Here is a 55,784-nt window from a genome sequence, read left to right as displayed (position 1 = left end):
CGCCCTGGACCGCCGCCCCGGACTCCTACGACGCCGTGCCCGCCGACTTCAACGGCCGCCTCCTGCCCGAGGACTGGCCGCGCTTCGAGGAGATCTCCGCCAACTCCCGGATCCGCGTCCCCGCGATGGGCGACGTCGGCATCCGCAAGCTCGTCAACGGGCCGGAGGCGTTCACCCCCGACAACGAGTTCTGCCTCGGCGAGAGCGAGGTCGCCGGCTTCTTCGTGGCCGCCGGGTTCTGCGCCCACGGCATCGCGGGCGCGGGCGGTATCGGCAAGGTGATGGCTGAGTGGATCGCCGGCGGCGAGCCGCCGATGGACCTCTGGCACATGGACGTACGCCGCTTCGGCCGCCACTACCGCTCCCCGTCGTACACGCTGAAGCGGGCCGTGGAGAACTACGAGACCTACTACGACATCCGCTACCCCGGCGAGGAGCGCGGCGCGGGCCGGCCGCTCCGCACCTCGCCCGCCTACGCCTGGCACGCCGCCCACGGCGCCGTCTTCGGCGAGAAGGCGGGCTGGGAGCGCGTCCACTACTACGCCGCCAACGACACCGGCGACGTGGAGGAGCGGCCGTACGGCTGGGCCGGGCGCGGCTGGTCGCCCGCGATCGCGGCCGAGCACCGCGCCACGCGCACGGCCGCCGGGCTGTTCGACGAGAGCTCGTTCGCCAAGATCGAGGTCACCGGCCCGGACGCGGCCGAGCTGCTGGAGCGGGTCTGCGCCAACCGGGTCGCCCGCGAGATCGGCGCGGTCGTCTACACGCAGGCGCTCAACCGGCGCGGCGGCATCGAGTGCGACTTCACCGTCACCCGGCGGGGCGAGGAGGAGTTCCTCGTCGTCACCGGCACCGCGTTCGGCACGCACGACCTCGGCTGGCTGCGCCGGCAGGCCGCGCTCACCGGCGCGCATGCCAGGATCACCGACGTGACCGGCCAGTACGCCTGCTTCGCCCTGTGGGGCCCGCGCGCCGGTGACGTCGTCGCCGGGCTCACCCCCGGTCCGATGGACCTGCCGTTCATGACCGCCCGCGAGACCACCGTCGGCGACGTGCCGGTGCTGGCGCTGGCCGTGACGTTCGTCGGCGAGCCCGGCTGGGAGCTCTACTGCTCCAGCGAGTACGGCCGCGCGCTCTGGGAGACCCTGTGGCGCGCCGGGCGGCCGCACGGCCTGGTGGCGGGCGGCTACCGCGCCATCGACAGCCTCCGGCTGGAGAAGGGCTATCGCGTCTGGGGCGCGGACATCGGCCCGGAGACCACGCCGTACGAGGCGGGACTCGGCTTCTGCGTCAAGCCGGACAAGGACTTCATCGGCCGCGACGCGCTCGACCCCGACCCGGAACGGCGGCTGCGCTGCCTCGTGCTCGCCGACCCGCGGGCCGTGGCGCTCGGCAACGAGCCGGTCGGCCTGGCCGGCCGGGTGGTGTCGCGGGTGACCTCCGGCGGCTACGGCTACACCGCCCGCGCCTCCATCGCCTACGCGTACCTGCCCGTGGAGGCGGGCATCGGCACCGAGGTGGAGGTCGAGATCGAGGGCGCCCGCGTGCCGGGCACCGTCGTCAAGTCACCGCTCACGTGACGCCGCTGCGCACCGAGATCCGCACCCGGTCCGGCCGGAACAGGTCGCGGGCGTACTCCACCGGCGTGCCGCCGGCCGCGTACGCCGTCCGCTCGATGAGCATGAGCGGCGCGCCCGGCTCGATGCCCAGCTCGGCGGCCTCACCGGCGCCGGCGATCACCGGGTCCAGGTGCTCGACCGCCGTCCGCGGCTCCAGGTCGTAGCGGGCGCCGAGCAGCGCGTACAGCGAGCCCGTCAGGTCCGCGCCGAGGAAGCCGGGCAGCGGCGGGAAGAACGAGCGCTCCAGCGCCACCGGCGAGCGGCCCGCCGAACGCACCCGGGCCACCTCGTGCACCGGCGACCCCGCCGCGACCCCCAGCGCCCGTGCCGCCGCGCCCGGCGCGGGCACGGTCGCCGCGGTCAGGACGCGCGCCTCGGCCCGCAGGTGGGCCCGGCGCATCTGCTCGGTGAACCCGGCGAGCCCGGTCAGGTCGCACTCGACGCGCGGCTCGGACACGAACGCCCCGCCCGCCCGTCCCGGGATCCGGACCAGCATGCCGTCGCGCTCCAGCGTGGCGAGGGCCTGGCGCAGCGTCATCCGGCTCACGCCGAGCCGCCCGGCCAGCTCCCGCTCGCCGGGCAGCCGGTCGCCGGGCGCCAGCTCGCCCCGGTCGATCGACTCCAGCAGCCACCGCTCGATCTGCACGTGCGCGGGGACGCCGGTGCCGCGTTCCAGCTCAGGCGGAGTGCCGACCACAGGCGCAGGCTACCCCGGCGGGGTGCTCACTCCGAGAGGCGGGACAGGCGCTCGACCGCCTCGGCGAACTCGCTGACCATCTCGTAGACCACCTGCCGGGCGGGCCTGATCTGGTCGAGCTGGCCCACGACCTGCCCGACGAAGTAGTTGGCCAGCTCCAGCGCGCCCGGCTCGCCCCGCTCCGCCGCCGTGGTGATGCGGGCCATCGCCCCTTCGGCGATGAGCATCTGCAGCGGCATGCCGAGCGGTCCTGGGCTCTCCTGGGCGGCGTCCCACTCCTGTGTCCATGCGGACCTGAGCTGGCGGGCCGGCTTGCCCGTGCGCGAACGCGAGCGGACCGTGTCGAGCGACGAGGCGGCCAGCATCTTCCGCTTGACCGCCGGAGCCGTCTCGGCCTCCTCCGTGGTCAGCCAGACCGAGCCGCACCACACGCCCTGCGCGCCGAGCGCCATGGCCGCCGCCATCTGCCGCCCGCTCGCGATGCCGCCGGCGGCCAGCACCGGCACCGGCGCGACCGCGTCCACGACCTGCGGCACCAGCACCATCGTGGAGATCTCGCCGGTGTGCCCGCCCGCCTCGGTGCCCTGCGCCACGATGAGGTCCGCGCCCGCGGCCACCTGCCTGCGCGCGTGCTCCACGGTGCCGACCAGCGCCGCGACCGGCACCCCGGCCTCCCGCGCCTTGGCCACCATCTCCGGCGGGGGCGGGCCCAGGGCGCTCGCGATCAGCCCGATCGGGTGCTTGAGCGCCACGTCCACCAGGCTCGACGCGCCCGCCGCCGTCACCCGCCGGCCGAACGAGTCCGCCGTCGCCGCCATCGGCTGCGCCGACCCGCCCACCTGGTACTTCGACATCAGGTGGGCGACGAAGTCGCGGTGCCGTTCGGGCACGAAGTCCATCAGGTGGCCGCCCTCCAGCGCGGCGGCGTCCACCTTTCCGGGCACGAGCACGTCCACGCCGTACGGCCTGCCGCCCACCTGCTCGTCGATCCAGGTCAGCTCGGTGTCGAGCTGGTCGGGCGAGTACGCGACCGCGCCCAGCACCCCGAACCCGCCCGCGTTCGTGACCGCGGCCACGACGTCCCTGCAGTGGCTGAAGGCGAACAACGGGAACTCGACGCCGAGACGTTCGCACACAGGGGTCCTCATGACCAGACGCTAACCGACCGAAGGAAGTTCGGTCCATCCCCTGCCGGCGACGGCGGCCGGGCTCAGGGCGCCGTGTCCGGCCGTACGGGGTCGTGCCAGCCCAGCTCCGGCGTGTAGCCGCGGACCCGCCGCGCCGGCACCCCCGCCACCACGCTGTGGTCGGGGAACGTGCCGCGCACCACCGCGCCGCCCGCCACCACGCACTGCCGGCCGAGCGTCGTGCCCGGCAGGATGATCGCCCCGGCGCCCAGCCACGAGCCCGAGCCGACCGAGACGGGGCTGTTGCGCGGCCACTGGCGGCCGATCGGCACGTCGGGGTCGTCGTAGACGTGGTTCTGGTCGGTGATGTAGACGTACGGGCCGGTGAAGACGTCGTCGCCGATGTCGATCGACTGGTGGGCCACGATGTGGCTGCCCCTGCCGATCGAGCAGCCGCGGCCGATCCGCAGGATGGAGGAGGGGCCGAGGTCAAGTCCGGGGTTCATGCCGCAGGAGATCGACACGCGCTCGCCGATCAGCGTGTGGTCGCCGATCTCGATGTACGCCTCGCCGAAGATCGCCCCAGGAGGGAACGCGATGCTGACCCCGTCGCCGATCCGGCGGAACCGATGGCCCCCCGGAGTGGCCGGAGTGATCGCGCCGGCGCGGCGGATCGCCGCGTAGGCGCGATGGATCGCCGCGTTCACGACCCGCCGAACTAGTGACATAACCACCAAAGTTACCGCTAGGTCATACCGTTCGGGCATGTGAGGGGCGTTGTTTGATATCCTGAGAGCCCGTGGACACTTCGACCACACATCGAGCCACGGGAGCCCCTTTGCGCAGCGCATCGCAAACCAAGCATCTGTTCGTCACCGGCGGTGTCGCCTCCAGTCTCGGCAAGGGGCTCACGGCCTCCAGCCTCGGTCGCCTGCTCAAGGCACGCGGTCTCCGGGTCACCATGCAGAAGCTCGACCCCTACCTCAACGTGGACCCCGGGACGATGAACCCGTTCCAGCACGGCGAGGTGTTCGTCACCGACGACGGCGCGGAGACCGACCTCGACGTCGGCCACTACGAGCGTTTCCTCGACACCGACCTGCACGGCTCGGCCAACGTCACCACCGGCCAGGTCTACTCCAACGTCATCGCCAAGGAGCGGCGGGGCGAATACCTCGGCGACACCGTCCAGGTCATCCCGCACATCACCAACGAGATCAAGGACCGCATCAGGGGCATGGCCGGTCCCGAGGTCGACGTGGTCATCACCGAGGTCGGCGGCACTGTCGGCGACATCGAGTCGCTGCCGTTCCTGGAGGCCGTCCGGCAGATCCGGCACGAGGTGGGCCGCGACAACGTCTTCTGCCTGCACGTCTCGCTGCTGCCCTACATCGGGCCGTCCGGCGAGCTCAAGACCAAGCCCACCCAGCACAGCGTGGCCGCGCTGCGCAGCATCGGCATCCAGCCCGACGCCATCGTGCTGCGCTCCGACCGCCCCGTGCAGACGGCGATCAAGCGCAAGATCAGCCTCATGTGCGACGTCGACGAGGACGCCGTGGTCTCCGCCGTCGACGCCGCCTCCATCTACGACATCCCGAAGGTGCTCCACTCCGAGGGCCTCGACGCCTACGTCGTACGCCGGCTCGGCCTGCCCTTCCGCGACGTCGACTGGAAGGAGTGGGAGGAGCTGCTGCGCCGGGTGCACCGGCCGGCCAAGGAGGTCACGATCGCGCTGGTCGGCAAGTACATCGACCTGCCCGACGCCTACCTGTCGGTCACCGAGGCGCTGCGCGCGGGCGGCTTCGCCAACGACGCCCGGGTCAACATCCGCTGGGTCAAGAGCGACGACTGCGAGACGCCCGAGGGCGCCGAGCGCGAGCTCGACGGCGTCGACGGCGTGCTGATCCCCGGCGGGTTCGGCGTACGCGGCATCGAGGGCAAGATCGGCGCCATCCGGCACGCCAGGGAGCAGAAGATCCCGCTGCTCGGCATCTGCCTCGGCATGCAGGGCATGGTCATCGAGGCCGCGCGCAACATGGCCGGCATCGCCGAGGCCAACTCCACCGAGTTCGACCCCGACACCAAGCACCCGGTCATCTCCACCATGGCCGACCAGGAGGACGTCGTCGCCGGCGAGCGCGACATGGGCGGCACCATGCGTCTCGGCAGCTACACCGCCAAGCTCGCCGAGGGCTCGCTCGCCCGCCGGCTTTACGGCGGCAAGGCCAAGGCCGACGAGCGCCACCGCCACAGGTACGAAGTCAACAACGCCTACCGCGAGCAGCTCGAGAAGGTCGGCCTGGTCTTCTCCGGCCTGTCGCCCGACGGCAGGCTGGTCGAGTACACCGAGCTGCCGGTGGAGACGCACCCGTTCTTCGTCGGCACGCAGGCGCACCCCGAGTTCCGCTCCCGCCCGACCCGCGCCAACCCGATGTTCAAGGGCCTCATCGGCGCGTCGCTCGACTACGCCGAGGGCCGGGTGGGCGCTAGGGTCGCCCAGTGAGCTCAACCATGATCAGCGACACGCCCGAGTCGTGGGACGTCGTCGAGAGCAAGGAACGTTTCTCCGGTTACGTCATCCGGGTGGTCACCGACACCGTCAGGATGCCGCGCGACGAGGTCGCCGACCGCGACTACGTGGTGCATCCCGGCTCCGTCGCGGTGCTCGCCCTCGACGACCTCGACCGCGTCCTCATGATCAGGCAGTACCGCCATCCGGCCCGGCAGCTGATGTGGGAGCTGCCGGCCGGGATCCGCGACGTGGCGGGCGAATCGCTGGTCGACGGGGCGGCCCGTGAGCTGGCCGAGGAGGCCGGCTACCGGGCGGCCACCTGGCACACCCTCGTCGACCTGCGCACCTCGCCCGGCATGAGCGACGAGCGCATCCGGGTCTTCCTCGCCCGCGACCTCACCAAGATCCCCGACGAGGAGAACGGCTTCGTGCACCGGCACGAGGAGGTCGACATGCCGGTCGAATGGGTCCCGCTGCCCGACGCGGTCGAGAAGGCGCTCATGGGTATGATCCACAATTCCCCGGCCGTGGCCGGTATCCTCGCCGCATATGCGGCTTCGGTCGAGGGTTTCGCGACGTTGCGCCCGGCCGACGCCCCGGAGGCGTGACGTATCGGGAAGGACCGGCTCGTGGAGGCAGTGCTCTCCAGCTACCTCGCCCATCTGGCGGTGGAGCGGGGCCTGGCCGCCAACACGCTCGCGTCCTACCGCCGTGACCTGCGCCGCTACGTGGAGCATCTGCAGGCGCGCGGCCGTGCCGAGCTCGGCGAGGTGGGGGAGGCCGACGTACAGGCCTTCCTCGCCGCGCTGCGCGAGGGCGACGGCGAGCATCCCGCGCTCGTCGCCAGCTCGGCCGCGCGCGCGGTCTCGGCCGTACGCGGCCTGCACCGCTTCGCCCTGCGCGAAGGCGTCACCGCCCACGACCCCGCCCACCAGGTACGCCCGCCGCGCCAGCTCCGCCGGCTGCCCAAGGCCATCACGGTGGACGAGGTCGAGCGGCTCATCGCCGCCTCGGGCCCCGACGGCGCGCCCCTGACCCTGCGCAACCGCGCCCTGCTGGAGGTCCTGTACGGCACCGGCGCGCGCATCTCCGAGGCCGTCGGCTTGGCCGTCGACGACCTGGAGGACGACCAGGTGCGCCTGCGCGGCAAGGGCGGACGCACCCGCGTCGTCCCCCTGGGCCGCTACGCCCGCGCCGCGCTCGACGCCTACCTCGTCCGCGCCCGGCCCGGCCTGCTGGCGCACGGGCGCGGCACGCCCGGCGTCTTCCTCAACGCCCGCGGCGGGCGGCTGACCAGGCAGGGCGCCTGGGAAGTGCTCCAGGCCGCCGCCGAACGAGCCGGACTCGACGGGATAAGCCCCCACGTTCTCCGGCATTCGTTCGCCACCCATCTCCTCGACGGCGGCGCCGACGTCAGAGTGGTCCAGGAACTGCTCGGCCACGCCTCGGTCACGACCACGCAGGTCTACACCCTGGTCACCGTCGACAAGCTCCGCGAGGTCTACGCGGCGGCGCACCCACGCGCCCGGCAGTGATCTATAGTCTTTTGCGACGTGCGGCGGCGACGGCGTGCCGCCTTGCCGCGTTAAGTGGTGACGCCATAGTGTCCGTCCGGACGGTCCGGTTCGGGACCGTCAGGGAGGTTCGAGCTGGTGACTGTGACGACCAAGGGTTCGACCCCGGGGACCCCCGACAACCCCTGGGGCGACACGAAGACCAACACGCCTTCCAACGGCGTCAATCTGGGGCCCACGCAGCGGCCACGGCCGGTGTTCCCCGAGCCGGTGCCACCCGCCGTGCACGGCCCGGCGCGCGTCGTCGCGATGGTCAATCAGAAGGGCGGGGTCGGTAAGACCACGACCACCATCAACCTGGGCGCCGCCCTCGTCGAATGCGGCCTCAAGGTGCTGCTGGTCGACTTCGACCCCCAGGGCGCGCTCTCCGTCGGCCTGGGCATCAACCCGCTCCAGCTCGACCTGACCGTCTACAACCTCCTCATGGAGCGCGGCGTCACCGCCGAGGAGGTGCTGCTGCAGACCGGCGTCGAGGGCCTCGACCTGCTGCCCAGCAACATCGACCTGTCCGCCGCCGAGGTCCAGCTCGTCACCGAGGTGGCCCGCGAGCAGGTGCTCGGCCGCGTCATCAAGCCGCTGCTGCCGCACTACGACGTCTGCCTCATCGACTGCCAGCCGTCGCTCGGCCTGCTCACCATCAACGCGCTGACCTGCGCCCACGGCGTCATGGTGCCGCTGGAGTGCGAGTTCTTCGCCCTGCGCGGCGTCGCGCTGCTCATGGACACCATCTCCAAGGTCCAGGAGCGCCTCAACGAGGACCTCGAGATCGAGGGCCTGCTCGCCACCATGTACGACGCCCGCACCCTGCACGGCCGCGAGGTGCTGGCCCGCGTGGTCGAGGCGTTCGGCGACAAGGTGTTCCACACGGTCATCAACCGCACGGTGCGCTTCCCCGACGCGACCGTGGCCGGTGAGCCGATCACCACGTTCGACCCCTCCTCGCTGGGCGCCAACGCCTATCGCGAGCTGGCCCGCGAAGTGCTCTCGCGCTGGCCGGCACCTGCCACAATGGCCAGGTGACCACCGCCGAGCAGACCGACCCCCAGGGCTTCCAGGTCCACCTGGACGTCTTCGAAGGGCCCTTCGATCTGCTCCTCGGCCTCATCGCCAAGCACAAGCTGGACATCACCGAGGTCTCGCTCTCCAAGGTCACCGACGAGTTCATCGCCTACATCCGCTCCCGGGGCCCCGAGTGGGACCTCGACCAGACCAGCCACTTCCTGCTGGTCGCGGCCACGCTGCTCGACCTGAAGGCGGCCCGGCTGCTGCCCTCCGGGGAGGTCGAGGACGAGGAGGACCTGGCGCTGCTGGAGGCCAGGGACCTGCTGTTCGCGCGGTTGCTGCAGTACAAGGCGTACAAAGAGGTCGCGAAGGTCTTCTCCGGGCTCATGGCGGAGGAGGCGCTGCGCTTCCCGCGTACGGTGCAGATGGAGCCCCAGTTCGCGAACCTGCTGCCCGAGCTGGTGCTCGGCGTCGGGCCCGAGCAACTCGCCAGGATCGCGGCACGGGCCTTCACGCCCAAGGCGCCGCCCACCGTCGGCATCGGGCACATCTACGAGCCGCTGGCCAGCGTCAAGGAGCAGGCCGCGATCCTCGTCTCGCACCTGCGGCGGATGCGCCGGGCCACTTTCCGCGCGCTCGTCGCCGACTGCGCGGGGACCTTCGAGGTCATCGCGCGGTTCCTGGCCGTGCTGGAGCTGTTCAGGGAGGCGGCGGTGACCTTCGAGCAGATCGAGCCGCTGGGCGACCTGCACGTCACCTGGACCGGGGCCGATGAGGGGGATGTGGCGGTGGGGGACGACTACGAGGAATCCGCGGAGAAGCCACGCAATGACTGACAGCCCCAACCCCTCCGACCCCCGCCACCCGCTGCCCGCCTGGATGACCCTCCCGGGCTCCCTGGCCCAATCGGCAGACACTTCGGCCGATGCACCCCAGCCCACGGAGGTCTCCGAGCCTGCCGACGCACCTCGGCCGATCGAGGTTTCCGAGCCTGCGGACGCCGTTGAGCCGCAGGAGGTGCCCGAACCTGCCGACGAGCCTCAGCCGCAGGAGGTGCCCGAGCCTGCTGACGAGCCTCAGCCGGTGGAGGTGTCCGGGTTCGCGGACGCCCCTGAGCTGCCAGAGGTGCCCGAGCCGGCAAAGGCGCCGCGGCCGGCGGAGGCGTCCGAGCCCGCCGACGTGCCGCGTCCGGCGGAGGCGCCGCACTCCCCGGACAGCGCATTCCCGACGTCGGCCCCTGATCCCGCTCCCGAGCCGGATCCCCACCCCGGTCCGGCATCGGCAGAGCGTGGGACGCCGCGCGACGCCGGGGCGCCCATGTCCGAAGAAGCGCGAGGGCCTCTGGGCCCGGAGCCGTCCTCCACTCCCGCGCCTTCGCCCCGCACTGGGGTCGTAGCCTCACCCGGCGCGGCGGATTTCGGCACCGGTGACCAGGCCGAGGAGCAGCAGAGGACAGAAGGGCCGACGCTGCAGGCGGCTCTGGAGGCTATCCTGCTGGTGGTCGACGAGCCCGTCGCCGAGGTGACCCTGGCGCAGGTGCTGGAGCGCCCCACCCACGAGGTCGCCGCCGCGCTGCGCGGGCTCTCGGCGGAATACACCGCCTCCGGGCGGGGTTTCGATCTGAGAGAGGTCGCAGGCGGCTGGCGGTTCTACACGCGCGCCGACTGCGCCGCGCTGGTCGAGCGGTTCGTCCGCGACGGCCAGCAGTCACGGCTGACCCAGGCCGCGCTGGAAACTCTCGCGGTCGTGGCCTACCGGCAACCGGTGAGCCGCGCCCGTGTCGCCGCCGTACGCGGCGTCAACAGCGACGGCGTCATGCGGACGCTCGTCGCCAGGGGGCTGGTCGAGGAGGCCGGCACCGACCCGGAGAGCCAGGCAGTGCTCTACCGGACAAGCTCATACTTCCTTGAACGTCTGGGACTGCGGGACCTGAGCGAGCTCCCCGAGCTCGCGCCCTTCCTCCCCGACGACGTGGAGAACCTCGAGGAGACAACAAAGTGATCAACAGGCGAAGCACCCCGTCCGGTGATGGACGCGGTCGTGGACGCACCGGCGGCTCGGACCGTAGTGCCGGCCGTGGCGGGCGTCCCGCCTTCCGCGCGGACCGCGACGACCGCGGATCCGGCGGCCGGCCGTCCGGCGACCGGTCCTACGGCGACCGCGACCGCGGTAGGTCGTCCGGCGACCGCGACCGTTCGTACGGCCGTGACCGCTCCTACGGCAGTGACCGCGGCGACCGCGGCGACCGCGGCTCCGTGAGCGACAGCCGCCCTTCGCGCGACTCCCTCCGCGCCGACCGCGGGGGTTCCCGCGCCCGGTACGGCGGACGTGACGGCGCGAGCGAGGGCCGCTACCCCCGTGATGACCGAAACCCCCGAGACGGCGGTTACGCCGGCGGCGACCGCGGCGGTGACCGGGAGCGCGGCTCCTGGTCGCGAGGCGACCGCGACGACAGGCCCGCCCGCGACGACCGCTCCGACAGGTACGGCCGTAGCCCACGCGCCGAGCGCCCGCGCGGCGAAGGCTTCGGCGGCCCCCGGGGCGATCGCGACCGCGGCTGGGACCGCGACCGGTCCAGCGCCAGGCCTGGTGACCGGACCGGTGACCGGGGCGGCAACCGGAGCTGGGACCGCGACCGCGACGGGAACCGCGGCGGCTACCGCTCCGACCGCCCCGAGCGCCGCACCGACCGCTCCTTTGATCGTCCCGAGCGTCGCACGGATCGCTTCGGCGACCGTTCCGACCGCGGTGCCGACCGCTTCGGCGACCGTTCCGAGAGTCGTTCCGACCGGTTCGCCGGCCGCTCTGAAGGCCGTTCCGACCGGTTCGCCGGCCGTTCCGATGGCCGTGCAGACGGGTTCGGTGGCCGTTCCGAGGGTCGTTCCGACCGGTTCGCCGGCCGTTCTGAGGGCCGTGCCGACGGGTTCGGTGGGCGTTCCGACCGGGGTGGTTACCGTTCGGACCGTGGCGAGCGTCGGGATGACCGGGGAGGTTTCCGTTCCGACCGGAGCGGAGGACGTTCCGAGCAGGGCGCGCCCCGCGAGGCGGGATCGACGCGTTCCCGCTACGGCAGGCGTGACGGCGACGCCCCCCGGGGCGTCGCCCGGGCGACCGCCCGTGGCGGCAGGCGTGACGACGTCCAGACCATCGGCAGGGCCGGCAGGACCGGCGGGCCGGGAGGCGGCGCGTCCGGTGACCGCAAGGGCCCCGGCAGCCCCCAGCAGGCCCGGATCAAGGCGGCCCGCCAGCCCATCCGCGACCGCGACCTGTTCCCCGAGGGCTACACCGACGAGCGCGACACCACCGAGGTCCCGGACGGCGTCCGGCTGCAGAAGGTGCTCGCGCAGGCGGGCGTGGCCAGCCGCAGGGCGTGCGAGGAGATGATCGGCGAGGGCCGCGTCACGGTGAACGGCCAGGTCGTACGCCGCTTCGGCGCCAAGGTCGACCCCGCCAAGCAAGTCATCCACGTGGACGGCAAGCGCATCCCGACGGCCCCCGACCTGGTCTACTACGCGCTCAACAAGCCCATCGGCGTCGTGTCCACCATGGAGGACCCGCAGGGCCGCCCGTGCCTGGCCGACTACGTCCAGGAGCTGGCGCCGCGGCTGTTCCACGTGGGCCGGCTCGACACCGAGACCGAGGGCCTGCTGCTGCTCACCAACGACGGCGAACTGGCCAACCGGCTCACCCACCCCAGCTACGGCGTGCAGAAGAAGTACTGGGCGAAGGTGCCCGGCCCGATCCCGAGGGACCTCGGGCGCCGGCTCAAGCAGGGCATCGAGCTGGAGGACGGCCTCGCCAGGGCCGACAGCTTCGCCATCGTTCAGGAGCACGCCCAGCAGGCGCTGGTCGAGATCGTCCTGCACGAGGGGCGCAAGCACGTCGTCAGGCGGATGCTGGAGGAGGCCGGGCACCGGGTCATCGACCTGGCCAGGATCGAGTTCGGCCCGGTGAAGCTGGGCCGTACCAAGCCCGGCACCATCCGCGCGCTGAGCCTGAAAGAGGTCGGCGAGCTGTACGCGGCCGTGAAGCTGTAATCTGTCCGAACGCAGGAGCCCGTGCGTGCTTTGTCCCGCACGGGCTCTCCCGCTTGTCAGAAGGGGACGAACCACATGGTGCGGGCGGTCCGCGGGGCGATCCAGGTGGACGCCGACGATCGTGACTCGATCATCGAGGGCACGACCGAGCTGGTCAGCGTGCTCATGGAGCGCAACCGGCTGACCACGGACGACGTGATCAGCGTGCTGTTCACTGCCACGCCCGACCTGACGGCGGAGTTCCCCGCGCTCGCGGCGCGCAAGCTGGGCTTCCACGAGGTGCCGCTGATCTGCTGCACCGAGATCGACGTGCCGGGCGCGCTGCCCCGCGTCGTACGCCTCATGGCCCACATCGAGACCGATCGCCCACGTTCGGAGATCCACCACGTCTATCTGCGGGGTGCCGTGGCCCTCCGCCAGGACATCGCCCAATAGGCCCCGATCAGGGGCGGCCCGACACACCAGGACATCCAGATGGAACTACGCACCGTGCTCGTCGTCGGCACCGGCCTCATCGGCACCAGCACCGCGCTGGCGCTGCGCAGGCACGGCGTGCGGGTCCTGCTCGCCGACCGCGACCCGGGCGCCGTACGGCTGGCGCGCGAGCTCGGCGCGGGCGAGGAGTGGACGCCGGAGGACCCGCCCGAGGAGGGCGTGGACCTGGCGGTGATCGCGGTGCCCCCGGCGTTCGTGGCGAGCGAGCTGCTGGAGCTGCAGCGGCACGACGCCGCGCGCTTCTACACCGACGTGGCCAGCGTCAAGGCGGAGCCCATCGACCGGGCCCGGCAGCTCGGCTGTGACCTGACGTCCTACGTCGCCTCGCACCCGCTCGCGGGGCGGGAGCGGAGCGGCCCCGGCGCCGCCCGCGAGGACCTGTTCCTGGGCCGCCCGTGGGCGCTGTGCCCCACCGAGGAGGCCGGTCCCGAGGCGAAGGCCGCCGTGCTGCGGCTGGTCGAGCTGTGCGGGGCCAACCCGGTCGAGGTCGGCGCGGTCGAGCACGACCGTGCCGTGGCCGTCGTCTCCCACGCGCCACACGTCACCGCCTCGGCCGTGGCCGCGCGCCTGGCCGACACCACGGACGTCGCGCTCGGCCTGGCCGGTCAGGGCGTCAGGGACGTCACCAGGATCGCCGGCAGCGACCCCGGCCTGTGGCTCGGCATCCTGTCCGGCAACGCGGCCCCGGTCGCCGAGGTGCTGGAGGCCGTCGCGCGGGACCTCACCGAGGCCGCCGGCGCGCTGCGTGCCCTGGCCGGCGGCGACGGCACCGCCATGCAGGACATCACCCAGCTGCTCAAGCGGGGTGTCGTCGGGCACGACCGCATCCCGGGCAAGCACGGCGGGCCCGCCTCGGCGTACGCGGTGGTCCAGGTGGTCATCGGCGACCGTCCCGGTCAGCTCGCCCGGTTGTTCCAGGTGTGCGATGAGGTCGGGGTCAACGTCGAGGACGTCCGGCTGGAGCACGCGCCCGGGTTGCCGCTGGGCATCGCCGAGCTGTCCGTGCAGCCCGACGCCGCGGTCCCGCTCGTCGAGGCGCTGCGCGACCGGGGCTGGCAGCTTCCCTGACGCGGTTGCCTGGCGCGTTCCCTGACGCGCCGGTGCCCCGGTGGGGTGCGCGGCGGGTGTCGGCGGCCCACCGCGCACGTTGATCACCGCTCGGTCACTTCTTGGTGACCGCCTGGCTGACGGCGTTGGGGCCGTCGTACTCGCGGTCCGGCATGTTCTCCAGAGCCTTGACGATGTCGTCGTCCGCGCCGTGGTCACGGGCGGCCCGGACCAGGTCGTCCTTGCTGGCGGGGTAGTCCACGCCGCTCAGGTGCTTCTGGAGCTGGATCGGGTTCGGTGCTGTACTCATGTCGGCCTGCTGCCCGTCGTACGCGAGAGGTAACAGCGGGTGCCTCGAAGTCAGCCGCCGGCGCGTTCCAGCAGGCGGCGGTCGCGTTCCACGGCCGGAGGGAGGGCGCGGCGGGCGGCCAGGGCTCGCGGCAGGCGGGGTACGGCCGTGCGCAGCCCCTCCCAGCCCGTCGGCCCCCGGCGCAGCGCGGCGAGGAGCCGGCGGGCCACCACCGTCCACGGACGGCGCAGCACCGCCGTGAGTACGGAGTTGCGCGCGGCCAGCACCTGCCGCCCCCGGGGATCCCTGGACGGTGACGGGTGGTGGTGGGCCACGACGTCGTCCACGTACGCCAGGCCCCATCCGCGCGCCGCCAGGTCCACCGCCAGCCGTTCCTCCTCGCCGAAGAAGAAGATCACGTCGTCGAACCCGCCCGCCTCCAAGAACGCCTCCCGCCGCACCACGGCGCCGCACGCCAGGAACCCCAGCACGCTCGGCCCCGGCAGGTCCGGCTCGGTGCCGAGCGGCGAGTGCGCCATCTGCTCCGACACCGGGTCCAGCCGCTCCTCGGGGCCCACGAGCACGCGCGCCCCCAGGACGGCCAGCCGGGGGTGGGCGTCCAGCACGTCGGCCGCCCGTGCCAGCGCTCCCGGCGTCCACCAGGAGTCGTCGTCGGCGAAGGCCACGTAGGGCGTCTCCGCCAGGCGTACGCCGACGTTGCGGGCGGGCGCCCCCAGGTTCTCGCCCGCCTCGACCATCTGGACGTCGGGGAAGTGTTTGCGGACGAAGCCCGCCGTCCCGTCGGTCGAGCCGTTGTCGACGAGGATCACCGGACGCGGGTGCCGGGGGAGCGAGCGGGCCAGCGCTCGCAACCTGTCCTTGCTGGCCACCACGACCGTGACCCGGGCTTCACTCACATCAGAGCACTTACCTGCTGAAACCCCCTTAGTCCCGCAATAACGGGTTGATGGAACGGGGGGGAGGGCGTACAAAGGACGGTAACAACGTTACCGAGAAGAAACGGCGTTACCGAGCATGGCGACCGCGTACCAGCAGGCCCAGCGAGAAGGGCAGGACGTCGTCCGGACGGCGATCCTCGACACCGCCACGCACCTGCTCGTCACCGAAGGGCCGGGCGCGCTCACCGTCCGGCGCATCGCGGGCGAGGCCGGCTGCTCCACGAAGGTCATCTACACGCTGTTCGGCGGCAAGGACGGGCTGGTCGAGGCGCTGTGGCTGGAGGGGTTCGCCCGGTTCGAGCGCCGGCTCCGCGCCGCGCCGAAGAGCGCGCGAGGGGAGCGGCGACTGCACGTCACGTCCGAGGGCGAGCACGGGGAGCAGCGGCTCCTCGCCGCGTCCGAGGGCGAGCGCAGCGAGGGGCGGCTCCTTGGCGCGTCCGAGGGCGAGGGTAGCGAGGGGCGGCTCCTTGGCGCGCCAGAAAGTGAGCGTGGCGAGGGGCTCGCCGGCGCCCAGCCTCTCGCCGACTCGCTGGCCGACCCTCGCGCCGGCTCCTTGACCGATCCGCTGCCGGCCGATCCCTTGGCCGCGCTGCGGGCCGGGCTCGACGCCTACCGTGACTACGCGCTCGCCGAGCCCGACTACTACCGGGTCATGTTCCAGGGCGCGGTGCCCGGGTTCAGTCCGGGGCCCGAGGCGGTGGCGGCCGCGCGGCGTTCGTTCGAGCTGCTCGTCCACGCCGTACGGGCCTGCCTGGAACAGGGCCTGCTGCGCGGCGGCACCGCCAGGGAGATCGCCGACCTGCTCTGGATGGCCGTCCACGGTGCCGTCAGCCTGGAGATCACCGGTTTCTTCGCGGCGCCCGAGGCCGCCCGGCGCTACCGCGCCCTGTACTCCGCCGTGCTCGCCCCCTTCCTGCTGCCGCCCGACCTGCCCGACGACGAGCCTGCCGGTGAGCCGGGCGGCGCATATCGCGAACTGCCGTACGAGGAGTCCGTGGAGAGGACCGCGTCATGACCACCACCCCGTTCAGGGACGGCTTCGCACCCGTGACCGAGGAGATCACCGCCTTCGACCTGGAGGTGACCGGCCGCATCCCGGCCGTGTTCAACGGCCGTTTCCTGCGCAACGGCCCAAACCCGCTCAGCCTCGACGACCCGCACGCCTCCCACCTGTTCCTCGGCGAAGGCATGGTGCACGGGGTGCGGCTGCGCGACGGCCGCGCCGAGTGGTACCGCAACCGATGGGTACGCAGCGCGGACGTCGCCCGCAGGCTCGGCGAGCCGGTCCGGCCGGGACCCGTGCACGCGGGCATGGACTTCGCCCCCAACACGCACGTCATCGGGCTGGCCGGGCGCACGTTCGCGACCGTGGAGGCGGGCGCGCTGCCGTACGAGCTGAGCTACGAGCTGGAGACGATCGGCAGCTGCGACTTCGGCGGCGGCCTGCCGGGCGGGTTCGCCGCCCACACCCACGCCGACCCGGTCACCGGCGAGCTGCACGCGGTGGCGTACTTCTTCGGCTGGGACCACCACCAGCACCTCGTCCTCGGCCCCGACGGCACGGTGCGGCAGGTGCGCGACATCCCGATCGCCGACGCGCCGATGCTGCACGACTTCGCGCTCACCGAGCGCTTTGTCGTCCTCTACGACCTGCCGGTCACGTTCAGCATGGAGCACGCCCAGAAGGGCACGCCGCTGCCGTACGCCTGGAACGAGGCCCACGGCGCCCGCGTCGGCCTGCTGCCCCGCGCCGGCGGCGAGACGCGCTGGTTCGACGTGGAGCCGTGCTGGGTCTTCCACACGGTCAACGCCTATGACGACGGCGACGAGGTGGTGGTGGACGTGATCCGCTACCCCAAGAGGTTCGTGGACGCCCGGCTCGACGCCGGCGGCGCGCCCACCCTCGACCGCTGGCGCATCGACCCGGCCTCCGGCAAGGTCTCCCAGACCCGGCTGGACGACCGCTCGCAGGAGTTCCCGCGCATCGACGAGCGGCGCACCGGCCTGCCCCACCGCTACGGCTACACCGCCGCCGCCCGCGAGCTGAACGACATCGTCAGCCCGCACGACACGGGGCTGGAGGACCTGCCGGACGAGGCGTTCGACAACACCCTCATCAAGCACGACCTGGTCCGCGGCACGCAGGAGGCGCGGCAGTTCGGGCGGGGGGCGTACGTCGGCGAGCCGGTCTTCGTCCCCGAGGGCGAGGCCGAGGACGACGGCTACGTGATGACGCTGGTCAACGACCCGGACAGGGGAGCGGCCGACCTCGTGATCGTCTCGGCCCGCGACTTCACCGGCGAGCCGGTCGCCACCGTGCACCTTCCCGCCCGCGTCCCGCTCGGCTTCCACGGGAGCTGGATCGCCGACTGAGCCGGACGCGGTAGCCTCTTCAGGTCGGGACACACGTGAAGAGGGAGAGGCCGTGACCGGTCTGGTCGTCGCCATGGACGGACCTTCGGGGTCGGGCAAGTCGAGCGTGTCGCGCGGGGTCGCCCGCGCGCTGGGCCTGCGCTACCTCGACACCGGGGCCATGTACCGCGCGATGACCTGGTGGATGCTCCAGCAGGGCGTCGACCTCGCCGATCCGGCCGCGATCGCGGCCCGCAGCGGCGAGCCGGGCATCGTCTGCGCCACCGACCCCGACGCGCCCGCCATCCACGTCGACGGCGTCGACGTCGGCGGGCCGATCAGGGAGGCCGAGGTGACCGGCGCGGTCTCCGTCGTGGCCGCCGTCCCCGAGGTGCGGGTGCGGCTGGTCGCACTCCAGCGGGAGGCCATCGGCGCCGGTGGCATCGTCGTCGAGGGCCGCGACATCGGCTCCGTCGTCTGCCCCGACGCCCCCGTCAAGATCTACCTGACGGCGAGCGCGGAGGCGCGTGCCCGCAGGCGTTCCGCCGAGCTGGCGGGCACGACGGTCGAGGCACAGCAGGAGGCGTTGGCCAGGCGTGACACCCTGGACTCGACGAGGAAGACCGACCCACTCTCGATGGCGGATGGCGCCGTCGAGCTCGACACCACCGCGCTCAGCCTCGACGAGGTGATCGCGGAGGTGCTGAGGCTGGTCAAGGAGCGCGCCTGATGACCATGTCAGGCGCGGTACTCACACAAAGGACGAAATATCGTGTCAACGGGGGACTGGGTCGAGGCAGAGCTCGACGACCTTGAGATCACCGAGCACGGCGACAGCGCTCCGCTGCCCGTCGTCGCCATCGTAGGACGCCCGAACGTCGGCAAGTCCACGCTGGTCAACCGCATCATCGGCCGCCGCGAGGCGGTCGTCGAGGACGTGCCGGGCGTCACCCGCGACCGCGTCACCTACGAGGCCAACTGGCGTGGCCGCCGCTTCACCGTCGTCGACACCGGCGGCTGGGACCCCGACGCCACCGGCATGGGCCTGCGCATCGCCGAGCAGGCGCAGGTCGCCGTCGAGCTGGCCGACGTGATCGTGTTCGTGGTGGACGCCACCGTGGGCGCGACCGACGCCGACGAGATCGTGGGCGCTGTGCTGCGCCAGTCCGGCAAGCCGGTCGTGCTGGCCGCCAACAAGGTCGACAACCAGCAGCTCGAACTCGAGGCCGCCGCGCTGTGGGCGCTCGGCCTCGGCGAGCCCTACCCCGTCTCGGCCCTGCACGGCCGCTCCAGCGGCGACCTGCTCGACGTGGTGCTCGACGCGCTGCCCGACACGCCGCGCGTCACGTTCGAGACCGAGCGCGGCCCGGCCAGGATCGCGCTGCTCGGCAAGCCCAACGTCGGCAAGTCCTCGCTGCTCAACAAGCTCGCCGGCGAGGAGCGGGTGCTGGTCGACCCGATGGCGGGCACCACCCGCGACCCGGTGGACGAGCTGGTCGAGCTGGGCGGGCGCACCTGGCGTTTCATCGACACCGCCGGCATCCGCAGGCGCGACCGCGAGCTGCAGGGCGCCGACTTCTACGCCGCCATGCGCACCCGCGCCGCCCTGGAGCGCTCGGAGGTGGCGATCGTGCTGATCGACGCCAGCGAGACGCTCACCGAGCAGGATCTGCGCATCATCGGCCTGGTCATCGAGTCCGGGCGGGCCATGGTGGTCGCCTTCAACAAGTGGGACCTCGTCGACGAGGACCGCCGCTACTACCTGGAGAAGGAGATCGACCGGCAGCTCGTCCGCACCCCGTGGGCGCTGCGGGTCAACATCTCCGCCAAGACCGGGCGGCACGTCGACCGGCTGGTCCCGGCGCTGGAGAAGGCGCTCGACTCGTGGTCCACGCGGGTGCCGACGGCGCGGCTCAACGCGTTCCTGACCGAGCTGGTGCAGCAGACGCCGCCGCCGGTGCGGGGCGGCAAGCAGCCGAAGATCCTCTTCGCCACGCAGGCGTCGACCGAGCCGCCGAAGTTCGTGCTGTTCACCTCCGGCTGGCTGGAGGACACCTACCGGCGCTTCATCGAGCGGCGCATCCGCGAGGAGTTCGGCTTCGCGGGCTCGCCCATCGAGGTCACCATGAAGATCAGGGAAAAGCGTCCCAAGAAGGACAAGTGACGGGCGCGGGCGCTTCCGGAGACCGGGAGCGCCCGCTCGCTTTGCCCCGGAGGCCCGCGCAGCCGTAAAGTGATCGGCAACACGTTGAGGGAGCCGAGTAGCCGCGGCCCCGCTCGGGTCCAGAGAGCCGCCGGAAGCTGTGAAGGCGGCCCCGAGCCCCACGGCGAAGACACTCCTGAGTGCGGGGAGGAAATGCCCCGCCGGCCTGACCTCCGTCATCGGGTCCTCTTCGAGGCCGCGCCGCTCCGGCGGGGCGGCGAAAGTGCGGTGGCACCGGGAGTTCCCTTCTCCCCCGCACTCCCAAGGGATCACGCACATCCTGCAGAGGAGCTGTGATGATCTCTCGTATCCTGTCCGCTGAGCTCGCCGAGCACACCGGACGACGAGTGACGATCGCCGGCTGGGTCCATCGCCGCCGGCACCTGAAATCCGTGTCCTTCCTTGTGGTACGCGACCGCACCGGCCTGGCCCAGGTGGTCACCGGGAGCGGCCTGCCGGGGGAGGAGAGCGTGGTCCGGGTCACCGGCACCGTGACCGCCCGGCCGCAGGCGCCCGGCGGCGTCGAGCTGACCGAGCCGGAGATCGAAGTGCTGGCCGAGCCGGGCGCGCCGCCGCCGTTCGACCTCTACCGGCCGGTGGTGCCCGCCGCGCTGCCGACCGTGCTCGACCACGCGCCGGTCGCGCTCCGCCACCCCCGGCTGCGGGCGCCGCTGGAGATCTCGGCGGCGAGCGTGGCCGGGTTCCGCGAGACGCTCGACCGGCTCGGCTTCACCGAGATCCACACCCCGAAGATCGTCGCCTCGGCCACCGAGTCCGGGGCGAACGTCTTCGGCATCGACTACTTCGGGCGGCGCGCCTACCTCGCCCAGTCGCCGCAGTTCTACAAGCAGACGATGGTGGGGGTGTTCGAGCGGGTCTACGAGGTCGGGCCCGTCTTCCGCGCCGAGCCGCACGACACCGCGCGGCACCTGGCCCAGTACACCAGCCTGGACGCCGAGCTGGGCTTCGTCGCCGACCACCGGGACGTCATGGCCGTGCTCCGCGAGGCCGTGGCGGGCATGCTGGCGTCGGTGCGCCGCCGCGCCGCGCCGGCCGTCGAACTGCTCGGCCTGACGCTGCCCGACGTGCCCGCCGAGATCCCGACTGTGCACTTCACCGAGGCGCAGCGGCTCACCTCCTCGGGCGAGCCGGACCTGGACCCGGCGCAGGAGCGGTGGCTGTCGGAGTGGGCGCTGCGGGAGCACGGGTCGGAGTTCCTGTTCGTCACCGGCTACCCCATGGCCAAACGGCCGTTCTACACCCACCCCGACCCCGCGAGGCCCGCCTACTCCAACGGCTTCGACCTGCTGTTCCGCGGGCTGGAGCTGGTGACGGGCGGGCAACGGCTGCACCGGTACGAGGACTACACGGCGGCGCTGGCCGCCCGCGGGGAGCCGGTGGAGCCGTACGAGGGGTATCTGCAGGCGTTCAGGTACGGCATGCCGCCGCACGGCGGGTTCGCGCTGGGCCTGGAACGCTGGACGGCCCGGCTGACGGGCGCGGCCAACATCCGCGAGACCACCGCCTTCCCCCGCGACCTCCACCGCCTGTCGCCCTGACCGGCGCGCCGGCCCCGGTCCCGGTCAGCGGGTCTCCGCCGCCGGGTCCGGGGCCGGCGCGGGGACCCGCCCGGCAAGGCGGCGCGGCATGAGGAAGGCGGCCACCGCGCCCGCCAGGCAGACGAACGCCGTCACGAGGAACATCTCGGTGTACTCCACGTGCAGCGCCGCCTGCACCTGGCCGGTGTACTCGGCGAGCTGCCGCTGGTAGGTCGCGGCGTCCACGCCGAACGGGAGCGGCGTGTCCAGGTCGGCCGTGAGCGACTGGAACCGGTGGAACCCCCACGCCGACACCGCCGCGATGCCGATCAGCATGCCCATCATCCTGGCCACCACGACCGCCGCCGAGGCCACCCCGTGCTGGTCGGCCCGGCTGGCGCGCAGCACCGCCGACGACACCGGGGCGATCACCACGCCGAGGCCCAGCCCGGCCACCACCAGGGCGGCGTCCACGGCCAGGCCCGCCTCGGCCAGCCGCAGCGGCCAGCGGCTCATCAGCCCGTAGCCGGCGGCCGCGACCACCATGCCCGCCACCGCGACCACGCGCTCGCCCAGCCGGCGGGAGAGCACCCCGCCGAGCAGCGCGCCGACGGTCAGCGCGATCAGGAAGCGGGCCAGGACGAACGCCGCGCCCAGCTCGTCCCGGTCGAGCAGCGTCTGCGCGGTGAACGGCACGAACACCATCGTGACCAGCAGCGCCGCCCCCGCGAGGAAGCTCACGCCCAGCGTCGCCAGCAGCGGCCCCTTGGGGACGCCGGACAGGTCGAGGATGCGTACGGGAGAGCGGATCTCCCACCAGACGAAGACCCCGGCGGCCACCGCGCCCGCCGCGATCAGCGGCACTCCCCAGGGCGGCAGGAACGCCTCGGCCGGGTCGGGGTTGTACAGGCCGATGACGAGCAGGGCCAGGGCGAGGGCCAGCAGGGCGCCGCCCACGGCGTCCACGCGGAGGGCCGTACCTCCCACTGGGCGGGCGGGGCGGCCGGGGACGGTGAAGTGGACCGCCACGGCCGCGAGCGCCGCCAGCGGCACGTTGACCCAGAAGATGGCGTGCCAGCCGCCCAGCTCCACGCCCGCCACCGCGAACGCCGGGATCTGCGCCAGCAGCCCGCCGTAGAGGGGGCCGAGCGCCGAGCCCAGCTCCTGCGCCGCGCCGACCGCGCCGAGCGCGACCGGCCGCTCCCGCTCCTCCCACAGGTCGCCGATGAGCGCCATCGTGATCGGCAGCAACGCCCCGCCGGCGATGCCCTGCACGGTGCGCCCGGCCACCACCATCGTCTCGCCGGCCGCCAGCGCCGTCAGCACCGACCCGAGCGCGAACACCGCCAGGCAGGCGTGGATCAGCGGCCGCCGCCCGTAACGGTCGGAGAGCTGCCCGAGCAGCGGCATCGCCGCGATGTAGCCGAGCAGGAACCCGGTGACGATCGGCGTGGCCCGCTCCAGACGGTTGAGCGGCACGCCGACGTCCCTGGCGATCTCGATGAGGACGGTCACCACCACGTACGCGTCGAGCGCGGCCAGCAGCACCACCGCGCCCCCCGCGCCGAGCGCGACCCGGCGGGCGACGGCCATCATCCGGCGGGCGGCGTGATCGTGACCGGCGCGTCGTAGTCGCTGAACGACACCGTCACGGTGCCGCCGGGCAACGGCAGACTGGCCTTGCTGAGCCTGCTGCTGGCCTGGTCGATCCAGACCTTGCCGTTCACGTCCTGCGTGACCCCCGGCACGATGTCCTTGACCACCTGGGCCGGGAACGTCGTCGCCACCCGGTAGGCACCGTTCTCGACGCCCTCGACCTGCGGGTTCGTCGCCGAGGACAGCATCTTCGCGATGCCCTTCGTCGGCTCCAGGATCACCGACGGGTCGTAGAACTGCGCGAGCTGCTGCCTGGTCATCTTCTGGAAGCCGCCCGTCGGACCCTTGAAATGCACCGTGTCGCCGACGAGGGCGAAGGTGACCTCCTGGAGGTTGCCCAGGATGGAGATCGTGAGCGTGCCGTCGGCGTCGCCGCCGGCGGTGAGCCTGCCGTCGGCCTTCTGCAGCGGCACCTCCGGCTTGCCTTCGGTGGCGATGGAGAAGGCGGCCGACTTGACCGTCGTCATGGCCTCGGCGGCCTTCTTCATCAGGTCGGGGCCGGCGGGCAGCGCGGGCTCGCCGCCGCCGCCCGACGAGCAGGCCGACGCGAGCGCGAGAACCGCCACGATCAGAAGTCTTCTGAGCATGAGCGGATCGTAGCGACCGGCGGCGGAGGCCGCGCGCGGTCGCGGATATCGGTTGGATGTCGGCCCGGGACCGGGCACAGTCGCCGTCAGCGCAGCTTCTTCAGCTGCTCCACGAGCGGCGCGTACGCCGCCTCGATCGCTTCGAGCTGCTCGTCGGTGAGCCGGTCCACGAAGTGCTCGCGCACGCTCGCCACATGGAACGGCGCCACCCGCTGGATGGTCTCCCAGCCCTCGTCCGTCAGCACCGCGAACGTGCCCCGCCGGTCGTCACGGCAGTCCTCCCGCTTGACCAGGCCCTTGGCCTCCATGCGGGAGATCTGGTGCGACAGGCGGCTGCGGGACTGGATCGTGGCGTCGGCCAGGTCGCTCATGCGCATCCGGCGGCCCTGGCTCTCCGACAGGTTGACCAGGATCTCGTAGTCGTTGAGCGACAGGGAGAACTCCTGCAGCTCGCGGTCGAGCCGGTGCATGAGCAGTTTGTGCAGCGCCAGGTGCGTGCGCCAGGCACGCTGTTCGGCGGATGACAGCCAGCGAGGGGCGCTCATGATCTCAAGATTAGCGTACGTAGAGTGAACGGCATGGGGGAGAGGCCGGCGGAGAAGGGTGGGGAGAGCCTCCGCACGGTGCTCGTGGCCGGGGCGGCGAACCTGGCGATCGCGCTGGCCAAGCTGGTCGCCGGCCTGTTCAGCGGCTCGGCGGCCATGCTGTCGGAGGCCGCGCACTCGGCCGCCGACACCGTCACCGAGATCCTGCTGCTGGTCGCGATCCGCCGCTCGGGCCGGCCCGCGGACCGGCGTCGTCCGTTCGGGTACGGCAAGGCCGGGTTCGTCTGGGCGATGATGGCGGCGGTGGCCACGCTCGTCGGCGGCGCCGGCTTCTCCATCACGCACGGCGTGCACGTGATCAGCCGCGGCGAGGAGCTCGGCAACCTCGTCCCTTCCTACCTCGTGCTGGCCGTCTCCTTCGTCATCGAGTCCCTGTCGTTCGCCAAGGCGTACGGTCAACTGCGCGCCGAGGCGGCCCGTTACCGGATCCATCCGGTGCGGCTGGTGCGGATCACCTCCGACACGGCGCTCAAGGCCGTGGTGTTCGAGGACGCGGCCGCGCTGGCCGGGCTGGTGATCGCGGGCGGCGGGCTGCTCGGCTCCCAGCTCACCGGGTCGGCCCTGTGGGACGGCCTGGCCTCCGTCGCGATCGGCCTGCTCCTGCTGCTGGCCGCGCTCACCCTGATCCAGGCCAACCTGTCGCTGCTCGTCGGGCAGGCCGCGCCGCCCGGCGTGGAGACCGGCATCCGCGCGGTGCTCCTGGCCCAGCCCGAGGTCGAGGACGTCGTCGAGCTGCTCACCATGATGATCGGCCCCGGCGACGTGCTGGTCGCCGCCAAGATCGACTTCAGGGACGAGGCCACCGCGGCCGGCGTCGAGATCGCCTGCGACGAGGTGGACCGGCGGCTGCGCGGGGAGTTCCCCATCGTCAGGCTGGTCTTCCTCGACCCCACCCCCACCCGCCGTACCTCCGGCTAGCCCAGGCTCGGGATCGGCACGCGGCGGGCCGGGAGGTCCGTGACGACCGCCACCCTGATGTCCGGGCCGGCCGTCCACTCCAGCAGGTGGCGGCCGTCCAGGTCGTCGCCGCCGCGGTCGAGCTGGTCCAGCGACAGCTCGCCCCGCTTGATCAGCGCCTCCTTACGGGTCCAGCACCGCATCAGCTCGTCGTTGCCGGTGACCTCGGCCCGCTCGCGCGGGGTGAGCACGCGCTCGGCCAGCGCCTCGTCCAGGGGGCCCGGCGGCACGCGCTCGGCGTCCACGCCGACCTTGCCGGGGCCGGCCGCGGCGCAGACGTACCCGCGGGTGTGGCTGAGGCTCACGCCCAGCTCGGGGGCCTGTTCGACGTACGGCCTGCCGTGGCCGGGGCCGTGCACGTCGCAGATCTGCAGCAGCGTCAGCGCGGCCGGGTCGGCGTCGAGCGCGGCCGCCGCGCAGAGCCGGACGAGCAGGTGGGCGGCGACGAACGTGTCACGGTCCGCCTCGAACCGGAACCGCGCGGCACGTTCGCGCTCCACCTCGGTGAGCCAGTGTTCGGGCGCGCGCACCTCGCCGGGGTGGCCGCCCATCGCCAGAGCGCCGATCGTCAGTCCTTCTTCTTGCCGTCGTTCTTGCCGTCGTCGAGTGCGTACTGGTCGTCCGAGGCGGCGCCGAGCACGGTGACGTCGCGGACCTTCCAGACGCCCTTCTCCTTCACAAGAGCGATCTTAAGGTGCGAATCCTTCACCGAGCGGATCGCTTCCGAGGTGTTCACCTGCTGATCGACGACGACGATCGCGTGCGCCGTGGCTTCGTCCACGTCGGCCAGGTAGACCTCGCGGACCGTGGCCTGGGCGACGGCCTTCAGCTTGACGATGACCTGCGCCATCGCGCCGCCGAACGCGGTGTCGTAGGTGGTGAGGAAGTCGCCCGTCGCCTGGGTGCTCAGGGTGGAGCGGGTGGACTGGAGGTCGCGATAGTCGTAGCTCAGCAAGGACGTGCTGAACGCGCTCGCCGCGCCGGACACCTCCAGGCGCAGCGCCCGCTCGGCCTCCAGCGCGGTGCGGGCCTCGTCGGCGCGGGCCGCGGCGTACCACTGGAGGCCGGCGGTGGCGGCGAGCGCCACCACCAGCATGGCGGCCATCGCACCGGCCAGCTTCGCGCGGACGACCCGGCGCCGCTTTCCCTCGCCACCGGCGGGTGCCCCTCCGGATGGGGGAGAAGGGGGAGCGGGCGTCGTTTCGGAGTCAGGGGAGAGGGGAGCGGACGTCCCTTCGGATTCGGAGGAGGGAGGAGTGGGCGTCGCCTCGGGCTCTGGGGAGGATGCCGTGGGGTCGGTGTGGGGGGAGGGGGCGAGGTCCTGGTCGGGGGTCAATCGGACTCCTCACGGCGGCGGGCCGCCCGGCCCGCCGCGGTCCAGCCCACGATGCCACCACTCGCCACCACGGCGAGGAAGATCGCGGCGATCAGCGGGACGATGTTCGTCGGGGTACGGGACGACGGGGCGGCCGCCCCGCTGGGGGAGGGCGTCCCGGGATCGAGCTCATCCTGGTCCGGCGATTCGGGAGACGGTTCAGCAGAAGAGGGATCAGGCGGCGACGTGGTGGCGGGGTCGGGGTCGGGGTCGAGGTCGGGGTCGGGGGAGGCCGGGGCGCCGGTGTGCCGGACGTCGGCGGCGACCGCCCGCTTCGGGCAGGCGCGCACCCGGGGCACGGACGGCGGCCCGAGCGGCCCCGCGTACTCCTCGGCCGGGGTCGGCCCGCCCGGCACGCTGAAGATGAACGTCGCCTTCCCGTACACGGTGCCGCCCTGCCGTTCGCTGATGTCGTCGGCCAGGGTGAGCGCCGTCGGCACGATGGCGAGCAGGTGGTGGGTGTTGCGTTCGGTCGCGGCCGAGAACGCGGGCCGGTGCGGCAGCCCCAGCCCGGTCAGCAGGCAGGAGAACCCCGGCCGCGACCGCTTGATGGCCGCGTCGAGCTGGGCGAACACCCCCGGCCCCTGGTCGAGGAAGGCGTTGAGGTCGGTACGCGAGGCCCGCAGCGCGGCCGTCACCGTGCTGAGGTCGCCGATCCCGGAGGCGAGGGCGTCCTTCCGCCCGGCCAGGGTGTGGGTGAGCCGGGTGAGCTGCACCGCCAGCTCGTCGAGCGCGTCGGCGTTGTCGGCCAGCGTCCCGGTGAGCGAGTGGGCGTCCTCGATGAGGTTGCGGATCGTGGGCGCCCGCCCGTCGAGCGCGACGGCCAGCTCGTGGGTGATGGTCTTGGCGTCGCGGGGCGGTACGGCGTTCAGCAGCTTGCCGACGCCCTCGAACAGGCGCTTGTAGTCGAGCGGCACCGCCGTCCTCGTCAGCGGGATCGTGTCCCCGGCCGCGAGGACCGGCCCGCGGACGCCGGTCGGCGGCGGTGACAGCTCCACGTACGGCTCCCCGACCGCCGACTTGCGCCGGACCTCGGCCGTCACGCCCTTCGGGAGCCGTACGTCCCGGTCGAGGTCGAGCCCGACGACGATCCGGCCGGGCGCGAGCCGCACGTCGCCGATCTTGCCGACCCGCACCCCCAGGTACGCCACGTCGAACCCGCGTACCAGCCCGGGGGAGGAGACGAACTCGGCCGACACCCGGTACGGCCGCTCGATGACGTCCAGCCGGATGATGGTGCTGAACGCCCAGACCGTCATGACGATCCCGAGCAGCACGAAGAAGCCGAGGTTCAGGTAGATGCGGTGCCTCATCGCGGCGGCTCCAGCAGCAGGCGGAAGTCCCCGCGCCCGTCGGCCGCGGGCGGGTCGCCGCCGCCGGAGGAGGGGGCGGGGGCGGGCAGCAGCAGGCCCTTCAGCCAGAGGTAGGTGAGCATCTGCCCGTTGACCACGATCGGCGGCGCGTCGATGAACTCCTGGAGCTCGTTCACCAGCCTCTTGAGGTCCTCCTTGCCGCGCTGCATCGACGACGAGACGGCCTCCAGCTCGCGCAGCAGCGTACGCAGCCGGGCGGCGTGGCGCGGGTAGACGGTGAGGTTGGCCTCCCTGGCCAGCTTCGTCAGGGCGATCACGGTCGTCTTGATGTGCCGGCGGCCGTGCGCGAGCCGGGAGGTGGCCGCGGCGAGCGTGCCGGGCAGCCGGTCCAGCTCGGCGCTGCCCTCGGCCAGGTCGTCGCCCAGCCGGGCCAGCGCGTCGATGGTGGTGGCGAGGTCGGCGCGGGCGGCGGCGTAGGCGTCGGTGACCTCGGCGGTCTGCCTGATGAGCCGGTTGACCTGGTCGCCCTGCCCGGCGAACGCGGTCGAGGCGGCGTCGAGTATGGCGTTGACGTCCTGCGCGCCGAGTGCCTCGATGAGCGGCCCGGCCCTGGCGGTGACCTGCTCGATGTCCGGTTCGACGGAGGTCTCGGCGATGGTGGCGCCGTCGGCGAGGTACGGCCCGGTGGTCAGGTCCTTGCCCGGCGGCGGGGTGAGCAGCACGTAGTTCTCGCCCAGCACGGACGTCTTCGCGACGGTGGCGGTGCTGCCCTGCGGCACCCGGTGCGCGGCCTGGACCGACATGGTGACCCTGGCCCGGTAGCCCTGGAGCCGGATGCCGGTGACGGTGCCGACCCGTACGTCGGCGATCTGCACGCTGTGCCCCGTGACCAGGCTCTGCACGTCGTCGAAGACGGCGTGCAGCGTCAGCTCGCCGGTCGTGGCGCCCGGCGTCGGCAGCGAGCAGGACGCGGTCATGAGCAGCGCGAGCAGCGCGGCCGGCAGGCGGGCCCTCATCGCCGTCTCCTCTCGAAGGGGCAGTTGCTGAGCCCGCCCGGCAGGCACGGCACCGGCCCCAGCTTCAGCGCGTCGAACAGCGGCTGCAGCCACGCCCTGGTGAGCGCGTTGAGCACGACCCGGATCTTCAGCACGTGGTGTTTCCTGTCCCAGGAGTCGACGAGCACGTCGGCGAAGTCGGCCGCGCCCTTGACCGCCCGCGCGACGGACTCGCTGTTGGCCCGCAGCGTCAGGACCAGCTCGGCCAGCGTCCCCGCGGCCTGCGGCAGCCGGGTGGAGTACTGCTCGATGAGCACGTCGCCGCGCCGGACGAAGTCGGCCATGCCGGCGATGAAGCCGCGCAGCCGCCGCCGCTCCTCGGCGAGGATGGCGCTGGCCTCGGAGAAGGAGTCGATGGCGCCGGTCACCTGGCTCTCGCGCTCGTTGAGCGTGGTGGCGATCCTGTTGAGGCCCTTGGCCAGGTCGATGAGCTGCTGGTCCTGCTTGGCGAGGGTGCCGGTCAGCTCGGCGGTGTCGGCGATCGCGTTGTTGATCGTCTTGCCGCGGCCCCTGACGCTGCGGGCCAGGTCGCCCGCCGTGTCGCCCAGCTTGTCGGAGTCGAGCGCGTCGGTCAGCTTGGTGAACGCGTCGAGCGCGTCGTCGATCTCCACCGGCAGCTCGGTGCGCTCCAGCGGGATCGTGGCGCCGGCCGCGATCCGCCGGTCGCCGGGCCGCCACGGCGGGTGGAGCACGACGTTCCGCTCGCCGAGGGTGTTCTGCGGCGCGACCACGGCGCGGACGTCCGCCGGCAGCGGCACCTCCCGGTCCACCAGCAGGCTCACGCGCACCCGGTCGCCGTCGACGCGGATGCTCTCGACGTAGCCGGCGTCGAGGCCCATGACCTTGACCCGCGCCTGCTCGTACAGGGCGGGCGCGGCGCTGAAGACCGCCGTCAGCCGGTACGGCTGCGCCCCCAGCACCGAGCACCCGGACGCCAGCAGCGCCCACACCGTCAGGACCGCCGCCAGCCGCCTCACCGGTCGTCCTTCCTGTCCTTGGCCCTGTCCTTCGCCACCGCGGCCAGCACCTCGGGGTTGATGGGACCGAGGCCCGTGGCGATGGCCTCCAGCCACGGGCCCTGGCCGCCCATCGTGGCGAGGCCCGTGAAGGTCGGGCCCGCCCACGCGAGGAGCGCGTTGAACTCCTTGTTGCTGCCGCTGAGCCGGGTCGTGATGGCGGCGTTGTCGTCGAGCACCTGGACGAGGGCGCGCTCGTGCTCGCTGATCAGCCGCGTGGTGCTCTGCACGAGGTCGCTGCCGTCGCCGAGCAGGGTGCGCAGCTCGTTGCGCCGTTTGCGCAGCTCGCCCAGCATGACCTCGATGGCGTCGATGAGCCGGACGAGCTGTTTGTCCTTCTTCTTCAGGACGTCCATGATCTTGTTGCCGTTGTCGAGGAGCCGCTGGAGCTGCGGTTCGCTCTTGCTGATCGTGTCCGACAGGTCGCCGATGTTGCGCAGCAGCCGGGTCAGCCGGCCCTTCTTGGACAGGTCCACCTTGTTCAGCTCGCTCAGCAGGTCGTCCACGGCGTCGGTGTCGAGCCGCTTCACCAGCCGGGTGGCGTCGTTGATGGCGTCGTTGACCAGCGTCGGCACGCCCGTCCGGTCCAGGGGGATGCGCCGCTGCGCCTCGGGGAGCTGGTCCAGGTAGGGGGCCGCCACGGCGCCGGACAGCTTGACGTAACGGCCGCCGAGCAGGTTCGACAGGGCGATGTCGGCCCGGGTGGCGCGGCCGAGCCGTACGCCGTCGTCCACCCGCCAGGTGACGACGACCTGGCCCCGGGCGTAGTCGGCGCGCACCTCGGTCACCTTGCCGACCCGTACCCCGGCCACCCGCACGTCGTTGCCGGTCCGCAGCCCGCCGGAGTCGGCGAACACGCCCGAGACCGTGTAGCCGCCCTCCAGCAGCCCCAGGTTGCCCACCAGGAACGTGACGACGAGGATCGCGCCGAGCGTCACCATCGACACCAGGCCGACGGCGTGCTTGTCGCGGTCCCGAAAGGATTTGAGCGGCATCAGCGGCCCACCATCAGCTTGCGCAGGTCGTCGGCGTTCTGCACGCGCGTGTTGCGGAGCGGCGGCGGCGTCTGCACCCCGTACGGGCACGGCGCCGGCCCCAGCGCCAGGCAGGGCACGGCGGTGACGAAGTAGCGGCCCCGGTCCACCGTCGAGTACGCCCGCGAGAGCACCGGCTGCAGCGTGTTCACCGTCCGGTCGATCTCGCCCACGTGCCGCCGGACGCCGCCGGTCAGCCCCTGGAGGTTGTCCACGAGCGCGCCCAGCTCCCCGGCGTTCCTGCCGAGCACCTGGTCGGCGGTGTGCACGGTCGCCGACAGCTCCACCAGCGAGTCGTCCACGAGCCTGCGGTTGGCGGCGAACGCCTCGGTCAGCGTGACGAGGTTGTCGACGAGCCGCTCGATCTGCACGTCCCGGCGGGCGACCACGTCGCTGACGGTCGCGTAGTCCTTGAGCAGCCCCTCGATCGTCTGCCGGCGTTCGCTGACCGTGGTGGTGATGGCGTCGACGTTGTCCAGCAGCCGCGGGAGGTTGCGCTCGTTGCCCTTGAGCGCGGCCGCGGCGGCGGTCAGGAGCTGGTTGATCTGCTCGGCGTCGAGGCTGCGGGTCAGCGGGCCGAGGTCGCTGACGAGCTGCCCGACGTCCACGACGGACGAGGTGCGCGCGATCCGGCCGCCGGGCGGCAGCCGGCCGGGGGCGGTGCCGGGCAGCAGGTAGACCACGCGCTGGCCGATCGCGTTGCGCCAGCGGATCGCCGCCTCGGTGTCGGCCGGCACCCGGACCGCGTCCTGCACCTCCATGGTGACCTCGGCGCGGCCGTCCACGACCCTGATGTCCTCGACCCGGCCCACCGGCGCGCCGGCGATCTTCACCTGGTCGCCCTCGGCCAGCCCGGACACGTCGTCGAACGCGGCCACGACGCGGTAGCCGCCACCGCCGCCGACCCGGGCGATCTGCACGCCGATCACCACGATCAGCGTCACGGTCAGCCCGAGGAACAGCGCGAAGCGCAGGAACGTCCAGCGGCGGCGGGACCGCTCGGCGGAGACGCCCATCTCAGCGCCTCCCGTCGGTCGGGCCGCAGGCGCCGACGATCAGCTCGCAGACGTCGGTCTCCACGAACGCCTCCACCTGGAGCTGGTTCCTGCCGCCAGGACCGGGGGCCTCGACGAGCTCGTTGAGCAGGTCGAGCAGCCGGTTGAGGCCGCGTACGCCGTCCCCGGCCAGGCCGAGCTGGGCGTAGATGAGCGCGGCCACCCGCTCGGCGGAGTGCACCCCGGCCCGCAGGTCCTGGCGGTGCGCGCGCAGGCCGTGCGCGCCCTGGCCGGCGATCGAGGTCGTCTCCTCCAGCAGGGCGCGTACCTTGTCGGCGCGTCTCAGCAGGTCGGGAGTGATGACGTTGACATCGGAGGAGATGGAGATCAGCTCGTCGCCCTTGTCCGACAGGGCCGTGCCGAGCGCGGCGGTGTCGCGCAGGAACCGCCGGGCGAGGTCGCGCCGGCGGTGGGCGACGCCGACGAGGGTGCCGGCGTCGCCGATCAGCTCGCGCAGGTTGTCGCCCTCGCCGTCCAGGCCGCGGGCCAGGGTGTGGACGATGACGGTGACCTCGCGCGGGTCGATCGCGTCCAGGCCGCGGTAGGCGGCACCGAGCGTGTCGGACAGGTCGAGCGGTCCCGTGGTGTTCGTGATGACCGCGCCGGAGGCGAGGAAGGGGCCGGTGGCCTCGTCCGGGCCGGGGACGAGCGCGACGTACTTGGGGCCGAACACCGAGCTGGGCTCGACGGAGGCGGACGCGGAGACGGGCACCCGCACCTCCGGCCGGACGTGCATGGTGACCACGGCGCGGCCCTTGGCGTCGAGGGAGACGCCGGTCACGTCGCCCACCGTGATGCCGCGGATCTTGACCGGCGAGTTGGTGTCCAGGCCCTGCCCGGCGCGGGCGAACACCGCGTCGATCCGCGTCCCGGCCGCCTCGGTGGCCGTACGCACCACGACGATTCCCGCCGCGGCCAGCACCGCGAGCACGGCGAAGGCGATGCCCACCCGGGCGGCGAGGGGAAGTTCGAATCGGGCCACCGGCTCACCCCGTCAGCGGTATGTTGCCGCCGCCGCCCCAGAACAGGTACGACAGCAGCAGGTTGAGCAGCACGATCGTGACGATCGACTGGCGGATGGCACGGCCCGCCGCCACCCCCACGCCCACCGGCCCGCCCGTGGCGTGGTAGCCGTGGTAGCAGTGGATCACGATGACCGCGAAGGCGAACACACCGACCTTGGCGACGCTGAACAGGATGTCGCTGACCGGCAGGTACAGATAGAAGTAGTAGTCGTAGACGCCGGGCGCGAGCCCGAACAGCGCCGTGCACATGAGCCGGGTGGCGAAGAAGCTGGCGAACAACGCGATCAGATAGATCGGCATGAGCGCCAGCAGCGCCGCCACCACGCGGGTGCAGATGAGATAGGTGAAGGCGTTGATGCCCATCACCTCCAGCGCGTCGATCTCCTCCGAGATCCGCATCGCGCCGAGCTCGGCCGTGAACGACGAGCCCACCTGCGCCGCGAGCGCCGTCGCCGCGATGATCGGGGTGATCTCGCGGACGTTCGCGAAGCTGCCGACCAGCCCCATGAACGACTCCGCGCCGATGGCCTGCAGCCCCTGGTAGCCCTGCAGGCCGACGGTCGCGCCCACGACGAACGCCATGGTGAACACCACGAACACCATGCCGCCGCCGATGACGGTCGCCCCGACCCCCACCACGACGTCGCTGACCTGCCGGATGACGACCTTGAAGTAACGCAGCCGCAGGACGACGTCGCGCACGCAGTAGAAGAGCACCTTCCCCACGAACAGCGGCCAGTCGGCCAGCCCGGCGAACCGTTCGGCGAGATCCCGCCCCCGGTGGGCGAGCCGCAGACCCGCGGTCCGCGACACCATCACAGGGACCTCGGGGGATAGGCGAGGAAGTACACCGCCGAGATCACGTAGTTGAACGCGAACACCAGCATGAACGTGACCACGGTCGCCTGGTTGACTGCCCGCCCCACGCCGACCGGGCTGGTCGCGCAGGTCATGCCCTTGTAGCAGGCCACGGCGGCGGCGATGAAGCCGAAGATCCACGCCTTGAACAGCGTGACGTACAGGTCGGAGGAGACCACCAGGGACAGCGCCCCGTCGAAGTACGCGCCGGGCGTGACGCCCTGCACCACGACGTTGAAGAAGTAGCCGCCGCTCGCGCCCGCCAGGATGACCAGTGGGCACAGGCACACCGCGATCGTGCTGGCCGCCCACATGCGCGGCGTGACCAGGCGGTGGATCGGGTTGACGGACATGACCTCCATGGCCGACAGCTCGTCCCGGATGTGCCGGGCGCCGATGTCGGAGGTCATGGCGCTGCCGCCGGCCCCGGCGATCAGCAGCGCGCTGGCCAGCGGCGCCACCTCGCGGATGAGGCCGACGAACACCGCGCTGCCGGTGGCCGAGCCGGCGCCGAGCTGCCAGGCCAGCTCGCCCACCTGGAGGGCCACGGTCGCGCCGAGCGGCAGGGAGACCAGCAGCACCGGGACGCTGGTGACGCGGGCGAGGAACCAGCACTGGTCGACGAACTCCCACCACCAGCTCTTGACGTCCCAGCTGCGCCGCAGGCCCTCCAGGGCGATGACGAACAGATCGCCGACCTGCCCGAGCATCGAGCGGGCCTTGCGCCCGACGAATCCAGACGCGAATCCGGACGCGAATCCAGACGCCGATCCGGGCACGGCCATGCGCTGACCACCTCCGCCGCCTACGGATCAGCCACCCTACTGACGGGGTGTCCAGTAGTCGACGCTTTCGTCAGAATTTGCGGGAAAGCTATGAGGCGCCGGCCGCGCCTTGTCAGCACCGGGTGAAACGTGGCCGCTTCGTTACGCCAGGCCGCTCATCCACGACTCGATCTCGTCGGGGTGGCGGGGGAGCGCGGCCGACATGAGCACGGCCCCGTCGGCGGTGACCGTGAGGTCGTCCTCGATGCGGATGCCCATGCCGCGCAGCTCCTCGGGCAGCGTCAGGTCGTCCGGCTGGAAGTACAGGCCCGGCTCGACGGTCAGCACGTGGCCCTCCTCCAGGACGCCGTCCAGGTAGACCTCGCTGCGGGAGCGGGCGCAGTCGTGCACGTCCAGGCCGAGCATGTGGCCGCTGCTGCACAACGTGTAGCGGCGGTAGAGACCGGTCTCCATCAGCTCGTCGGTCGAGCCCTTCAGCAGGCCCCAGTCCCGCAGGCCGTCAGAGATCACCCGCATGGCCGCGAGGTGGAAGTCGCGGAAACGGGCGCCGGGGCGCAGCGTGGCGATGGCCGCGCTCTGGGCCTCGTACACCAGCTCGTACGCCTGCCGCTGCGCCGGCGTGAAACGCCCCGACAGAGGGAAGGTGCGGGTCACGTCGGCGGTGTAGAGGGTGTCGCTCTCGACACCCGCGTCCAGCAGCAGCAGGTCGTTCCCGTCGAGCCGGCCGTCGTTGCGGATCCAGTGCAGCACGCAGGCGTGCGCGCCGGAGGCGACGATGCTCTCGTAGCCGATCGCGTTGCCCTCAAGGCGGGCCCGCAGCCCGAACACGCCCTCCAGGTAACGCTCGCCGCGCGGGTGGGCCAGCGCCTGGGGGAGGGCGCGCACGACGTCCTCGAAGCCGCGCGCGGTCGCGTCCACGGCGTGCTGCAGCTCGCCCAGCTCCCACTCGTCCTTGACCAGCCGCATCTCCGACAGGAACGTCTCCAGCTCGGCGTCGCCGCCGCCGCGCGGCGCGCGGGCGTCCACCGACGGGTCCACGCCGCGCAGCACCCGGGCCGGCCGGTCGAGGTCGCGGCCGAGGTCGAGGTCGCGGATGTGGGCGCACTCCACCTGGTAGAGCTCGGCGGCCTCGGCCAGGTCGGGACGGCGGCCGGCCCAGAACTCGCCGTAGCGGCGGTCGCGGTAGAACTCCTGGCCCTCGCCGCGCGGCGAGCGCGGCCGCAGGTAGAGCACGCTCTCGCCGGACGGCTCGATCACCAGCACGTCGTCGGGCTCGCCGGCGCCGGTCAGGTACGCGTACGCGCTGTGCGGCCGGAACCGGTAGTCGGCGTCGTTGCTGCGCACCTTGAGCGTGCCCGCCGGGATCACCAGCCGCTCGCCGGGGAAGCGGGAGGCGAGCGCGGCGCGGCGCTTGGCGGCCCAGGGCGCGATCGGCAGCGCCGTCACGTCGGTGCGCCGGGTGTCCGCCCAGCCCGTCCGCATGAAGGCGGCAAGTTCGTCGGTGACGGGCAGGTCATGGCTTCCGATGTTCAGCGGCTCGGTCATCTCACTGTGTCCCTGGTCAAGTGATGAATCGGTACAGGTAATGGAGGGGGTCCGGCAAGCAGCCTACGGGACGGGTTGACGGGCTCCCCACCGGCTTGTTTGCCTTGGGGGCAGAAGAAGGAACACCGAGGCAGAGGTGATGCCACATGCTCATCGGGACGATCCTGCGCGTCAAAGGCAGCCGCGTGACGACCATGCCGCCGTCGGCGTCCGTCCGGGCACTGCTCGCGCAGCTCGCCGCGCACAACATCGGAGCGGTGGTGATCTCCACGGACGGCTTCACCATCGAGGGCATCGCCTCCGAGCGCGACGTGGTCCGCCACTTGAACGAGCGCGGCGCGGGCGTGCTGGAGGAGCCGGTCTCCGCCATCATGACCACCGACGTGCAGACCGTCGGCCCCGGTGAGAACGTCGAGGCGCTGCGGCAGATCATGACCGAGCAGCGCTTCCGTCACATGCCGGTCGTCGAGAACGGCCGCCTGGCGGGCATCGTCAGCATCGGCGACGTGGTCAAGAGCGCCATCGAGGAGCTGGAGACGGAGAAGGCGTCGCTCGTCGACTACCTGCACCGTTGACAGGGGTGGGACGCTGGGACCCGTGACGTACGGGCCGCCGCCTCCCCCCGGATACTTACCCGAATACCCGCGCGCGACCAGCAGCCCGCCGATCATCCTGCTGGTGTCCGGGCTCGCCGCGCTGCTGGGCTTCCTGCTGGGCGTCTTCGTGGGCTTCGGCGCGGCCGGCACCGGCGACGGCGCGGACGCGGAGCCCGAGCCGGCGGTGACGGTGACCGTCGAGGGCACTGATCCCCCCGCCACCGACCCCCTCACCACGGATCCCCCCACCACGGGTCCCCCAACCACAGAGCCCCCCACCTCTGGGCCGCCCACCAGCGACCCGCCCACCACCGGGCCCACCACCGGGCCCACCACCGGGCCCACCACTGGCCCGCCCGTGACCCAGCCCGGGGTCGTGCCGAGCGGCGGCGCGTCCGCCGGGACCGGCGTGAACCCCGCCTCCCTCCGCACCCTCGTCGTCGGCACGGACATCCAGCCCGGCACCTACCGCACCACCGGCCCGACGTCCGGCTTCTCCATGTGCTTCTGGGCCCGGATGCGCAGCGCCGACGCCGGCCTCGACGACGTCATCACCTCGGGCATGCCGACCGGCCCTGCCACCGTCACCATCCAGCCGACCGACAAGGCGTTCTCGACCGGCGGCTGCGCGGAATGGACCCGCGCATGATTATTTGGTGCGCCAAACTCTGGACAAAAGAGCAAGAACGCGCAATTCTATCGGCAACCAGGAGGGAGGCACGGTCGAGCGTGCTGGCGTGACGTCCTACAGTTATGGGCCACGCCACTCCGGCGCCCCCGGCACGGGCGCGGATCGGAGAGTGCGGAACAGCGCGCAGCGCCACTTGTCCCGAACCGTACGTTCGCGAGGAGTGACATGCGCCCCTCCCCATCCGACCCCCCTGCTCCGGCACCCGCGTTCGACCTGCTGGTCATCGGCGACGTCAACCCCGACGTGGTGCTCTCCGGCGCGCCCAGGCGGCTCGCCTACGGCCAGCGCGAGCAACTCGTCTCCGGCGGCGACCTCGTACTCGGCGGCTCCGGGGCGATCACCGCGTGCGGGGCCGCCCGCCTGGGCCTGCGGGTGGCGTTCGCGGGACGGGTAGGGGACGACGCCGCCGGGCGGTTCGTCCTGGACGCCCTGTCCGCGCGCGGCGTCGACGTCACGCACTGCGTCGTCGGCCCCACGCCGACGGCCATGACCGTGGTGCTCGCCGACGGCCATGACCGGGCGATCCTCACCTCGCCCGGCTGCCTGCCCGACCTGACCGTGGACGACGTGCCGCGCGGCCTGGCCCGCCACGTGCACGTGTCCTCCTATTTCCTGCAACCGGCGCTGGCGGCCGGTCTGCCCGGCCTCCTGGCGGAGGAGCGCGCGAGCGGCGCGAGCACGTCGCTCGACACCAACGACGACCCTGCGGGCGCGTGGGACGGCCTGGCCGGCGTGCTCCCGGAGGTGGACGTCTTCCTCCCCAACGCCGCCGAGGCCGTCGCGATCGCCGCCCGCCTCGCCACCCCGCACCCGCTTCCGTCGTCCGTTGAGGAGGCCGCCGCCCGGCTGGGCGCGTTCGGCCCGCTCGTCGCCGTCAAGGACGGCGCCGAGGGCGCGCTCGCCTGGGAGGCGGGCCGGACCGTCCGCGTCCCCGCCGTCCCCATGGAGCCGGTGGACACCGTGGGCGCCGGTGACAGTTTCAACGCGGGCCTCATCGCCGCCCGGCTGCGCGGGCTGGACCTGCGCGAATGCCTGCGCGTGGCGGTGACCTGCGGATCCCTCTCGACCCAGGCCGCCGGCGGCACCGCCGCCCAGCCCACCTGGAAGGACCTATGAGAATCGCCTTCATCGGCGCGGGCAGCGTCGAGTTCACCCAGGGCCTGCTGGCCGACCTGGTCGCCCTCCCCGAACTCGGGGAGTTCGAGGTGGCACTGCACGACATCCACCCCGAACGCCTGGAGACCGCCGAGGCCGCCGCCCGGGTCATCGCCGCCGACCGCCCCGTCAAGATCTCCTCCAGCCTCGACCTGCGCCGCGCGCTGGAGGGCGCCGACTTCGCGATCAACATGATCCAGGTCGGCATGATCGACGCCACCCGCGTCGACTTCGAGCTGCCGGCCCGCTACGGGCTGCGCCAGACGATCGCCGACACGATCGGCGTGGGCGGGATCTTCCGCGCGCTGCGGACGTTCCCCGCCCTGGACCTCATCGGCCGGGCCATGGCCGAGGTCTGCCCCGACGCCTGGCTGCTCAACTACACCAACCCCATGGCCATGAACGTCTGGTACCTGGCCGCCGCCACCCCCGTCCGCAACGTGGTCGGGCTCTGTCATTCGATCTACTGGACCGCCCACGACCTGTCCGAGCTCGTCGGGGTGCCGTACGAGGAGGTGTCGTACCTGGCGGCAGGGGTCAACCACCAGTCGTGGATGCTGCGTTTCGAGCACCGCGGCGAGAGCCTCTACCCCCGCCTGGACGAGGCCGTCGCGCGCGACCCCGAGCTGGCCCGCCGGGTGCGCGTGGACATGTACCGCAGGCTCGGCTTCTACCCGACGGAGACCAGCGAGCACTCCTCCGAGTACGTCCCCTGGTACCTGTGCCACGAGGACGAGATCGAGCGCCTGCGCATCCCCGTGGACGCCTACCTCGCCATCAGCGAGGAGAACGTCCGCCAGTACGAGGCCACCCGCGACGCGCTCCGCGCGGGCCGGCCGATCACCGTGGAGGGCACGATGGAATACGCCCCGCAGATCATCCACAGCATCGTCACCGGCGCGCCCCGCGTCGTCTACGGCAACGTCTCCAACACCGGCCTGATCGGCAACCTGCCGTCCGGCGCCGTGGTCGAGGTGCCGTGCACGGTGGACGCGCTCGGCGTCCGCCCGATGGCCGTCGGCGACCTGCCGCCGCAGTGCGCCGCGCTCAACCGCGCCTACATCAACGTCAACGAGCTGACCGTGCGCGCCGCCGTCGAGGGCCGCCGCGACCACGTGCGGCACGCCATGATGGCCGACCCCAACACCGCCGCCTCGCTCACCGCCGGCCAGATCGACGCCCTCTGCGACGACCTGCTCGCCGCCCACGCCGGCCTCCTGCCGGAGTCCCTGCGATGAGGGCCCGCGCGGGCGCGGCCGTCCTCGTGCTCGCCGCCGGGCTGCTCGCGGCCTGCGGCGGGGGCGGCGCCGAGCAGGAGAGCGGCCCCATCGAGATCACCTGGTGGCACGGCCAGGTCGAGAGCCAGGCCAAGGTCATCGAGGAACTGGCCGCCGAGTACGGCAAGGCCCACCCGGACGTCAAGGTCGTCCCGGCCGTCGGCACCACCAACGTGGACGAGATGTTGCAGAAGGTGCAGGCAGTCCTGGCCGGCGGCAAGGCGCCCGACATCGCCTACATGTACGGCACCTGGTCGCCGGTCCTCGCCAAGACCCCCAAGGTCCACGACCTGACCGCCACCGTGAACGCGCCCGGCTTCGGCTGGGACGACTTCTGGCCGTCCGAGCGGGCCGTCTCCGAGGTGGACGGCAAGGTCGTCGGCATCCCGGCCATCGTGGACAACCTGGCCGTCATCTACAACAAGAAGCTGTTCGACGCGGCCGGTGTCGCGTACCCCGACAAGGACTGGACCTGGGACGACTTCCGCGCCGCGGCGAAGAAGCTGACCGGCGGCGGCGTCTACGGCACCGCCTACCCCGTCACCGGCACCGAGGACACCGTCTGGCGCTTCTGGCCGCACCTGTGGCAGCAGGGCGGCGAGATCCTCAGCCCCGACGGCAAGAAGTCCGCCTTCAACACCCCGCAGGCCGTCGCCGCACTCGACCTGTGGAGCGCCATGGCCCGCCAGGACAAGTCGGTCTACCTCGACCAGAACGGCGAGAAGTTCCTGCCGTTGTTCCAGAGCGGCAAGGTCGGCATGGTCATCGCGGGACCGTGGGCGCTGTTCGACATCATCGACCACAAGATCGACTACGGCGTCCAGATCCTCCCCGGCACGAACGGCGACCACCAGACCATCGCCGGTCCGGACAACTGGGTCGTCTTCGACAACGGCGCGCGGCGGACCAAGGCCGCCACCGACTTCCTCACCTGGCTCACCCGCCCCGAGCAGGACGCCCGGTGGACGCTCGGCCTCGGCAACCTGCCGGTACGCAAGGCCACCACCGAGCTGCCCGCGTACCGGAAGTTCACCGAGGACTTCCCCGGCATCGACGTCTTCACCGCCAACCTCGACAACGCCAAGAAGGCGCGGCCGCAGCTCGCGTCGTACCCGGAGTTCTCCGAGAAGGTCGGCAACGCCATCGCGCAGGCCCTGGTCGGCGGCACGCCCGCGCAGGAGGCCCTCGCCAAGGCCGCCACCGAAGGGGACCGGGTGCTGGAGCGCTCGCGATGACCGCCGTGACGGCGGAGGTGGCGGCCCACCGGGCGGCGCGGCGCGCCCGGTGGCTGCCCCACCTCACCGGGTGGGGCTTCGTCCTGCCCGCCACGCTCGTGATCGTCGGGCTCAGCGTCTTCCCTGCCGTGTGGGCGCTGCTGCTGTCGCTCCAGGACGGCGACCTGCTCACCGGCGGCTCGTACGTCGGCCTGCGCAACTACGCCGACCTGATGGGCGACGCCGAGCTGGCCGCGGCCACCGGGCACACCCTCCTCTACACCGTCCTGTTCGTGCCCGGCTCGGTCGCGCTCGGGCTGCTGCTGGCGCTGGCGCTCAACCTGCGCATCCGCCTCATCGGCTTCTACCGCACCTGCTTCTTCGTCCCGTACGTCGTCTCGGCCGCCGCCACCGGCATCCTCGCGAACTTCGTCTTCGACCCCGACTTCGGCATCGTCAACGCCGCGCTCAAGGCCGTCGGCCTGCCCGCGATGGGCTTCCTCCAGGACCCCGGCCAGGCGATGCTCACGCTGGTCCTCATCTCCATCTGGGGCGGCGTCGGCATGCCCGCCGTCGTCTACCTCGCCGCGCTCCAGGACATCCCGCGCGAACTGGTCGAAGCCGCCCGCGTGGACGGCGGCAGCGGCCGGCACGTGCTGCGCCACGTCGTGCTGCCGCAGCTCAGGCCCGCCACCGTCTTCCTGGTCATCTGGCAGACGATCACCGCGCTCCAGCTGTTCGACCTCGTCTACACCACCACCAAGGGCCAGCCGCTCGACTCCACCACCACCGTCGTGTTCTACCTGTACCGGCAGGCGTTCCAGCTCTTCCACTCCGGCTACGGCACCGCCATCGCGTACGTCCTGTTCCTCGTCACGCTCGCCGTGTCGGGCGCCGTCCTCTGGAGGAGCGCGCGATGAAGCACCTCAAGCCCCGGCACCTGGCCCACCTCGTGCTCATGCCGGCCGCGCTGCTGTTCGTGGCGCCGCTGGTGTGGATGGTGCTGACCGCGTTCATGCCGGACACCGACATCAACAGCTACCCGCCCAAACTGTGGCCCGAGCAGCCCACCCTGGCCGGCTTCGAGCGCATCCTCACCGAGGACGACTACCCGCGCTGGCTGGCCAACACGGTGATCGTGGCCGTCGCGGCCGTGCTCGGGCACGTCGTGCTGTGCTCGCTGGCCGGCTACGGCTTCGCCCGGCTGCGCTTCCGCGGCCGCGGGGTCGCCTTCGCCGCGCTCATGGCCACCATCATGGTGCCCACGCAGGTGCTCATGATCCCGACGTTCCTGGTGTTCAAGAACCTCGGGCTCATCGACACGCTCGGCGCGGCCATCGTGCCCTGGCTGGCCTCGGCGTTCGGCGTCTTCCTCATGCGGCAGTTCTTCCTGTCGCTGCCGCGCGAGCTGGAGGAGGCCGCCACCATCGACGGGTGCGGCCGGGTCGGCGTGTTCGTCCGCGTGGTGCTGCCGCTCGCCCGGCCCGCGCTGGCCACGCTCGTCGTCTTCACGCTGCTCGGCTCCTGGAACGACCTCATCTGGCCGCTCATCGCCATCTCCTCCGAAGAGCACTACACGCTGCAGCTCGGCCTGGCCACCTTCGCGGGCGCCCGGCACACCGAGTGGTCGGCGCTCATGGCGGGGAACGTGGTGGCCGTGCTGCCGCTCGTGGCCGCGTTCGTCCTGGCCCAGCGGCACTTCGTGGCCACGATGAGCTTCAGCGGGCTGAAGGGCTGAACCCCCGGCGGGGCCGCGTCTATGCCGGTGTTTGCGGCGGTGCGGTGGGCGTAGGAGGATGCGCTCAGCCACATCGAGGAGGATGACATGTCGGTCTTGAAAAGCTTCATGGACAGCGTGCGCAGCGGTGCCATCGAGGTGATCGACCTCACCGCGCCGCTCTCGGCCGACACGCCGATCCTCCAGCTCCCCGAGCCGTTCGGCAACACGATCCCGTTCCGGCTGGAGGAGATCAGCCGCTACGACGACCGCGGCCCCGCCTGGTACTGGAACGACATCCACACCGGCGAGCACACCGGCACGCACTTCGACGCGCCCGTCCACTGGGCCACCGGCCGCGACGGCGAGGACGTCTCCCAGGTGCCCGCCGCCCGGCTGGTCGCCCCCGCCGTCGTGCTTGACATGGCCGACGAGGCGTCCAAGGACCCCGACTTCCTCCTCCAGATCGACCACGTCAAGGAGTGGGAACGCGCCAACGGGCCGTTGCCCGAGGGCGGCTGGCTGCTCTACCGCACCGGCTGGGACGCCCGCGCGAGCGACCACGCCGCCTTCCACAACGCCGACGAGACCGGCTCCCACACGCCCGGCATCTCCGCCGAGTGCGCCGCCTGGCTGGCCGCCGAGACCCCGATCCTCGGCCTCGGCGTCGAGACCGTCGGCACCGACGCCGGCGCCGCCCACTCCTTCGACCCGCCCTTCCCCTGCCACGCCTTCCTCCTCGGCGCGGGCAAGTACGGCCTCACCCAGCTCCGCAACCTCGACCGCCTGCCGGTGACCGGCGCCGTCGTGGTCGCCCCGCCGCTGCCCATCCTCGGCGGCTCCGGCAGCCCCGTCCGCGTCCTCGCCCTGGTCGAACGGTGATCGTCGCCGAGGCGGTCGGCCGTGCCCTCGCCGCCCGCGGCGTCGAGACCGTCTTCGGCGTGGTCGGCAGCGGCAACTTCCACGTCACCAACGCCCTGGTCGCGGCGGGGGCGCGGTTCGTCGCGGCCCGCCACGAGGGCGGCGCGGCGACCATGGCCGACGCCTACGCGCGGATGAGCGGGCGGGCCGGCGTCCTGTCCGTGCACCAGGGGCCCGGCCTCACCAACGCCGTGACCGGCATCGCCGAGGCGGCCAAGAGCCGCACGCCGCTCGTCGTCCTCGCCGGCGAGGCCACCGACCGCCGCTCCAACTTCCACATCGACCAGGACGCGCTGGTGGCGGCCGTCGGCGCGGTGGCGATGCGGGTCACGTCGGGGGAGGAGGCGTGGGAGCGGGCGGAGGAGGCGTACCGGATCGCGGTCGAGCAGCGCCGTACGGTCCTGCTGAGCCTGCCCCTCGACGTCCAGTCCCTGCCCTGCCCCACCACCCCGGCCGCCGGATCCGGTCCGGCCGCGTGGTCGGCCGCCGGAGCGGGGACGGCCGCGCCGCTCACCGCCGCCGGGACGGCCGGCCGGCCCGCTGCCGGTGAGGGCGAGGCGGATCTGCCGCTCGCGGCCGAGGTGGACGCGCCCGCCCGCCTGCTGGCCGGGGCGTCGCGACCGGTGTTCATCGCCGGGCGGGGCGCCCGGCACGCGCGGCGGGAGCTGGAGGCGCTCGCCGACCGGACCGGCGCCCTCCTCGCCACCTCGGCCGTCGCCCGTGGCCTGTTCCGTGGCAGCCCGTGGGACCTGGACGTGTCCGGCGGCTTCGCCACCCCGCTGGCCGCCGAGCTGATCGTGGGAGCCGACCTCGTCGTCGGCTGGGGCTGCGCGCTCAACATGTGGACCACCCGGCACGGCTCCCTCGTCCCCGCCGCCGGCCAGGTCGTCCAGGTGGACCTCGACTCCGCCGCGATCGGCGTCCACGTGCCCGTCGACCTGGGCGTCACGGGCGACGCGGCCGCCGTCGCCGCGGCCCTGACCGGCCTCGTCCCGGCCGCGGCGGGCTACCGCTCGGCCGCCGTCGAGGGCCGGATCCGGGCCGAGGGCCGCTGGCGGGCGGTCCCGTACGAGGACCAGGGCGACGGCGGCCGCATCGATCCGCGGACGCTCACCATCGGCCTGGACGACCTCCTCCCCGCCGAGCGCGTCGTCGCCGTCGACAGCGGCAACTTCATGGGGTACCCGTCGATGTTCCTCGACGTCCCCGACGAGAACGGGTTCTGCTTCACCCAGGCGTTCCAGTCGATCGGACTCGGCCTGGCCACCGCGATCGGCGCGGCCGTGGCCCGCCCCGACCGGCTGCCGGTGGCCGCGCTCGGCGACGGCGGCGCGCTCATGGGCGCCGCCGAGCTGGAGACCGTCGTCCGGCTGGGTCTGCCGATGGTGGTCGTGGTCTACGACGACGAGGCGTACGGCGCCGAGGTGCACCACTTCGGGCCGCACGGGCACCCGCTGGACACCGTCACCTTCCCGCCCACCGACCTGGCCGCGATCGCACGCGGGTACGGCTTCGCCGCCGTGACCGTCACGCGGGAGGCCGATCTGGGCGGCGTGGCGGAGTGGCTGAAGGGGCCGCGCGACCGGCCGCTGCTCGTCCACGCCAAGGTGACCCGCGACCGGGGGGCGTGGTGGCTGGAGGAGGCGTTCAAGGGCCACTGACCCCGCCCCCCGCCGTCGCCGTAGGAGCGTGTCGTCAGAGCTTGCGGACAGTGCGGGCCTCGTCGGCGGCGGCCAGGACGTCGGACAGCGGCATGCCGGTGCCCGACGTCACCGCCGCCGCGACCGCGCCCTCCACGAACGGCACGTCCGCCACCACGACCCGGCCCGGCTCCTCCAGCAGCCGGGCGGTCAGCACCGAGCTGCCGAGGTCGGGCACCAGCAGCACGCCGTCGCCCTGGTCCACCTCGCGGACGGCGGCCTCGACGAGGTCCAGGCTGGTGCCGAGCCCGCCGTCCTCGGTGCCCCCGGCCGCCGCCACGGGCACCTCCTCGCCGGCGATGCCGCGTACCAGGGCCACGACCTCGCGCGCCAGTCCCGCGCTGTGCGACACCACCACCACGCCCACCATCACGCCGCCCCCGCCGCTCCCGCCGCCGGGCCGTGGCCGCCCGCGGCCACCGTGGCCAGGGCCGTCATGAACAGCGCCGACGACGCCGCCCCCGGGTCCTCGTGCCCGACGCTGCGCTCGCCGAGGTAGCTGGCCCGGCCCTTGCGCGCCTGCAGCGGGATCGTGCCCGCCGCGCCCTCGGCGGCGGCCCGTGCCGCCAGCTCGAACGCCTCCGGGGTCCCCACGCCGTCCCGCAGCGCCAGTGCCAGCGCCCGCGAGGCGGGAACCAGCGCGTCCACCATCGTCTTGTCGCCGAGCACCGCCTTGCCGAGCCGCTCCAGCGCCACCACGCCCTCCTCGAACGCCGCCGCGAACCCCGCCAGCGTCACCGGCTCCGCGATGCTCCGTCCCATCTGCCGGAACACCGAGCCGTACAGCGGGCCCGACGCGCCGCCCACCTTCCTGATCAGCGTCGCGCCGGCCACGGAGAGCACCTGCCCCGGCGACTCGGGCGGCGCGCCGGCGAGGGCCTGGACGACCTCGGTGAGCCCGCGGTCCAGGTTCGTGCCGTGGTCGGCGTCGCCGATGGCGGCGTCCAGCTCGGTCAGCCGGTCGCGGTCGCGCCGGACCAGCCCGGCCGCCTCCTCGAACCACGCCACGAAGAACCCCGCGTCCATCGCCCTGCCGCCCGCGTCGCCGCTGCCCGGGATGGACATCAGCGCCCCCAGCGCAGCGCCGGCGTCTCGACCGGGGCGTCCCAGAGGCGGGTCAGCGTGTCGTCGAGCCGGCAGACCGTGACGGAAAACCCCTGCATATCCAGACTTGTCACGTAATTGCCGACCAGTGACCGCGCCACCCGCGCGCCCTTCCCCCTGACGAACGACTCCACCTCGGCGAACACCACGTACAGCTCCATCAGCGGCGTCCCGCCCATGCCGTTCACCATGACCAGCAGGTCGCCACTCAGCGGCAGATCCCCGTGAACCGCCTCCATCGCCACCCCGGCCAGCTCGCGCGCCGACACCATGGGCGCACGGGCCCGCCCCGGCTCGCCGTGGATGCCGATGCCCAGCTCCACCTGGTCGTCCGGCAGGTCGAAGGTCGGCTTGCCGGCGTGCGGCGTCGTACACGAGGTGAGCGCGATGCCGAACGAGCGGCTGCGCTCGTCCACCTCGCCCGCCACCGCCGCCACCTCGGCCAGCGGCGCGCCCTCCTCCGCCAGCGCCCCGGCGATCTTCTCCACGAACAGCGTGGCGCCGGTGCCCCGGCGCCCGGCCGTGTAGAGGGAGTCCTGGACGGCCACGTCGTCGTCCACCAGGACGCTCGCCACCTCGACGTCCTCGGTCAGCTCGGCGGCCATCTCGAAGTTGAGCACGTCGCCGGTGTAGTTCTTGACGATGTGCAGCACGCCCGCGCCACCGTCCACGGCCTTCGTGGCGTCGATGATCTGGTCGGGGACCGGTGAGGTGAAGACCTCGCCGGGGCAGGCCGCGTCGAGCATGCCGTACCCGACGAACCCGGCGTGCAGCGGCTCGTGCCCCGAGCCGCCGCCCGAGACCAGGCCGACCTTGCCCTGGCGCGGCCCCTCGGCGCGGTAGACCACCTGGTCGCGCACCCGCAGCGACGGGTGGGCCGCGGCCATGCCGGTGAGCGCGTCCGCGACGACGGAGTTCGCCGAGTTGATGAGCTTCTTCATCCGATCTCCAGCCTGTCGGCACGTGAGGCGAGCCTACAAGGGCCGCCTCCGCCCGGCCCCCGAGCGGATCGCCGGATCTGCCCCGTTCTCAGCAAGGCGCGGGCGTCGTAGCGTGGACGGGGTGGATGTCAGCTACAACCCCTACGACTCGTCGATCAACGACGATCCGTACCCCGTCTACGCCCGTTTACGCCGCGAGGCCCCGCTCTACCACAACCCGGAGCTCGGCTTCTGGGCCCTGTCCCGGCACGCCGACGTCGCGGCCGCGCTCGTGGACAGCGCTCGGTACTCCAGCGACCACGGCCCCATGATCGACGCCGGGGCCTGGACGCCGCAGGCGCGGGCGTACCTGTCGTTCGTGGCCATGGACCCGCCCGACCACACCCGGATGCGGGCCGTCGTGTCCCGGGCGTTCACGCCGCGCCGGATCGCCGCGCTCGAACCCATGATCCGCGAGATCGCCCGCGCCTACATCGAGGAGGGGCTGGCGAAGGGCACGTTCGACTTCGCCGCCGACCTCGCCGCGAAGCTGCCGCTCGACGTGATCTCCGAGCTGATGGGCGTGCCGTCGTCGCGGCGGCACAAGGTGCGGCGCAGCGAGAGCGTCCTGCTCAAGAACGACCTCGCCACCACCCTGACCGAATCAGGACTCCGCAGCCTGCTGACGCTCGGCGACTACTACGCCTCCATCGTCGCCCAGCGCCGCGCCGAGCCGCGCGACGACCTCGTCTCCGCGCTCGTCGCCGACGGCGACCTCACCGACGAGGAGATCGTCGCGTTCCTGTTCCTGCTGATCGGGGCGGGCTCGGAGACCACGACCCACCTGCTCTGCGCGGCCTGGTACTGGGCCTGGCGCAACCCCGGGCAGCGCGAGATCGCCTTCGACGGCGGCGTGCCGCAGTGGGTGGAGGAGTCGCTGCGTTACGACACGCCGGCGCACGTGACCGCGCGCCGCCTCACCGGACCCACCGAGCTGCACGGCGTGCTCGTGCCGCGCGACGCCAAGATGTGGGTGCTCATCGGCTCCGCCAACCGCGACGAGGAGGTCTTCCCCGACCCCGGCGTCTACGACCTCGGCCGCGACACCTCCCGCGCCATCAGCTTCGGCGTCGGCCGCCACTACTGCCTCGGGGCCGCCCTCGCCCGCCTGGAGGGCCGGATCACGCTGGAGGAGCTGACCAAGGCCGTCGCGCGCGACTACCACGTCCACGAGGAGGGCATCAAACGGACCACGCACGGCAACGTCCGGGGCATGGTCAGCCTTCCGACCACCGTCCAAGCGGCCTGATGCGGCTGCTACCTTCTGCACATGGCTGAGATTGTGTACCCGCCGGTGATCGCCGCCGCGCGGACCTTCTTTCGCGCGCTCGACGTCCGCTTCCACCTGGAGGGGACCGAGAACGTGCCGCGGAGCGGCGGAGCGGTGCTGGTGAGCAATCACATCAGCTACCTGGACTTCATCTTCGCCGGATGGGCCGCGCACCCGTCCCGGCGGCTAGTGCGCTTCATGGCCAAACAGGACGTCTTCGAGCACCGGATCTCCGGGCCGCTCATGCGCGGCATGCACCACATCCCGGTCGACCGGGGGGCGGGCGCGGGGTCGTACGCGACCGCGCTGCGCATGCTCAAGGCCGGCGAGGTGGTCGGCGTCTTCGCCGAGGCCACGATCAGCCGCTCCTTCACGGTCAAGGAGATCAAGAACGGCGCCATCCGCATGGCCCAGGCGACGAACGTGCCGGTCATCCCGGTGGCCCTCTGGGGCAGCCAGCGCTTCTGGACCAAGGGCCGCCCCCGCAAACTGCTCCAGCGCCACATCCCGCTGACCATCCTCGTGGGGGAGCCGATGTACCCCAAGCGCGGCGAGGACGTCAACAAGCACACGCTCGACCTGCACGAGCGCATCTCGACGCTGGTGGACCGGGCGCAGCGGACGTACCCGGAGATCACGCCGGGCGTGTGGTGGCAGCCCGCCCACCTGGGCGGCAGCGCCCCGACCCCGGAAGAAGCCGCCGCCCTGGACGCCGCCGAAGCCGCCGCCCGCGCGAACAAGGACTGACCCGCACCGCGCCGCCCCCAGCGCGCGGGCGGCGGGTGAGGAGTGTCCGCCGACTCCACGTCGTCGGTGAGTGAGGCGTGCCCGCCAATTCCATACCGTCGGTAGGTGAGGCATGCCGCACAACCTCATGCCGTCGATGGGGCGAGGCGCACCCGCCGGCGCCAGCCTGCCGGCGCGTGAGGTCCGCCCGCCGACTCTTCATCCCGTCGGCGGGCGGGTCAGGTGTTGCCGGCGGTCAGATGGCCGCTTGATACGCGCTGGCGCGCATGCCCGCCAGGAGCCCCGCCGTCTGCTCGGGAGTGAACCGGCGTACGGGGTCGTGGTGCAGCAGCCCTTCGAGCAGGGGACGCATCACGCCGGCCCGGCGCGGCGGCGGGTAGGGCCCGCTGCGCGCCATGCCGAGGACCGTGGCGGCGTCCTGCCCCGGGTAGGGAGGCTGCCCCTCGACCGCGCTGTAGAGCGTGGCGCCGAAGGACCACATGTCGGCCTCCTTGCTGGCCGGGCCGCCGTGCAGGCGCTCGGGCGCCATGAAGGCGGGTGTGCCGCGCAGCCGCCGCGACGTCGTCATGCGGATGTCGCCCTCGGCCGTGGCGATGCCGAAGTCGGTCAGCACCACCCGGTCGCCGGTCAGCATGACGTTCGCGGGCTTCACATCGCGATGCAGCACCCCGGCCTGGTGCGCGGTGCGCAGCGCGGCGAGCAGGTGTTGCCCGATGGCCGCGACCGACTGCGCCGGGAGCGTGCCGACCTGCGACAGCAACTGGTGCAATGAGAGCCCGTCGAGGTACTCCATCACGATCCAGAGCTTGCCGCCCTCCTCCATGAGGTCGTGGACCGTGACGATGTTGGGATGCGTCAGCCCAGCAGCCATCCTGGCCTCACGCAGCACCCGGCGGCGTACCATCTCGACCTCACCGGCCAAGGTCAGCTCCTTGAGCGCCACCGTTCGGTGGAGGAGCTGATCGAACGCACGCCAGACGACTCCCATACCCCCACGACCGGCCTCCTCGTGCAGGAGGTACCGTCCGCCGATCTTCCGCATACCATCCCCTCAGACTCGGGGATAATCATGTCACTTCAACACAGTCCATAGGGTGCCTAAAGTGATCTGGTTATGTCAGGAAGTGCGGCGTCGCTGGTCAAAGGCCTAGAAATTCGATCCCGCAGGGCGTGCCGCACCAGTCCGACCCCGAGCAGGCACACGCCGATCGACCCCAGCAGGACGGCTGGAAGCCCCGCGAACTCCGCCACGACACCGCCGAGAGCCGCCCCCAGCGGCATGCCGCCCATGCCGATGAGCCGGTAGGCCGAGTTGACCCGGCCGAGCAGCTCCGGCGGGATCAGCCGCTGCCGCGTCGAGATCACCAGCACGTTCGCGGCCGCTCCGGAGACGCCCCAGAGCACGGCGGTCGGGTAGAGCGCCCACGGGAACGGCGCGACGACCGGCACCAGGAGCAGCACGCTGCTGACCAGCCAGCAGGCCGTCAGCGCGCGGAACTCCCCGAACGCCCCGGCGATGCGCTCGGCCAGCAGCGAGCCGAGCACCGCGCCGGCGGCGAAGGCCGTCATCATCAGGCCGTATCCCTCCGGCGGCAGGCCGATCGCCGAGCCGTCGCCTACCGCCCACAGGACGAAGACGGCGAAGTAGGCGGAGTTGGCGAGGTTGAGCAGGCCCGCGGTGATCGCCAGGCTGCGCAGCACCCGATGGGCCAGCAGGAAGCGCAGCGCCTCGCCGATCTCCCGCAGCAACGGACCTGACGCCGACCTCCCCGGCGACCTCCGCGCAGGGCCGTCCGTGGCCGGGTCGCCGCCCGGCGTGGTGTTCCTGGCCGGATGGTACGTGCCGCGCATGCCGAGCAGGAGCGCCGCCGCGGCGGCGTACAGCAGGGCCGGGGCGCCGAAGACGGCGGCGGGCAGGAGGCCGACCAGGAGCCCGGCCACGGGCGCGCCGGCGAACTCGTTGCCGATCTGCTGGGCGCTGGACACCCGGCCGTTGGCCCGCGTGAGCTGGGAGGCGGGCACGGTCATCGGCAGGATGGACTGGGCCGAGGTGTCGGCGAAGACCTCGGCCACCCCGGCCGCCAGCACGGCCGCGAGCAGCACCCACAGGTCGAGCGCCCCTGACGCCGCCAGCAGCGCCGCGACCGCCAGCGCCACGGCCCTGACGGCTCCCGCCGTCGCCATGATGCGGCGGCGGTCGGCGCGGTCGGCGACGGCGCCGGCGGGCAGCGCGAGCAGCAGCCAGGGCAGGGTGGCCGCCGCGCCCACCAGGGAGACCAGGGTGGGGGAGCGGGTCATCGACACCGCAAGCAGAGGCGCGCCGATCTTGAGCACGCCGTCGGCGAGGTTGGACAGCGCGGTGGAGGACCACAGGAAGGCGAAGGACCGCCCGAGGCCATGGCCGGTCATGGCTCACTCCAGTAGGGTAGGAGGCGTACAAGGAAAAGTGTGCACAGGTTTCTTTGCAAAGATAGGCTTGCACGTGACGAAGAGCAAGAGCTTTTCCGCTCATACGCTTGACGCGAACGCGCTGAAGTCGTTCGCGCACCCGCTGCGACTGCGCATCTACGAGCTGCTCGACGAGCGCGGCCCGGCGACCGCGACCGGCCTCGCCGTGCTGCTCGGGGAGAACACCGGAGCGACGAGCTACCACCTCAGGGAGCTCGCCAGGCACGGCATGATCGAGGTCGCGGCCGGGATGGGGCGGGGCAAGGAGAAATACTGGCGGATCGTGCCGGGCGGCTTCACCTACGGCGACGCGCCGCCCGACGGCGAGGCGGCCAGCGCCCTGGAGGTCCTGCTGGACGACCTCGTCCGCCAGCGCGGCGCCGAGCTGGCGAGATGGCGGCAGGGAGCGTCACAGGCGCCGGCGGAGTGGGTGGAGGCGAGCGGGTTCGGGCGGCGGTCGCTGCGGCTCACCGTGGAGGAGACCGCCGAGCTGCGCGATCAGGTGCTGGAGGTGCTGGAGCGGTACCGGACGGTCTCGGACGGCAGGAAGGCCGAGCCGGCGGAGGGCCGTGAGCCGTCGACCGGGCACGTGGTGATCCACTTCGACGTGCTGCCGCTGGGCGCCGTTCCCGAGGATGATCCGGCGTGAGCCGAGGCGCCTCCTCGAGAACGGAGAGGCTCAGACGATGAGGTGGAGTGCGCGGTCGGCGAGGCCCGCCGGCGCCGTACGCGGCGAGCCCGCGTCGAACGGCGGCCGCGGGTCGTACTCGATGGCGAGCTGCACCGTCTGCGCCGTCTCCTCGTCCTCGGCCCGTGCCAGCAGCGTCAGCGCCATGTCGATGCCCGCCGACACCCCGGCCGCCGTCACCACCTTGCCCTGGACGACCGTGCGCTCGCTCACCGGCTCCGCGCCGTACTGCCGCAGCAGCTCCAGCGCCGCCCAATGGGTGGTGGCCCGCAGGCCGTCGAGCAGGCCGGCCGCGCCGAGCAGCAGGGAGCCGCTGCACACGGACGTCGTCCAGCTCGTACGCCCGTGCGCCCGCCGGATCCAGCCGAGCAGGGCCTCGTCGGCGAGCACGTCGAAGGTGCCGGGGCCGCCGGGCACCACGATCACGTCGGGGTCGGGCACGTCGTCGTAGGAGGCGGTGGCGGCGAGGCTGAGCGCGCCCCGGTCGTCGGTCACCGGGCCCGGCTCGGCCGCGACGAACGTCACCCGCCAGCCGGGCGCGAAGGCGAGCACCGTGTAGGGCCCGACCGCGTCCAGCGCCGTGAAGCGGGGGTAGAGAGGGATGGCCACGTGCATCGTCAACGCTCCTTGGGTGGTGAGAACCGGCGGCGGTGGTCGCCGGGCGAGACCCGCCAGTGGCGGCGGAAGACGCGGTAGAGCGTCTCGGCGGTCCCGAGCCCGCACCGCCTGGCCACCGTCTCCAGCGGATGGTCGGTGGTCTCCAGGAGCCGCCGGGCGGCGTCGGCGCGGCTGCGCTCGACGTACCGGCCGGGGGAGAGCCCGGTCTGGCGGGTGAAGACGCGGGAGAAGTGCCGCTCGCTCATGCCCGCCCGCGCGGCGAGCGCGGGCACGCTGAGGTCGGCGCGGGGGTGGGCGTCGATGTACGCCTGCAGCTCACGCAGCGGCTCGCTGCGCGGCGTCAGCGCCGCCATCGGCAGGCTGAACTGGCTCTGCCCGCCGGGCCGGTGCAGGTAGACGACGAGCCCCCGGGCGACCCGCCCGGCCGTCTCGTGCCCGAGGTCCCTGGCCACGAGCGCCAGCGCGAGATCGACCCCGGACAGCACCCCGGCCGAGGTCCACACGCGGCCGTCCTCGATGTAGAGCGGGTCGGCGTCCACCTCGACGTCCGGGTAGCGCTCGCGCAGCTCGCCGGCGCTCAGCCAGTGGGTGGTGGCCCGGCGCCGCTCCAGGAGGCCGGCCTCGGCCAGCAGGAACGCCCCGTTGCACACCGACGCGGTACGCCGCGCCGCCCCGGCCAGCGCCGCGATGCCGCCGACCAGCCCGGCGTCCGCCAGATGCCCGGGCACCGACAGGCCGCCCGCCACCATCAGCGTGTCGACCGGCCCCTCGACCTCGTCCAGGGCGCCCGCCGCGACCGTGACGCCGTTGCCCGCGGGCACGAGGCCGGCGCGTGGCGCGACCACCTCGACCCGGTAGGAGCCGGGCACGACCAGCTCCGCCGTGCCGAACACGTCGGCGGGCCCGGCCAGATCGAGGAGCTGGAAGCCGGGGAAGACGACGACCACGACCCTCCGCTGCATGCCTTTCATGCTGGTCGCGGCGGCGGCGTGGCGTCAACGACACGACGATTGCACATTACGCCACGAGCCCCCGGGGAAACCCCGGGGGCTCGATGACGCGGCACGGTCAGGGACTCAGCCCATGTGCGGGTAACGGTGGTCCGTGGGCGGGACGAACAGCTCCTTGATCGTGCGGGCGTTCACCCAGCGGATCAGGTTGAAGATCGACCCGGCCTTGTCGTTGGTGCCGGAGGCCCGCGCGCCGCCGAACGGCTGCTGCCCCACGACCGCGCCCGTCGGCTTGTCGTTGACGTAGAAGTTGCCGGCCGCGAAGCGCAGCCGCTCCGAGGCCGAGGCGATGGCGTACCGGTCCTGGGCGATGATCGAGCCGGTCAGCGCGTACGGCGCCACGCCCTCCATCTGGTCGAGCACCCGGTCGAAGTCGCCGTCGTCGTAGACGTGCACGCCGAGGATCGGCCCGAAGTACTCCTTGACGAAGATCTCGTCCGTCGGGTCGGCGCACTCCAGCACCGTCGGCCGGACGAACCAGCCCGTGCTGTCGTCGTAGGAGCCGGTGAGCAGGTCGATGCCCGCGGACTCGCGGGCCCGGTCGATCGCCGCCTTGTGCTTGGCGAAGGCCCGCCCGTCGATGACGGCGCCCATGAACGTCGACAGGTCGCCGGTCACGTCCCCGACGGTCAGCGACTCGGCCGTGGCGACGAAGTCGTCACGCACGCGGTTCCAGAGGGAGCGCGGCACGTACGCCCGCGACGCCGCCGAGCACTTCTGCCCCTGGTACTCGAACGCGCCCCTGATCAGCGCCGTGGACAGCACGGCAGGGTCGGCGGACGGGTGGGCGAGCACGAAGTCCTTGCCGCCGGTCTCGCCGACCAGGCGCGGGTAGGCGCGGTAGGAGGCGATGTTCTGGCCCACGGTGGCCCACAGGTGCTGGAACGTCGCGGTGGAGCCGGTGAAGTGGATGCCCGCGAGCGCCGGGTGCGTGAGCGCGGCCTCGGAGACGCCCTGGCCGTTGCCGGTGACCATGTTGATGACGCCCGGCGGCAGCCCGGCCGCCTCCAGCAGCCGCATCGTGAAGTGCGCGGCGAACTGCTGCGTCGGCGACGGCTTCCAGACCACGACGTTGCCCATCAGCGCGGCCGAGGCGGGCAGGTTGCCGGCGATGGCCGTGAAGTTGAACGGCGTGATCGCCAGCACGAACCCCTCAAGGGGCCGGTACTCCATCCGGTTCCACACGCCGGGGGAGGAGATCGGCTGGTCGGCGTAGAGCTGCCGGGCGTAGGACACGTTGAAGCGCAGGAAGTCGATCAGCTCGCAGGCCGAGTCGATCTCTGCCTGCTGCACCGACTTCGACTGGCCGAGCATCGTGGCGGCGTTCAGCG

Annotated in this window: 55 protein-coding genes (2 of these 55 only partly in view); 28 read left to right on the top strand and 27 right to left on the bottom strand. The window is 72.6% G+C overall.

What is annotated here, in order from left to right:
* Window positions 1-1,580, top strand: partial view of a GcvT family protein gene (locus tag SMD20_RS13870; RefSeq protein WP_329580152.1) — the 3' portion only. It extends 784 nt beyond the left edge of the window; only the last 1,580 of its 2,364 coding nucleotides appear in the window; its start codon lies off the left edge, out of view; it ends in the stop codon at window positions 1,578-1,580.
* Here the strand turns inward: SMD20_RS13870 and SMD20_RS13865 are convergent.
* The 3 genes from SMD20_RS13865 to SMD20_RS13855 all read right to left on the bottom strand — a co-directional run bounded on the left by SMD20_RS13865 (window position 1,573) and on the right by SMD20_RS13855 (window position 4,171).
* Complete coding sequence (locus SMD20_RS13865) at window positions 1,573-2,316, bottom strand: GntR family transcriptional regulator (RefSeq protein ID WP_329580149.1); 744 nt, start codon at window positions 2,314-2,316, stop codon at window positions 1,573-1,575. The genes SMD20_RS13870 and SMD20_RS13865 overlap by 8 nt on opposite strands.
* Before the next feature lie 26 nt (window positions 2,317-2,342).
* On the bottom strand, window positions 2,343-3,464 hold the full coding sequence (locus SMD20_RS13860; protein ID WP_329580147.1) for an NAD(P)H-dependent flavin oxidoreductase: 1,122 nt from the start codon (window positions 3,462-3,464) through the stop codon (window positions 2,343-2,345).
* Between the two features lie 62 nt (window positions 3,465-3,526).
* Window positions 3,527-4,171, bottom strand: a complete 645-nt coding sequence (locus tag SMD20_RS13855; RefSeq protein ID WP_329580145.1) for an acyltransferase — start codon at window positions 4,169-4,171, stop codon at window positions 3,527-3,529.
* A 110-nt stretch (window positions 4,172-4,281) separates the two neighbouring features.
* Between SMD20_RS13855 and SMD20_RS13850 the strand changes: the two genes are divergently transcribed.
* The 9 genes from SMD20_RS13850 to SMD20_RS13810 all read left to right on the top strand — a co-directional run bounded on the left by SMD20_RS13850 (window position 4,282) and on the right by SMD20_RS13810 (window position 14,131).
* Window positions 4,282-5,946 carry a CTP synthase gene (locus tag SMD20_RS13850; RefSeq protein WP_329580141.1) on the top strand — a complete coding sequence of 555 codons (1,665 nt, stop codon included), beginning with the start codon at window positions 4,282-4,284 and terminating at the stop codon, window positions 5,944-5,946.
* 8 nt (window positions 5,947-5,954) lie between these two features.
* Complete coding sequence (locus tag SMD20_RS13845) at window positions 5,955-6,563, top strand: NUDIX hydrolase (RefSeq protein WP_329592531.1); 609 nt, start codon at window positions 5,955-5,957, stop codon at window positions 6,561-6,563.
* Between the two features lie 21 nt (window positions 6,564-6,584).
* Entirely contained in the window at window positions 6,585-7,490 is a 906-nt protein-coding gene (xerD, locus tag SMD20_RS13840; protein ID WP_329580138.1) for a site-specific tyrosine recombinase XerD, read from the top strand.
* Between the two features lie 117 nt (window positions 7,491-7,607).
* On the top strand, window positions 7,608-8,549 hold the full coding sequence (locus SMD20_RS13835; RefSeq protein ID WP_329580135.1) for a ParA family protein: 942 nt from the start codon (window positions 7,608-7,610) through the stop codon (window positions 8,547-8,549).
* A complete protein-coding gene (locus SMD20_RS13830) occupies window positions 8,546-9,367 on the top strand; it encodes a segregation and condensation protein A (protein WP_329580132.1) in 822 nt (273 codons plus the stop codon). Before SMD20_RS13835 ends, SMD20_RS13830 begins: the two co-directional genes overlap by 4 nt.
* A gap of 481 nt (window positions 9,368-9,848) precedes the next feature.
* On the top strand, window positions 9,849-10,532 hold the full coding sequence (gene scpB, locus SMD20_RS13825; RefSeq protein ID WP_442942478.1) for an SMC-Scp complex subunit ScpB: 684 nt from the start codon (window positions 9,849-9,851) through the stop codon (window positions 10,530-10,532).
* A complete protein-coding gene (locus SMD20_RS13820) occupies window positions 10,529-12,568 on the top strand; it encodes a pseudouridine synthase (RefSeq protein ID WP_329580130.1) in 2,040 nt (679 codons plus the stop codon). The genes scpB and SMD20_RS13820 overlap by 4 nt, the downstream gene beginning before the upstream one ends.
* A 75-nt stretch (window positions 12,569-12,643) precedes the next feature.
* Complete coding sequence (gene aroH / locus SMD20_RS13815; protein WP_329580128.1) at window positions 12,644-13,003, top strand: chorismate mutase; 360 nt, start codon at window positions 12,644-12,646, stop codon at window positions 13,001-13,003.
* A 39-nt stretch (window positions 13,004-13,042) separates the two neighbouring features.
* Window positions 13,043-14,131 carry a prephenate dehydrogenase gene (locus tag SMD20_RS13810; protein WP_329580126.1) on the top strand — a complete coding sequence of 363 codons (1,089 nt, stop codon included), beginning with the start codon at window positions 13,043-13,045 and terminating at the stop codon, window positions 14,129-14,131.
* A 94-nt stretch (window positions 14,132-14,225) separates the two neighbouring features.
* Here SMD20_RS13810 and SMD20_RS13805 read toward each other — a convergent pair whose 3' ends face one another.
* Both SMD20_RS13805 and SMD20_RS13800 read right to left on the bottom strand, forming a co-directional pair.
* Window positions 14,226-14,420, bottom strand: a complete 195-nt coding sequence (locus tag SMD20_RS13805) for a DUF2795 domain-containing protein (RefSeq protein WP_091075802.1) — start codon at window positions 14,418-14,420, stop codon at window positions 14,226-14,228.
* Between the two features lie 50 nt (window positions 14,421-14,470).
* Entirely contained in the window at window positions 14,471-15,316 is an 846-nt protein-coding gene (locus tag SMD20_RS13800) for a glycosyltransferase family 2 protein (protein WP_329580120.1), read from the bottom strand.
* A gap of 118 nt (window positions 15,317-15,434) precedes the next feature.
* Between SMD20_RS13800 and SMD20_RS13795 the strand changes: the two genes are divergently transcribed.
* From SMD20_RS13795 to aspS, 5 genes are all read left to right on the top strand, one after another.
* Window positions 15,435-16,373 (top strand): TetR/AcrR family transcriptional regulator, encoded by a 939-nt coding sequence (locus tag SMD20_RS13795; RefSeq protein ID WP_329580117.1) that lies wholly within the window; start codon window positions 15,435-15,437, stop codon window positions 16,371-16,373.
* On the top strand, window positions 16,370-17,731 hold the full coding sequence (locus SMD20_RS13790; protein WP_329580113.1) for a carotenoid oxygenase family protein: 1,362 nt from the start codon (window positions 16,370-16,372) through the stop codon (window positions 17,729-17,731). The genes SMD20_RS13795 and SMD20_RS13790 overlap by 4 nt, the downstream gene beginning before the upstream one ends.
* 52 nt (window positions 17,732-17,783) lie before the next feature.
* Complete coding sequence (cmk, locus tag SMD20_RS13785) at window positions 17,784-18,440, top strand: (d)CMP kinase (protein WP_329580110.1); 657 nt, start codon at window positions 17,784-17,786, stop codon at window positions 18,438-18,440.
* A gap of 42 nt (window positions 18,441-18,482) precedes the next feature.
* A complete protein-coding gene (gene der, locus SMD20_RS13780; RefSeq protein ID WP_329580108.1) occupies window positions 18,483-19,874 on the top strand; it encodes a ribosome biogenesis GTPase Der in 1,392 nt (463 codons plus the stop codon).
* 335 nt (window positions 19,875-20,209) lie between these two features.
* Window positions 20,210-21,472 carry an aspartate--tRNA(Asn) ligase gene (gene aspS / locus SMD20_RS13775; RefSeq protein WP_329580106.1) on the top strand — a complete coding sequence of 421 codons (1,263 nt, stop codon included), beginning with the start codon at window positions 20,210-20,212 and terminating at the stop codon, window positions 21,470-21,472.
* A gap of 24 nt (window positions 21,473-21,496) precedes the next feature.
* Here the strand turns inward: aspS and SMD20_RS13770 are convergent, their stop codons facing one another.
* The 3 genes from SMD20_RS13770 to SMD20_RS13760 all read right to left on the bottom strand — a co-directional run bounded on the left by SMD20_RS13770 (window position 21,497) and on the right by SMD20_RS13760 (window position 24,239).
* A complete protein-coding gene (locus SMD20_RS13770; protein ID WP_329580104.1) occupies window positions 21,497-23,047 on the bottom strand; it encodes an MFS transporter in 1,551 nt (516 codons plus the stop codon).
* Window positions 23,044-23,694: an LppX_LprAFG lipoprotein gene (locus SMD20_RS13765; RefSeq protein ID WP_329580101.1), complete on the bottom strand. Its 651-nt coding sequence runs from the start codon at window positions 23,692-23,694 to the stop codon at window positions 23,044-23,046. Before SMD20_RS13765 ends, SMD20_RS13770 begins: the two co-directional genes overlap by 4 nt.
* Before the next feature lie 86 nt (window positions 23,695-23,780).
* Window positions 23,781-24,239 (bottom strand): MarR family winged helix-turn-helix transcriptional regulator, encoded by a 459-nt coding sequence (locus tag SMD20_RS13760; RefSeq protein ID WP_329580098.1) that lies wholly within the window; start codon window positions 24,237-24,239, stop codon window positions 23,781-23,783.
* A 33-nt stretch (window positions 24,240-24,272) separates the two neighbouring features.
* Here SMD20_RS13760 and SMD20_RS13755 point away from each other — a divergent pair, with 33 nt between their 5' ends.
* Window positions 24,273-25,217 carry a cation diffusion facilitator family transporter gene (locus SMD20_RS13755; RefSeq protein ID WP_329580095.1) on the top strand — a complete coding sequence of 315 codons (945 nt, stop codon included), beginning with the start codon at window positions 24,273-24,275 and terminating at the stop codon, window positions 25,215-25,217.
* On the opposite strand, the gene SMD20_RS13750 is transcribed toward SMD20_RS13755, so the two are convergent.
* The 11 genes from SMD20_RS13750 to SMD20_RS13700 all read right to left on the bottom strand — a co-directional run bounded on the left by SMD20_RS13750 (window position 25,214) and on the right by SMD20_RS13700 (window position 36,317).
* Window positions 25,214-25,807 carry a 4'-phosphopantetheinyl transferase family protein gene (locus SMD20_RS13750; RefSeq protein WP_329580092.1) on the bottom strand — a complete coding sequence of 198 codons (594 nt, stop codon included), beginning with the start codon at window positions 25,805-25,807 and terminating at the stop codon, window positions 25,214-25,216. The two genes, SMD20_RS13755 and SMD20_RS13750, sit on opposite strands and share 4 nt — an antisense overlap.
* Window positions 25,808-25,824: 17 nt before the next feature.
* Window positions 25,825-26,361, bottom strand: coding sequence for a hypothetical protein (locus SMD20_RS13745; protein ID WP_329580090.1), 537 nt, complete (start codon window positions 26,359-26,361; stop codon window positions 25,825-25,827).
* A gap of 227 nt (window positions 26,362-26,588) precedes the next feature.
* Window positions 26,589-27,944 (bottom strand): MCE family protein, encoded by a 1,356-nt coding sequence (locus SMD20_RS13740; protein ID WP_329580087.1) that lies wholly within the window; start codon window positions 27,942-27,944, stop codon window positions 26,589-26,591.
* Window positions 27,941-28,960, bottom strand: coding sequence for an MCE family protein (locus SMD20_RS13735; RefSeq protein WP_329580084.1), 1,020 nt, complete (start codon window positions 28,958-28,960; stop codon window positions 27,941-27,943). Before SMD20_RS13735 ends, SMD20_RS13740 begins: the two co-directional genes overlap by 4 nt.
* Complete coding sequence (locus SMD20_RS13730) at window positions 28,957-29,976, bottom strand: MCE family protein (RefSeq protein ID WP_329580082.1); 1,020 nt, start codon at window positions 29,974-29,976, stop codon at window positions 28,957-28,959. Before SMD20_RS13730 ends, SMD20_RS13735 begins: the two co-directional genes overlap by 4 nt.
* Window positions 29,973-31,010 (bottom strand): MlaD family protein, encoded by a 1,038-nt coding sequence (locus SMD20_RS13725; RefSeq protein ID WP_329580078.1) that lies wholly within the window; start codon window positions 31,008-31,010, stop codon window positions 29,973-29,975. Before SMD20_RS13725 ends, SMD20_RS13730 begins: the two co-directional genes overlap by 4 nt.
* On the bottom strand, window positions 31,010-32,065 hold the full coding sequence (locus tag SMD20_RS13720) for an MlaD family protein (RefSeq protein WP_329580075.1): 1,056 nt from the start codon (window positions 32,063-32,065) through the stop codon (window positions 31,010-31,012). The genes SMD20_RS13725 and SMD20_RS13720 overlap by 1 nt, the downstream gene beginning before the upstream one ends.
* Before the next feature lies 1 nt (window position 32,066).
* Window positions 32,067-33,086 carry an MCE family protein gene (locus SMD20_RS13715; protein WP_329580073.1) on the bottom strand — a complete coding sequence of 340 codons (1,020 nt, stop codon included), beginning with the start codon at window positions 33,084-33,086 and terminating at the stop codon, window positions 32,067-32,069.
* Between the two features lie 4 nt (window positions 33,087-33,090).
* The gene (locus tag SMD20_RS13710) at window positions 33,091-33,945 is read right to left on the bottom strand and encodes an ABC transporter permease (RefSeq protein WP_091075763.1); all 855 of its coding nucleotides are present in this window, start codon (window positions 33,943-33,945) and stop codon (window positions 33,091-33,093) included.
* Window positions 33,945-34,697 (bottom strand): MlaE family ABC transporter permease, encoded by a 753-nt coding sequence (locus tag SMD20_RS13705; protein WP_329580065.1) that lies wholly within the window; start codon window positions 34,695-34,697, stop codon window positions 33,945-33,947. Before SMD20_RS13705 ends, SMD20_RS13710 begins: the two co-directional genes overlap by 1 nt.
* 216 nt (window positions 34,698-34,913) lie before the next feature.
* Window positions 34,914-36,317: an aminopeptidase P family protein gene (locus SMD20_RS13700; protein WP_329580062.1), complete on the bottom strand. Its 1,404-nt coding sequence runs from the start codon at window positions 36,315-36,317 to the stop codon at window positions 34,914-34,916.
* Between the two features lie 146 nt (window positions 36,318-36,463).
* On the opposite strand from SMD20_RS13700, the gene SMD20_RS13695 reads away from it, so the two are divergent.
* From SMD20_RS13695 to SMD20_RS13655, 9 genes are all read left to right on the top strand, one after another.
* Complete coding sequence (locus SMD20_RS13695; RefSeq protein WP_329580060.1) at window positions 36,464-36,892, top strand: CBS domain-containing protein; 429 nt, start codon at window positions 36,464-36,466, stop codon at window positions 36,890-36,892.
* A gap of 22 nt (window positions 36,893-36,914) precedes the next feature.
* Window positions 36,915-37,562, top strand: coding sequence for a hypothetical protein (locus SMD20_RS13690; protein ID WP_329580057.1), 648 nt, complete (start codon window positions 36,915-36,917; stop codon window positions 37,560-37,562).
* Between the two features lie 207 nt (window positions 37,563-37,769).
* The gene (locus SMD20_RS13685) at window positions 37,770-38,720 is read left to right on the top strand and encodes a carbohydrate kinase family protein (RefSeq protein ID WP_329580055.1); all 951 of its coding nucleotides are present in this window, start codon (window positions 37,770-37,772) and stop codon (window positions 38,718-38,720) included.
* Window positions 38,717-39,997: an alpha-glucosidase/alpha-galactosidase gene (locus tag SMD20_RS13680; RefSeq protein WP_329580052.1), complete on the top strand. Its 1,281-nt coding sequence runs from the start codon at window positions 38,717-38,719 to the stop codon at window positions 39,995-39,997. The genes SMD20_RS13685 and SMD20_RS13680 overlap by 4 nt, the downstream gene beginning before the upstream one ends.
* A complete protein-coding gene (locus tag SMD20_RS13675; RefSeq protein ID WP_329580049.1) occupies window positions 39,994-41,271 on the top strand; it encodes an ABC transporter substrate-binding protein in 1,278 nt (425 codons plus the stop codon). The genes SMD20_RS13680 and SMD20_RS13675 overlap by 4 nt, the downstream gene beginning before the upstream one ends.
* Window positions 41,268-42,170, top strand: a complete 903-nt coding sequence (locus SMD20_RS13670) for a carbohydrate ABC transporter permease (protein WP_329580046.1) — start codon at window positions 41,268-41,270, stop codon at window positions 42,168-42,170. The genes SMD20_RS13675 and SMD20_RS13670 overlap by 4 nt, the downstream gene beginning before the upstream one ends.
* Window positions 42,167-42,988 (top strand): carbohydrate ABC transporter permease, encoded by an 822-nt coding sequence (locus tag SMD20_RS13665; RefSeq protein WP_329580043.1) that lies wholly within the window; start codon window positions 42,167-42,169, stop codon window positions 42,986-42,988. The genes SMD20_RS13670 and SMD20_RS13665 overlap by 4 nt, the downstream gene beginning before the upstream one ends.
* A gap of 87 nt (window positions 42,989-43,075) precedes the next feature.
* Window positions 43,076-43,849 (top strand): cyclase family protein, encoded by a 774-nt coding sequence (locus tag SMD20_RS13660; protein ID WP_329580040.1) that lies wholly within the window; start codon window positions 43,076-43,078, stop codon window positions 43,847-43,849.
* Window positions 43,846-45,549, top strand: a complete 1,704-nt coding sequence (locus SMD20_RS13655) for a thiamine pyrophosphate-binding protein (protein ID WP_329580038.1) — start codon at window positions 43,846-43,848, stop codon at window positions 45,547-45,549. Before SMD20_RS13660 ends, SMD20_RS13655 begins: the two co-directional genes overlap by 4 nt.
* Window positions 45,550-45,583: 34 nt before the next feature.
* Here the strand turns inward: SMD20_RS13655 and dhaM are convergent, their stop codons facing one another.
* From dhaM to dhaK, 3 genes are read right to left on the bottom strand one after another with little or no spacing between them, the layout of a single operon-like run.
* Window positions 45,584-45,958 (bottom strand): dihydroxyacetone kinase phosphoryl donor subunit DhaM, encoded by a 375-nt coding sequence (dhaM, locus tag SMD20_RS13650; RefSeq protein ID WP_329592527.1) that lies wholly within the window; start codon window positions 45,956-45,958, stop codon window positions 45,584-45,586.
* Complete coding sequence (gene dhaL / locus SMD20_RS13645; RefSeq protein WP_329580035.1) at window positions 45,958-46,653, bottom strand: dihydroxyacetone kinase subunit DhaL; 696 nt, start codon at window positions 46,651-46,653, stop codon at window positions 45,958-45,960. Before dhaL ends, dhaM begins: the two co-directional genes overlap by 1 nt.
* Window positions 46,653-47,633, bottom strand: a complete 981-nt coding sequence (gene dhaK, locus SMD20_RS13640) for a dihydroxyacetone kinase subunit DhaK (RefSeq protein WP_329580032.1) — start codon at window positions 47,631-47,633, stop codon at window positions 46,653-46,655. Before dhaK ends, dhaL begins: the two co-directional genes overlap by 1 nt.
* Before the next feature lie 121 nt (window positions 47,634-47,754).
* On the opposite strand from dhaK, the gene SMD20_RS13635 reads away from it, so the two are divergent.
* Both SMD20_RS13635 and SMD20_RS13630 read left to right on the top strand, forming a co-directional pair.
* Window positions 47,755-48,921 (top strand): cytochrome P450, encoded by a 1,167-nt coding sequence (locus SMD20_RS13635; RefSeq protein ID WP_329580031.1) that lies wholly within the window; start codon window positions 47,755-47,757, stop codon window positions 48,919-48,921.
* A 21-nt stretch (window positions 48,922-48,942) separates the two neighbouring features.
* Window positions 48,943-49,689 carry a lysophospholipid acyltransferase family protein gene (locus tag SMD20_RS13630; RefSeq protein WP_329580029.1) on the top strand — a complete coding sequence of 249 codons (747 nt, stop codon included), beginning with the start codon at window positions 48,943-48,945 and terminating at the stop codon, window positions 49,687-49,689.
* 235 nt (window positions 49,690-49,924) lie between these two features.
* Here SMD20_RS13630 and SMD20_RS13625 read toward each other — a convergent pair whose 3' ends face one another.
* Both SMD20_RS13625 and SMD20_RS13620 read right to left on the bottom strand, forming a co-directional pair.
* Window positions 49,925-50,731, bottom strand: coding sequence for a serine/threonine-protein kinase (locus tag SMD20_RS13625; protein ID WP_329580026.1), 807 nt, complete (start codon window positions 50,729-50,731; stop codon window positions 49,925-49,927).
* Between the two features lie 56 nt (window positions 50,732-50,787).
* The gene (locus SMD20_RS13620) at window positions 50,788-52,098 is read right to left on the bottom strand and encodes an MFS transporter (protein WP_329580023.1); all 1,311 of its coding nucleotides are present in this window, start codon (window positions 52,096-52,098) and stop codon (window positions 50,788-50,790) included.
* Between the two features lie 73 nt (window positions 52,099-52,171).
* Between SMD20_RS13620 and SMD20_RS13615 the strand changes: the two genes are divergently transcribed.
* On the top strand, window positions 52,172-52,786 hold the full coding sequence (locus SMD20_RS13615) for an ArsR/SmtB family transcription factor (protein WP_329580021.1): 615 nt from the start codon (window positions 52,172-52,174) through the stop codon (window positions 52,784-52,786).
* Between the two features lie 30 nt (window positions 52,787-52,816).
* Here SMD20_RS13615 and SMD20_RS13610 read toward each other — a convergent pair whose 3' ends face one another.
* From SMD20_RS13610 to pruA, 3 genes are all read right to left on the bottom strand, one after another.
* On the bottom strand, window positions 52,817-53,440 hold the full coding sequence (locus tag SMD20_RS13610; RefSeq protein WP_329580018.1) for a DJ-1/PfpI family protein: 624 nt from the start codon (window positions 53,438-53,440) through the stop codon (window positions 52,817-52,819).
* A 2-nt stretch (window positions 53,441-53,442) separates the two neighbouring features.
* Entirely contained in the window at window positions 53,443-54,405 is a 963-nt protein-coding gene (locus SMD20_RS13605) for a GlxA family transcriptional regulator (protein ID WP_329580016.1), read from the bottom strand.
* Between the two features lie 114 nt (window positions 54,406-54,519).
* Window positions 54,520-55,784 carry the 3' portion of an L-glutamate gamma-semialdehyde dehydrogenase gene (gene pruA / locus SMD20_RS13600; RefSeq protein WP_329580014.1) on the bottom strand. 361 nt of this gene lie beyond the right edge of the window, so 1,265 of the gene's 1,626 nt are visible here — the last part of the coding sequence; its start codon lies off the right edge, out of view; the stop codon is at window positions 54,520-54,522.

It is taken from the genome of Nonomuraea sp. LP-02 (genome assembly GCF_036289125.1).
GTDB lineage: Bacteria > Actinomycetota > Actinomycetes > Streptosporangiales > Streptosporangiaceae > Nonomuraea > Nonomuraea bangladeshensis.
This window is presented reverse-complemented; position numbering and strand designations above follow the sequence as displayed.

Bases quoted from the DNA above. Each gene is read 5' to 3' on its own strand.
- SMD20_RS13860 (WP_329580147.1), bottom strand. From the start codon at position 3,464: ATGAGGACCCCTGTGTGCGAACGTCTCGGCGTCGAGTTCCCGTTGTTC.
- SMD20_RS13855 (WP_329580145.1), bottom strand. From the start codon at position 4,171: ATGTCACTAGTTCGGCGGGTCGTGAACGCGGCGATCCATCGCGCCTAC.
- SMD20_RS13845 (WP_329592531.1), top strand. From the start codon at position 5,955: ATGATCAGCGACACGCCCGAGTCGTGGGACGTCGTCGAGAGCAAGGAA.
- scpB (WP_442942478.1), top strand. From the start codon at position 9,849: ATGTCCGAAGAAGCGCGAGGGCCTCTGGGCCCGGAGCCGTCCTCCACT.
- aroH (WP_329580128.1), top strand. From the start codon at position 12,644: ATGGTGCGGGCGGTCCGCGGGGCGATCCAGGTGGACGCCGACGATCGT.
- SMD20_RS13810 (WP_329580126.1), top strand. From the start codon at position 13,043: ATGGAACTACGCACCGTGCTCGTCGTCGGCACCGGCCTCATCGGCACC.
- SMD20_RS13805 (WP_091075802.1), bottom strand. From the start codon at position 14,420: ATGAGTACAGCACCGAACCCGATCCAGCTCCAGAAGCACCTGAGCGGC.
- SMD20_RS13795 (WP_329580117.1), top strand. From the start codon at position 15,435: ATGGCGACCGCGTACCAGCAGGCCCAGCGAGAAGGGCAGGACGTCGTC.
- SMD20_RS13790 (WP_329580113.1), top strand. From the start codon at position 16,370: ATGACCACCACCCCGTTCAGGGACGGCTTCGCACCCGTGACCGAGGAG.
- aspS (WP_329580106.1), top strand. From the start codon at position 20,210: ATGATCTCTCGTATCCTGTCCGCTGAGCTCGCCGAGCACACCGGACGA.
- SMD20_RS13770 (WP_329580104.1), bottom strand. From the start codon at position 23,047: ATGATGGCCGTCGCCCGCCGGGTCGCGCTCGGCGCGGGGGGCGCGGTG.
- SMD20_RS13765 (WP_329580101.1), bottom strand. From the start codon at position 23,694: ATGCTCAGAAGACTTCTGATCGTGGCGGTTCTCGCGCTCGCGTCGGCC.
- SMD20_RS13760 (WP_329580098.1), bottom strand. From the start codon at position 24,239: ATGAGCGCCCCTCGCTGGCTGTCATCCGCCGAACAGCGTGCCTGGCGC.
- SMD20_RS13755 (WP_329580095.1), top strand. From the start codon at position 24,273: ATGGGGGAGAGGCCGGCGGAGAAGGGTGGGGAGAGCCTCCGCACGGTG.
- SMD20_RS13750 (WP_329580092.1), bottom strand. From the start codon at position 25,807: ATGGGCGGCCACCCCGGCGAGGTGCGCGCGCCCGAACACTGGCTCACC.
- SMD20_RS13745 (WP_329580090.1), bottom strand. From the start codon at position 26,361: ATGGCCGCCATGCTGGTGGTGGCGCTCGCCGCCACCGCCGGCCTCCAG.
- SMD20_RS13740 (WP_329580087.1), bottom strand. From the start codon at position 27,944: ATGAGGCACCGCATCTACCTGAACCTCGGCTTCTTCGTGCTGCTCGGG.
- SMD20_RS13735 (WP_329580084.1), bottom strand. From the start codon at position 28,960: ATGAGGGCCCGCCTGCCGGCCGCGCTGCTCGCGCTGCTCATGACCGCG.
- SMD20_RS13725 (WP_329580078.1), bottom strand. From the start codon at position 31,010: ATGCCGCTCAAATCCTTTCGGGACCGCGACAAGCACGCCGTCGGCCTG.
- SMD20_RS13720 (WP_329580075.1), bottom strand. From the start codon at position 32,065: ATGGGCGTCTCCGCCGAGCGGTCCCGCCGCCGCTGGACGTTCCTGCGC.
- SMD20_RS13710 (WP_091075763.1), bottom strand. From the start codon at position 33,945: ATGGTGTCGCGGACCGCGGGTCTGCGGCTCGCCCACCGGGGGCGGGAT.
- SMD20_RS13705 (WP_329580065.1), bottom strand. From the start codon at position 34,697: ATGCTCGGGCAGGTCGGCGATCTGTTCGTCATCGCCCTGGAGGGCCTG.
- SMD20_RS13700 (WP_329580062.1), bottom strand. From the start codon at position 36,317: ATGACCGAGCCGCTGAACATCGGAAGCCATGACCTGCCCGTCACCGAC.
- SMD20_RS13695 (WP_329580060.1), top strand. From the start codon at position 36,464: ATGCTCATCGGGACGATCCTGCGCGTCAAAGGCAGCCGCGTGACGACC.
- SMD20_RS13685 (WP_329580055.1), top strand. From the start codon at position 37,770: ATGCGCCCCTCCCCATCCGACCCCCCTGCTCCGGCACCCGCGTTCGAC.
- SMD20_RS13680 (WP_329580052.1), top strand. From the start codon at position 38,717: ATGAGAATCGCCTTCATCGGCGCGGGCAGCGTCGAGTTCACCCAGGGC.
- SMD20_RS13675 (WP_329580049.1), top strand. From the start codon at position 39,994: ATGAGGGCCCGCGCGGGCGCGGCCGTCCTCGTGCTCGCCGCCGGGCTG.
- SMD20_RS13670 (WP_329580046.1), top strand. From the start codon at position 41,268: ATGACCGCCGTGACGGCGGAGGTGGCGGCCCACCGGGCGGCGCGGCGC.
- SMD20_RS13665 (WP_329580043.1), top strand. From the start codon at position 42,167: ATGAAGCACCTCAAGCCCCGGCACCTGGCCCACCTCGTGCTCATGCCG.
- SMD20_RS13660 (WP_329580040.1), top strand. From the start codon at position 43,076: ATGTCGGTCTTGAAAAGCTTCATGGACAGCGTGCGCAGCGGTGCCATC.
- dhaM (WP_329592527.1), bottom strand. From the start codon at position 45,958: ATGGTGGGCGTGGTGGTGGTGTCGCACAGCGCGGGACTGGCGCGCGAG.
- dhaL (WP_329580035.1), bottom strand. From the start codon at position 46,653: ATGTCCATCCCGGGCAGCGGCGACGCGGGCGGCAGGGCGATGGACGCG.
- dhaK (WP_329580032.1), bottom strand. From the start codon at position 47,633: ATGAAGAAGCTCATCAACTCGGCGAACTCCGTCGTCGCGGACGCGCTC.
- SMD20_RS13630 (WP_329580029.1), top strand. From the start codon at position 48,943: ATGGCTGAGATTGTGTACCCGCCGGTGATCGCCGCCGCGCGGACCTTC.
- SMD20_RS13625 (WP_329580026.1), bottom strand. From the start codon at position 50,731: ATGCGGAAGATCGGCGGACGGTACCTCCTGCACGAGGAGGCCGGTCGT.
- SMD20_RS13620 (WP_329580023.1), bottom strand. From the start codon at position 52,098: ATGACCGGCCATGGCCTCGGGCGGTCCTTCGCCTTCCTGTGGTCCTCC.
- SMD20_RS13610 (WP_329580018.1), bottom strand. From the start codon at position 53,440: ATGCACGTGGCCATCCCTCTCTACCCCCGCTTCACGGCGCTGGACGCG.
- SMD20_RS13605 (WP_329580016.1), bottom strand. From the start codon at position 54,405: ATGCAGCGGAGGGTCGTGGTCGTCGTCTTCCCCGGCTTCCAGCTCCTC.